Annotated in this window: 48 protein-coding genes and 1 tRNA gene (1 of these 49 only partly in view); 32 read left to right on the plus strand and 17 right to left on the minus strand. The window is 59.1% G+C overall.

Annotation, left to right across the window (positions count from 1 at the left end):
• Window positions 1-37 precede the first annotated feature (37 nt).
• Entirely contained in the window at window positions 38-718 is a 681-nt protein-coding gene (locus MTP43_RS04730; protein ID WP_249235122.1) for a Crp/Fnr family transcriptional regulator, read from the minus strand.
• A gap of 186 nt (window positions 719-904) precedes the next feature.
• Between MTP43_RS04730 and MTP43_RS04735 the strand changes: the two genes are divergently transcribed.
• The 22 genes from MTP43_RS04735 (at window position 905) to MTP43_RS04840 (ending at window position 27,059) form a co-directional block, all read left to right on the plus strand.
• Complete coding sequence (locus tag MTP43_RS04735) at window positions 905-1,957, plus strand: ABC transporter substrate-binding protein (RefSeq protein WP_249235123.1); 1,053 nt, start codon at window positions 905-907, stop codon at window positions 1,955-1,957.
• 301 nt (window positions 1,958-2,258) lie between these two features.
• Window positions 2,259-3,743, plus strand: a complete 1,485-nt coding sequence (locus MTP43_RS04740) for a C69 family dipeptidase (RefSeq protein ID WP_249235124.1) — start codon at window positions 2,259-2,261, stop codon at window positions 3,741-3,743.
• A 285-nt stretch (window positions 3,744-4,028) separates the two neighbouring features.
• Window positions 4,029-4,784, plus strand: coding sequence for a DeoR/GlpR family DNA-binding transcription regulator (locus MTP43_RS04745; protein ID WP_249235125.1), 756 nt, complete (start codon window positions 4,029-4,031; stop codon window positions 4,782-4,784).
• Window positions 4,781-5,686: a 1-phosphofructokinase gene (pfkB, locus tag MTP43_RS04750; RefSeq protein WP_249235126.1), complete on the plus strand. Its 906-nt coding sequence runs from the start codon at window positions 4,781-4,783 to the stop codon at window positions 5,684-5,686. Before MTP43_RS04745 ends, pfkB begins: the two co-directional genes overlap by 4 nt.
• Window positions 5,687-5,716: 30 nt before the next feature.
• Window positions 5,717-7,645 carry a PTS fructose transporter subunit IIABC gene (locus MTP43_RS04755; RefSeq protein ID WP_249235127.1) on the plus strand — a complete coding sequence of 643 codons (1,929 nt, stop codon included), beginning with the start codon at window positions 5,717-5,719 and terminating at the stop codon, window positions 7,643-7,645.
• Window positions 7,646-7,907: 262 nt separating this feature from the next.
• Entirely contained in the window at window positions 7,908-9,401 is a 1,494-nt protein-coding gene (locus MTP43_RS04760) for a DUF1846 domain-containing protein (RefSeq protein WP_005924974.1), read from the plus strand.
• 139 nt (window positions 9,402-9,540) lie between these two features.
• Window positions 9,541-10,911, plus strand: a complete 1,371-nt coding sequence (locus MTP43_RS04765) for a sodium-dependent transporter (protein ID WP_097784931.1) — start codon at window positions 9,541-9,543, stop codon at window positions 10,909-10,911.
• Between the two features lie 63 nt (window positions 10,912-10,974).
• On the plus strand, window positions 10,975-12,714 hold the full coding sequence (ade, locus tag MTP43_RS04770) for an adenine deaminase (RefSeq protein WP_097782444.1): 1,740 nt from the start codon (window positions 10,975-10,977) through the stop codon (window positions 12,712-12,714).
• 181 nt (window positions 12,715-12,895) lie between these two features.
• A complete protein-coding gene (locus tag MTP43_RS04775) occupies window positions 12,896-13,666 on the plus strand; it encodes a formate dehydrogenase accessory sulfurtransferase FdhD (protein WP_113621332.1) in 771 nt (256 codons plus the stop codon).
• A 178-nt stretch (window positions 13,667-13,844) separates the two neighbouring features.
• The gene (locus MTP43_RS04780; RefSeq protein ID WP_097782442.1) at window positions 13,845-14,762 is read left to right on the plus strand and encodes an FMN-binding protein; all 918 of its coding nucleotides are present in this window, start codon (window positions 13,845-13,847) and stop codon (window positions 14,760-14,762) included.
• A 22-nt stretch (window positions 14,763-14,784) separates the two neighbouring features.
• Window positions 14,785-15,429 (plus strand): ferredoxin-like protein, encoded by a 645-nt coding sequence (locus tag MTP43_RS04785; RefSeq protein WP_055186098.1) that lies wholly within the window; start codon window positions 14,785-14,787, stop codon window positions 15,427-15,429.
• A 12-nt stretch (window positions 15,430-15,441) separates the two neighbouring features.
• Window positions 15,442-17,598, plus strand: coding sequence for an aldehyde ferredoxin oxidoreductase N-terminal domain-containing protein (locus MTP43_RS04790; protein ID WP_249235128.1), 2,157 nt, complete (start codon window positions 15,442-15,444; stop codon window positions 17,596-17,598).
• Window positions 17,599-17,637: 39 nt separating this feature from the next.
• Window positions 17,638-18,555, plus strand: coding sequence for a hypothetical protein (locus tag MTP43_RS04795; protein ID WP_249235129.1), 918 nt, complete (start codon window positions 17,638-17,640; stop codon window positions 18,553-18,555).
• 418 nt (window positions 18,556-18,973) lie between these two features.
• A complete protein-coding gene (locus MTP43_RS04800; protein WP_249235130.1) occupies window positions 18,974-20,227 on the plus strand; it encodes a molybdopterin molybdotransferase MoeA in 1,254 nt (417 codons plus the stop codon).
• The gene (mobB, locus tag MTP43_RS04805; protein ID WP_112090634.1) at window positions 20,217-20,735 is read left to right on the plus strand and encodes a molybdopterin-guanine dinucleotide biosynthesis protein B; all 519 of its coding nucleotides are present in this window, start codon (window positions 20,217-20,219) and stop codon (window positions 20,733-20,735) included. The genes MTP43_RS04800 and mobB overlap by 11 nt, the downstream gene beginning before the upstream one ends.
• Before the next feature lie 13 nt (window positions 20,736-20,748).
• A complete protein-coding gene (locus MTP43_RS04810) occupies window positions 20,749-21,768 on the plus strand; it encodes a molybdopterin-binding protein (RefSeq protein ID WP_249235131.1) in 1,020 nt (339 codons plus the stop codon).
• Between the two features lie 197 nt (window positions 21,769-21,965).
• A complete protein-coding gene (gene moaC / locus MTP43_RS04815; protein ID WP_242915370.1) occupies window positions 21,966-22,463 on the plus strand; it encodes a cyclic pyranopterin monophosphate synthase MoaC in 498 nt (165 codons plus the stop codon).
• Complete coding sequence (gene moaA, locus MTP43_RS04820) at window positions 22,456-23,433, plus strand: GTP 3',8-cyclase MoaA (protein WP_249235132.1); 978 nt, start codon at window positions 22,456-22,458, stop codon at window positions 23,431-23,433. The genes moaC and moaA overlap by 8 nt, the downstream gene beginning before the upstream one ends.
• Window positions 23,434-23,439: 6 nt before the next feature.
• Window positions 23,440-24,372: an MOSC domain-containing protein gene (locus tag MTP43_RS04825; RefSeq protein ID WP_249235133.1), complete on the plus strand. Its 933-nt coding sequence runs from the start codon at window positions 23,440-23,442 to the stop codon at window positions 24,370-24,372.
• Window positions 24,373-24,446: 74 nt separating this feature from the next.
• A complete protein-coding gene (modA, locus tag MTP43_RS04830; protein ID WP_249235134.1) occupies window positions 24,447-25,331 on the plus strand; it encodes a molybdate ABC transporter substrate-binding protein in 885 nt (294 codons plus the stop codon).
• Window positions 25,332-25,341: 10 nt separating this feature from the next.
• Complete coding sequence (gene modB / locus MTP43_RS04835) at window positions 25,342-26,013, plus strand: molybdate ABC transporter permease subunit (RefSeq protein WP_249235135.1); 672 nt, start codon at window positions 25,342-25,344, stop codon at window positions 26,011-26,013.
• Window positions 26,010-27,059, plus strand: a complete 1,050-nt coding sequence (locus MTP43_RS04840) for a sulfate/molybdate ABC transporter ATP-binding protein (protein ID WP_015536826.1) — start codon at window positions 26,010-26,012, stop codon at window positions 27,057-27,059. Before modB ends, MTP43_RS04840 begins: the two co-directional genes overlap by 4 nt.
• Before the next feature lie 143 nt (window positions 27,060-27,202).
• Here the strand turns inward: MTP43_RS04840 and MTP43_RS04845 are convergent, their stop codons facing one another.
• From MTP43_RS04845 to secA, 6 genes are all read right to left on the minus strand, one after another.
• Complete coding sequence (locus tag MTP43_RS04845; RefSeq protein ID WP_015536825.1) at window positions 27,203-27,550, minus strand: DUF1667 domain-containing protein; 348 nt, start codon at window positions 27,548-27,550, stop codon at window positions 27,203-27,205.
• A 5-nt stretch (window positions 27,551-27,555) separates the two neighbouring features.
• Window positions 27,556-28,809, minus strand: a complete 1,254-nt coding sequence (locus tag MTP43_RS04850) for an NAD(P)/FAD-dependent oxidoreductase (RefSeq protein WP_097784925.1) — start codon at window positions 28,807-28,809, stop codon at window positions 27,556-27,558.
• Window positions 28,802-30,247, minus strand: coding sequence for an NAD(P)/FAD-dependent oxidoreductase (locus MTP43_RS04855; RefSeq protein WP_113621326.1), 1,446 nt, complete (start codon window positions 30,245-30,247; stop codon window positions 28,802-28,804). Before MTP43_RS04855 ends, MTP43_RS04850 begins: the two co-directional genes overlap by 8 nt.
• Window positions 30,248-30,488: 241 nt before the next feature.
• Window positions 30,489-31,055: a glycerol-3-phosphate responsive antiterminator gene (locus MTP43_RS04860; protein WP_097784923.1), complete on the minus strand. Its 567-nt coding sequence runs from the start codon at window positions 31,053-31,055 to the stop codon at window positions 30,489-30,491.
• 35 nt (window positions 31,056-31,090) lie between these two features.
• Window positions 31,091-32,308: a M20 metallopeptidase family protein gene (locus MTP43_RS04865; protein ID WP_097784922.1), complete on the minus strand. Its 1,218-nt coding sequence runs from the start codon at window positions 32,306-32,308 to the stop codon at window positions 31,091-31,093.
• An 82-nt stretch (window positions 32,309-32,390) separates the two neighbouring features.
• Window positions 32,391-35,231: a preprotein translocase subunit SecA gene (gene secA / locus MTP43_RS04870; protein ID WP_249235136.1), complete on the minus strand. Its 2,841-nt coding sequence runs from the start codon at window positions 35,229-35,231 to the stop codon at window positions 32,391-32,393.
• A 264-nt stretch (window positions 35,232-35,495) separates the two neighbouring features.
• Between secA and MTP43_RS04875 the strand changes: the two genes are divergently transcribed.
• From MTP43_RS04875 to MTP43_RS04885, 3 genes are all read left to right on the plus strand, one after another.
• On the plus strand, window positions 35,496-36,332 hold the full coding sequence (locus tag MTP43_RS04875; protein WP_154265682.1) for a CPBP family intramembrane glutamic endopeptidase: 837 nt from the start codon (window positions 35,496-35,498) through the stop codon (window positions 36,330-36,332).
• Between the two features lie 156 nt (window positions 36,333-36,488).
• Window positions 36,489-36,743, plus strand: a complete 255-nt coding sequence (gene rpsO, locus MTP43_RS04880; protein ID WP_005925047.1) for a 30S ribosomal protein S15 — start codon at window positions 36,489-36,491, stop codon at window positions 36,741-36,743.
• Between the two features lie 210 nt (window positions 36,744-36,953).
• Window positions 36,954-39,095 (plus strand): polyribonucleotide nucleotidyltransferase, encoded by a 2,142-nt coding sequence (locus tag MTP43_RS04885; protein ID WP_154265683.1) that lies wholly within the window; start codon window positions 36,954-36,956, stop codon window positions 39,093-39,095.
• A gap of 386 nt (window positions 39,096-39,481) precedes the next feature.
• Here the strand turns inward: MTP43_RS04885 and MTP43_RS04890 are convergent, their stop codons facing one another.
• The 8 genes from MTP43_RS04890 to MTP43_RS14415 form a co-directional block, all read right to left on the minus strand.
• Window positions 39,482-40,339, minus strand: a complete 858-nt coding sequence (locus MTP43_RS04890) for a peptidase (protein ID WP_117530056.1) — start codon at window positions 40,337-40,339, stop codon at window positions 39,482-39,484.
• On the minus strand, window positions 40,326-41,171 hold the full coding sequence (locus MTP43_RS04895; protein ID WP_112121860.1) for a class C sortase: 846 nt from the start codon (window positions 41,169-41,171) through the stop codon (window positions 40,326-40,328). Before MTP43_RS04895 ends, MTP43_RS04890 begins: the two co-directional genes overlap by 14 nt.
• 79 nt (window positions 41,172-41,250) lie before the next feature.
• Window positions 41,251-42,864 (minus strand): isopeptide-forming domain-containing fimbrial protein, encoded by a 1,614-nt coding sequence (locus MTP43_RS04900; RefSeq protein ID WP_015536816.1) that lies wholly within the window; start codon window positions 42,862-42,864, stop codon window positions 41,251-41,253.
• A gap of 146 nt (window positions 42,865-43,010) precedes the next feature.
• Entirely contained in the window at window positions 43,011-48,026 is a 5,016-nt protein-coding gene (locus MTP43_RS04905) for a collagen binding domain-containing protein (protein ID WP_217285349.1), read from the minus strand.
• A gap of 22 nt (window positions 48,027-48,048) precedes the next feature.
• The gene (gene lepB / locus MTP43_RS04910) at window positions 48,049-48,639 is read right to left on the minus strand and encodes a signal peptidase I (RefSeq protein WP_117526849.1); all 591 of its coding nucleotides are present in this window, start codon (window positions 48,637-48,639) and stop codon (window positions 48,049-48,051) included.
• On the minus strand, window positions 48,636-49,175 hold the full coding sequence (locus MTP43_RS04915; RefSeq protein WP_015536813.1) for a hypothetical protein: 540 nt from the start codon (window positions 49,173-49,175) through the stop codon (window positions 48,636-48,638). The genes lepB and MTP43_RS04915 overlap by 4 nt, the downstream gene beginning before the upstream one ends.
• Before the next feature lie 403 nt (window positions 49,176-49,578).
• Window positions 49,579-49,812, minus strand: a complete 234-nt coding sequence (locus MTP43_RS04920; protein ID WP_238057051.1) for a hypothetical protein — start codon at window positions 49,810-49,812, stop codon at window positions 49,579-49,581.
• Window positions 49,813-49,858: 46 nt separating this feature from the next.
• Window positions 49,859-50,314: an InlB B-repeat-containing protein gene (locus MTP43_RS14415; RefSeq protein WP_097782425.1), complete on the minus strand. Its 456-nt coding sequence runs from the start codon at window positions 50,312-50,314 to the stop codon at window positions 49,859-49,861.
• A gap of 409 nt (window positions 50,315-50,723) precedes the next feature.
• Between MTP43_RS14415 and MTP43_RS04930 the strand changes: the two genes are divergently transcribed.
• Window positions 50,724-50,797 (plus strand) — tRNA-Gln (locus MTP43_RS04930).
• A 40-nt stretch (window positions 50,798-50,837) separates the two neighbouring features.
• On the opposite strand, the gene MTP43_RS04935 is transcribed toward MTP43_RS04930, so the two are convergent.
• On the minus strand, window positions 50,838-51,539 hold the full coding sequence (locus MTP43_RS04935) for a GntR family transcriptional regulator (RefSeq protein WP_005925075.1): 702 nt from the start codon (window positions 51,537-51,539) through the stop codon (window positions 50,838-50,840).
• A gap of 474 nt (window positions 51,540-52,013) precedes the next feature.
• Here MTP43_RS04935 and MTP43_RS04940 point away from each other — a divergent pair, with 474 nt between their 5' ends.
• Window positions 52,014-52,811, plus strand: coding sequence for an AAC(3) family N-acetyltransferase (locus tag MTP43_RS04940; RefSeq protein WP_117528131.1), 798 nt, complete (start codon window positions 52,014-52,016; stop codon window positions 52,809-52,811).
• A 47-nt stretch (window positions 52,812-52,858) separates the two neighbouring features.
• Here the strand turns inward: MTP43_RS04940 and MTP43_RS04945 are convergent, their stop codons facing one another.
• Window positions 52,859-53,791 (minus strand): helix-turn-helix domain-containing protein, encoded by a 933-nt coding sequence (locus tag MTP43_RS04945; protein ID WP_097784915.1) that lies wholly within the window; start codon window positions 53,789-53,791, stop codon window positions 52,859-52,861.
• A gap of 269 nt (window positions 53,792-54,060) precedes the next feature.
• Here MTP43_RS04945 and MTP43_RS04950 point away from each other — a divergent pair, with 269 nt between their 5' ends.
• The 5 genes from MTP43_RS04950 to MTP43_RS04970 form a co-directional block, all read left to right on the plus strand.
• Window positions 54,061-54,315, plus strand: a complete 255-nt coding sequence (locus MTP43_RS04950) for a hypothetical protein (RefSeq protein ID WP_055186070.1) — start codon at window positions 54,061-54,063, stop codon at window positions 54,313-54,315.
• A gap of 160 nt (window positions 54,316-54,475) precedes the next feature.
• A complete protein-coding gene (locus MTP43_RS04955) occupies window positions 54,476-55,114 on the plus strand; it encodes a hypothetical protein (protein WP_113621317.1) in 639 nt (212 codons plus the stop codon).
• Window positions 55,115-55,532: 418 nt separating this feature from the next.
• A complete protein-coding gene (locus tag MTP43_RS04960; RefSeq protein ID WP_173015379.1) occupies window positions 55,533-55,688 on the plus strand; it encodes a hypothetical protein in 156 nt (51 codons plus the stop codon).
• Window positions 55,689-55,801: 113 nt separating this feature from the next.
• Complete coding sequence (locus MTP43_RS04965) at window positions 55,802-56,578, plus strand: TraX family protein (protein WP_097784913.1); 777 nt, start codon at window positions 55,802-55,804, stop codon at window positions 56,576-56,578.
• 411 nt (window positions 56,579-56,989) lie between these two features.
• Window positions 56,990-57,671, plus strand: partial view of an acyl-CoA dehydratase activase gene (locus MTP43_RS04970; protein WP_005925115.1) — the start only. The gene runs 2,294 nt beyond the window's last position; 682 of the gene's 2,976 nt are visible here — the first part of the coding sequence; its start codon is at window positions 56,990-56,992; the stop codon falls past the right edge of the window.

Genomic DNA, 57,671 nt, shown 5'->3' on the forward strand with positions numbered 1-57,671 from the left:
GTTTTATCGCTCCTTATTGATAAAAGTAGTCAGAGGGTCACTGCACCATCTGCTGCAAGGCATCCGGCTCCAGCAGCTTGAAGCTGCTGCGGTAGGTGTCGATGAGCCCTTCCTTCTGCATGGTGCTCAACTCCCGGGAAAGGGCGCTGCGGTCGCAATTGAGGTAATCCGCCAGCTGGATGCGGGAGAAGGGGATGCTGAAGGTCAGGCTGTGGGCGCGGGCGGCCTCGCTGAGCAGATAGGCTGCCACCTTGGCGCGCAGGCTTTTCATCACCAGCAGGTCGATGCGGCGGGAGAGGGAAAAATATTTATCGCTGATGGTGCGCACAAGGTTCTGCACCACCCGCTGGTGGGCGGGGCTGCCGTCCGAGAGCAGCAGCCGCTCGTAGGGCAGCAGCAGCACCTCACAGGGGGCGGCAGCCAGCACGGTGACCGGGCTGGACAGGCTGGAGCCTCCCAGCACGTCCCCGAACACCCCGCCCGGCTCTACCTGGGCGATGGGGATGCGCACCCCGCCCGGTGCCGGGCGGTAGGCCTCCAGCTCGCCGGACAGCACGATGCCCACCCGGCGGCTGGGCTCCCCCGCCAGCACAAGGGCTTCGCCCTTGCCGTAGCTGCGCACACTGCCCCCCAGCCTGGACAGCAGCGTGCTGAGCTCCGCAGCGGAAAGACCTGCGAACAGCGTGGTGTTTTGTAACAGCGGCAGATAATTATTCATCGCAACTCCGCAGAGAAAACAACGTTCTCTGCAGCCTCCTGCAATTGCGTTGCACACGCAACGGTATTTTTACCCCTATTATAGTAAACTGGAACGCGCAAAGCAAATGATTTTGCAAAATTTTTCAAAAAAGACCGGTTTCCGCTTCCCGTACCGGGGTGTGCCGGGTGTGAAAAGGAGTATATCATGAAAAAGATCCTGTCCTTACTGCTGGCGTTCAGCCTTGCACTGAGCCTTGCAGCCTGCGGCGGCAGCGCAAGCTCTGCCGTTTCCAGCACGGCGGTGTCCGAAGCTGCTTCCTCTGCGGCTGCTTCTGAGGAAGAAACTGCTGCGCCGCTGTCTGCTACAGAGCCGCTGCGCATCGCCGGGCTGAAGGGCCCCACCACCATGGGTCTTGTCAACCTGCTCTCAATGGAGCAGGCCGGCACTGCCGCCATGGACTACGATTTGCAGCTTTACGGCGCTGCGGATGAGATCGTGCCGCTGCTCATCAAGGGCGAGCTGGACATGGCCGCTATCCCGGCCAATCTGGCAGCGACCCTGTACCAGAAAACCAACGGCGGCATTCAGGCCGTGGCAGTGAACACCTTGGGCGTTCTGTATGTGGTGGAGCAGGGCGACACCGTCCACAGCATGGCAGACCTCAAGGGCCGCACCATCCTGTCCACCGGCAAGGGCACTACCCCGGAGTATGTGCTGCGCTATCTGCTTACCTCCAACGGCCTTGACCCGGACAAGGATGTGGACATCCAGTATTACAGCGAAGCCACCGAGGTGACCGCCCAGATGGCCAGCACGCAGGACGCCATTGCCGTGCTGCCCCAGCCCTATGTGACCGCCGCCGGGCTGAAGGACGACACCCTGCGGATAGCCCTTGACCTGACCGCCGAGTGGGACAAGGTGGCAGACACCCAGCTGATCACCGGTGTGACCGTGGTGCGCAAGGCCTACGCAGAGGAGCACCCGGATGTGGTAGCCGCCTTTCTGGCAGACTATGCCCAAAGCGTGAACGCCGCCAACACCGATCTGGACGGCACCGCCGCTCTGTGCGAGGAGCAGGGCGTGGTGGCAAAAGCCGCCATCGCCAAAAAGGCACTGCCCAACTGCAACATCGTCTGCCTGACCGGCGAGGAACTGAAGGCGGACGTCTCCGGTTACCTGCAGGTGCTCTACGATGCCGACCCCGCCGCCGTGGGCGGTACGCTGCCCGGCGAGGACTTCTACTGGACAGCCCAGTAACAGCCTGAAAAAAGCATTCCATCTCCCGCCGCTCTGCCGTGGTACGCAGCGCGGCGGTTTTTGTTTTGGAACGATGTACCCCTTCCGTCTTGCCGCTTCGCGTCAAACCACCTTCCCCAAGGGGACGGCTTTTGGCGGTAGCGGGAAAGTTTCCGGCATAGCGCAAAGGCGTCCCCTTGGGGGAGCTGGCGAACGTAGTGAGCCTGAGGGGGTACAATAAGGATTTCAGCTCGTCCCGGTTGCAATTCCGCTGCAAAAGTTCTACAATAGAAGCACATTATAGAATATGGAGGGAAAACCTATGGCTTGCACTACCATTCTGGTCGGCAAGGCAGCATCGTACGATGGCTCTACCATGATCGCCCGCAACGATGACTCCGGCTCCGGCCATTTCACCGCTAAAAAATTTACCGTGATCCACCCGGAGGATCTGCCCAAGACCTACCGCAGCGTCCTCTCCCATGTGGAGATCCCCCTGCCGGAGGGCGCACTGCGGTTTACCGCCATGCCCAACGCCGTGGAGGGTAAGGGTATCTGGGCGGCTTCCGGTGTCAACGCCGCTAACGTGGGCATGACCGCCACCGAGACCATCACCTCCAATCCCCGCGTGCTGGGCGCAGACCCGCTGGTGGAGTATCAGCCCGCCAAGGGTGAAAAGCCCGAGGTGCCCGGCGGCATCGGCGAGGAAGATATCGTCTATCTGGTGCTGCCCTACATCCACTCTGCCCGCGAGGGCGTGCTGCGTCTGGGCAGCCTGCTGGAGCAGTACGGTACTTACGAGATGAACGGCATCGCTTTTCAGGACGTAAACGAGATCTGGTGGCTGGAGACCATCGGCGGTCACCACTGGATCGCCCGCCGCGTGCCGGACGATGTGTATGTGGTCATGCCCAACCAGCTGGGCATCGACACCTTTGATCTGGAAGATGCCTTCGGCGCACAGGAAAACTACCTCTGCTCCGCCGACCTGCGGGAGTTTATTGCCAAGAACCACCTCGACCTCTCGCTGGACGGCGCACTGAACCCCCGGGACGCCTTTGGCAGCCACGATGACGCCGACCACGTTTACAACACCCCCCGCGCATGGTATATGCTGCGCTACCTCAACCCCCGCACATGGGTGTGGGAGGGTGCCGATGCTGACTACACCCCCATGTCCGATGACCTGCCGTGGTGCATGGTGCCGGAGCGCAAGGTGACCCCGGAGGACATCAAGTATATGCTGTCCAGCCACTATCAGGGCACCCCCTACGACCCCTACCTGAGCTACGGCGACAAGTCCGCAAAGGGCGCGTACCGTTCTATCGGCATCAACCGCAACGACTTTATGGCGCTGCTGCAGATGCGCCCCGACCAGCCGGAGGAGTCCCGCGCAGTGGAGTGGGTGGCCTATGCATCCAACGCTTTCAACACCATGGTGCCCTTCTACGCCAACGTGGAGCGCACCCCGGAGTATCTGGCAAACACCACCGGCACTGTGTCCACCGATAACTTCTACTGGACCAGCCGCCTGATTGCCGCCATGGCAGATGCTTCCTATAACAAGTCCCTGTTCCACCTCGAGCGCTACGAGGAAGCCGTGCTCTCTGCCGGCCGCGCACTGGTAAACCAGTACGATGCAAAGCTTGCCGCCGAGCCGGACGCTGCCCGCCGCGCCGCCCTGCGGGAGGAAGCCAACACCGCCATTGCCGCCATGCTGCAGGAGAAGGCCGCCGACACGCTGGACAAGGTCCTGTTTGAGCTGAGCAGCCAGATGAAGAACGCCTACTCCCGTTCGGACGCCTGATTGAAACCAGCCTGAGCACCAAAACCGGTCACGACCGGTCAAATAAACGCAGAAAAGACCACCGCATACCCAAGTGCGGTGGTCTTTTTTTGGCGTAAAGACACTCTTGTATCCTAGATGTTAGCAACCGTGCACAAAAATCGAGGACATTTTTTGTGAGCGAAAACGACTAAAAATGATTGATTTTGACTGATTTTTTGCTATAATAAAGCTACAGACAACCAAAACACGCCAAGACCGTGCAAAACCGGTCAGACGTGGGAAGGAAAGAAGGGGAAAGACACCATGCTGGCAGAGGAACGTTTTGCACTGATCTTAGAACAGCTGAACGAAAAGCGCACCGTGACGGTGCAGCAGCTGTGCGAAGCGCTGCACACCAGCGAATCCACCATCCGGCGCGATCTGACCGAGCTGGATCGGCAGGGCAGGCTGACCAAGGTGCACGGAGGGGCTACCCTGCCGGACAGCCGCTTTCTGGCAGACGAGCCTACCATGGAGGCTAAGGAGACGCTGGCGGTAGCCGAAAAGCGCAGCATTGCCGCAGCCGCCGCAGCGCTCATTGCTGCCGAGGATTTTGTATTCATTGATGCAGGCACCACCACGCTGGAGCTGGTGCGGGCGCTGACGGGTGCGGCGCTCAAGGCCACCTATGTGACCAACGGCGTGGCGCACGCCCGGCTGCTGGCGCAGAAGGGTTGTCGGGTGTATCTTCCCGGCGGGCTGCTGCGCCCCCAGACCGAAGCCATCGTGGGCGCTCCGGCGGTCAGCAGCATCCAGCAGTATAACTTCACCAAAGCGTTCATGGGTGCCAACGGCGTGGCGCTGGAAGCGGGCTTTACCACCCCGGACCCCGAGGAAGCCGCCGTAAAGGCTGCAGCCGTCCGCCGCGCCCGGGAAAGCTGGTTCCTTGTGGATGACGCCAAATTTGCTAAAATTTACCCGGCGGTCATCACGGACCTGCACGGCGGTGCCATCCTGACCAACCGCTGCCCGAACCCGAAGTATAAACAGTATACCTTTGTAAAGGAGGCAGAAGCATGATTTACACCGTTACCTTTAACCCGGCCATCGACTACGTTGTGCGTCTGGACGCACCGCTGGAGGTGGGCGCAGTGAACCGCGCCCAAGGCGAGGATTGCGTGCTGGGCGGCAAGGGCATCAACGTGTCCGGCGTGCTGGCGCAGCTGGGCTGCGAGAGCGTGGCACTGGGCTTTGTGGCCGGGGAGACTGGCGCATGGCTGGAGCGCGGTCTGGCGGCACAGGGGCTCAAGACCGACTTTGTGCATCTGGAAAACGGCATGACCCGCATCAACGTCAAGATCAAGGCCGGGCAGGAGACCGAGCTGAACGGCGCAGGCCCTGCCATCCCGGAAAGTGCGTTGCAGCAGCTGGAAGCCCAGCTGGACAAGCTGACCGAGGGGGATATCCTTATTCTGGCAGGCAGCATCCCGGCAAGCCTGCCGCAGAGCGTCTACGAGCGGCTGCTGGCGCGGCTGCAGGGCAGGGGCGTGCGCGCCGTGGTAGATGCCACCCGCGACCTTCTGGTAAACGTGCTGCCCTACCACCCCTTCCTCATCAAGCCCAACAACCATGAGCTGGGCGAGATCGTGGGCAAGGTACTGACAACTGACGCAGAGATCGTGGCAGCTGCCCGCACTTTGCAGGAAAAGGGCGCGCGCAACGTGCTGGTAAGCATGGCCGGGGACGGTGCGCTGCTGCTGGACGAGCAGGGACAGGTGCACCGCATCGGCTGCCCCAAGGGCAAGGTGGTCAACAGCGTGGGCGCAGGCGACAGCATGGTGGCCGGTTTTGTGGCCGGGTATCTGCAAAGCCGCAGCTACGCGCAGGCGCTGCGTCTGGGCACGGCCTGCGGCAGCGCAACGGCTTTCAGCCTTGGGCTTGCCACAAAGGAAAAGATCGACGAGCTGCTGGCGCAGCTTTGATAGGATAAAAGGAACAAAGGAGGAACGTTTATGCGCATTACCGAGTTATTTACCGCACAGTCCATTGCGCTGGACGAAGCGCTGCAGACGCAGGAGGAGATCCTGAGCCGTCTGGTGGAGCTGCAGGCTACCCATGGCAACATCACCGACAAAGAGGCTTACAAAAAGGCACTCTACGCCCGCGAGGCCGAGGGCTCTACCTATGTGGATAACGGCATCACTGTGCCCCACGCCAAGACCAATGTGGTTACCCGCCCCAGTCTGGCCGCCCTGCGGCTGAGCACCCCGGTGCAGTACAACGCCGAAGATGACGGCACCACCGACCTGCTGTTTGCCATTGCCGCACCGGAAAACGGCAGCCTGCATGTGGATATGCTGGCCCGCATGATGCAGATGCTGATGAACGAGGACTTTGTGGAAAAGCTGAAAGCCGCCAAGACCCCCAAGGAGTTCTTGGAGTGCATCGACGCACAGGAGGAAGCACAGTTCGGTGCAGAGAGTTTTACCCAGCAGGCCATCCCGCAGGACGGCTACCGCATTCTGGCTGTGACCGCCTGTGTCAACGGCATTGCCCATACCTACATGGCGGCAGAAGCACTGACCAAGGCCGGAGACAAGCTGGGCCTGCCCACCAAGGTGGAGACCAATGGTTCGGACGGCGCAAAGAATATCCTGACCCGCGCCGAGATCGCCGCCTGTGACGGTATTATCGTAGCAGCGGAGAAAAAGGTGGATACTGCCCGCTTCGACGGCAAACCGGTGCTGTTCACCCGCGTGGACGACGGCATCCATAAGCCGGAGGAGCTCATCAAGAAGATTGCCCACGGCGAGGTGCCTGTGTTCCACGCCGAGGGCGGCGCAGCAGCCGAGGACGACACCGCCGGTAAGGACAGCTTTGGCCGCAGCCTGTACAAGAACCTGATGAACGGCGTTTCCCATATGCTGCCCTTCGTGGTAGGCGGCGGCATCATGATCGCGCTGGCCTTCCTGCTGGATGATTACAGCATCAACCCCGCAAACTTCGGCATGAACACCCCCGTTGCCGCCTTCTTCAAGACGGTGGGCGGCGCAGCCTTCGGCTATATGCTGCCCATTCTGGCAGGCTTCATCGCCATGTCCATCGCCGACCGCCCGGGCTTGGCCGTAGGCTTTGCCGGCGGCGTGCTGGCTATGAACGGCACCAACTTCACCGACCTTGCCGCAGGCAGCACCACCGGCATCTCCGGCGGCTTCCTTGCAGCGCTGCTGGCCGGTTTTGCAGCGGGCTACATCGTGCAGTTCCTTAAAAAGATCACCGAAAAGCTGCCCGCCAGCCTGAACGGTATCCGCCCCATGCTCATCTACCCGCTGGGCGGCATTCTTATCGTAGGTGCGATGATGTGCGCCGTGAACCCGGTCATGGGCATGATCAACACCGCCATGACCGACTGGCTGAACGCACTGGGCGGCAGCTCCAAGGTGCTGCTGGGCGCCATCGTGGCCGGTATGATGAGCGTGGATATGGGCGGCCCAGTCAACAAGGCAGCCTACGTCTTTGGCACCGCAGCTCTTGCCTCCGGTAACTACGAGGTGATGGCCGCCGTCATGGTGGGCGGCATGGTGCCTCCCATTGCCATTGCCCTGTCCACCACCTTCTGCCCCCGCAAGTGGACGTTGGACGAGCGCCGCAACGGCATTGTGAACTACGTCATGGGCCTGTGCTTCGTGTCTGAGGGCGCTATCCCCTACGCAGCAGCCGACCCGCTGCGCGTCCTGCCCAGCTGCGTTGTCGGCTCTGCAGTCGCCGGTGCGCTTTCCATGACCTTCGGCTGCGCACTGCGCGCACCCCACGGCGGCATCTTCGTATTCCCGGTGGTGGATCACGCTGCGCTGTACTGCGTGGCGCTGGCTGTGGGCAGTGTGCTGGGTGCAGTGATCCTGAGCCTTATCAAAAAGACCCAGCCCGCCGAGGCAAAGTAACAAGTCATTTTCTTCTCCATACGGATAGTTCTTCATAAACGCAAAGGGGACTGCCGCACACCGCGGCAGTCCCCTTTGCGTTTTGCGCAGGCACCATTTTCACAAAAAACGGGACAATATACCGCCCAAAACGGCCTATCCTGCCGGAATTGCGTTCAGCGCTTTGTTTTGCATTGCACCCCACCCCGGGCTGTGGTATACTTATATTCGTGATTTTAAAGCCCGGGTATGGTGTGCCGGGCCACCAGAGAGGAAACGAACGATGAAAATAGGATTTGACAACGACAAATATCTTGCGATGCAGTCCGAGCATATCCGCGAGCGCATCAAGAAGTTTGACAATAAGCTGTATCTGGAATTCGGCGGCAAGCTGTTCGACGATTACCACGCCTCCCGCGTGCTGCCCGGCTTTCAGCCGGACTCCAAGCTGCAAATGCTTTTGCAGCTCAAGGAGCAGGCCGAGATCGTCATCGTCATCAGCGCCGAGGACATCATCAGCAGCAAGGTGCGCGGCGACTACGGCATCACCTACGATCTGGACGTGCTGCGTCTCATCGACGCTTTTCAGGAGATGGGGCTGTATGTGGGCAGTGTGTGCGTGACCAAGTACACCGCCGCCGCCGAGGTGGAAGCCTTTGAAAAGCGGCTGAACAGTCTGGGCATCCGCACCTTCCGCCACTACAAGATCCCCGGCTACCCCAACGATGTGGCCCGCATTGTCAGCGACGAGGGCTACGGCCGCAACGAGTACATTGAGACCGAGCGCCCGCTGGTGGTCATCACTGCGCCCGGCCCCGGCAGCGGAAAGATGGCCGTCTGCCTGTCCCAGCTGTATCATGAATATAAGCGGGGCGTCAAGGCCGGTTACGCCAAGTTCGAGACCTTCCCCATCTGGAACATTCCCCTGAAGCACCCGGTCAATCTGGCCTACGAGGCTGCTACCGCCGACCTGAACGATGTGAACATGATCGACCCCTTCCATCTGGAAGCCTACGGCGTGACCACCGTGAACTACAACCGCGACATCGAGATCTTCCCGGTGGTGAACGCGATGTTCGAGCTGATCGCAGGCCAGAGCCCCTATAAGTCCCCCACGGACATGGGCGTGAACATGGCCGGCAACTGCATCGTGGACGACGCAGTCTGCTGCGAGGCCTCCCGCAAGGAGATCGTGCGCCGGTACTACAAGTGCCTGTGCGAGCAGAAGATCACCGGCACCGCCAAGGAGAGCGAGCGCTACAAGCTGGAGCTGCTGATGAATCAGGCTGGGCTGACCATGGGTGCACGCGAGGTGGAAAAGCAGGCACACGCCCGCAGCGAGGCCACCGGCGGCGCACCGGCTGCTGCCATTGAGCTGAGCGACGGCACTGTCATCACCGGCAAGACCGGCCCGCTGCTGGGCGCTACCGCAAGCGCCCTGATCAACGCGCTCAAGTATCTGGCGGGCATCCCGCAGGAGACGGATCTGGTCAGCGCCGCTGCCATCGAGCCCATCCAGACCCTCAAGACCAACTATCTGGGTGGCAAGAACCCCCGTCTGCATACCGACGAGATCCTGATCGCCCTGTCCAGCTCTGCCGCTTCCAGCGAGCTTGCCGCAGCAGCCATGCACCAGCTGCCCAACCTCAAGGGCTGCGATGTGCACTCCACCGTTCTGCTTTCCAGCGTGGACAGCAGCACCCTGAACCGTCTGGGAATGTACCTGACCTGCGACCCCGTCTACGAGGAAGAGGATCGCAAGTACCATAAGCTGTAAAAATAAAAAGAAACTGGTAAACACCCCGGTCAGCGCCGTCAGGCGCTGACCGGGGTGTTATTGCTTGCCAGTTGTACGCAGTTGTGGTACACTTGTTCTGCTTAATTTTTATAGCAGATAGGAAAAGAGGAACAACAACATGGAACAACAACACAAGCGCAGCGCATTCTCCGGTAAGATCGGGTTCGTGCTGTCTGCCGCAGGCGCTTCGGTGGGTCTGGGCAACATCTGGCGCTTCCCGTATCTGGCAGCCAAATACGGCGGCGGCATTTTTCTGCTGGTATACATTCTGCTGGCAGTCACCTTTGGCTATACCATGATCGTGGCCGAGACCGCGCTGGGCCGTATGACCCACAAAAGCCCGGTCAGCGCCTACGCCCACTTCGGTAAGGGCAAGGGAATCCGGTTCGGTGGTTGGATCAACGCCATCATCCCCATTTTGATCGTGCCGTATTATTCGGTCATCGGCGGCTGGGTCATCCACTATCTGGCCGAGTATCTGTGCGGCCGCGGCAGCAATCTGGCAGTGGACGGCTACTTCTCCGCCTTTATCACCAACGGCTTGCAGGCCGAACTGGCCTTTTTGCTGTTCAGCCTGTTCACGCTGGGCATTATCTTTGCCGGTGTGCGCAACGGCGTAGAGCGCGTCTCCAAGGTGATGATGCCGGTGCTGGTGGTGCTGTCGCTGGTCATTGCGGGCTACTCTGTCACCCGTCCCGGTGCACTGGCGGGTGTGAAGTATTTTCTGGTGCCCAACCCCAAAAACTTCTCCTGGATGACCGTGGTCACCGCCATGGGGCAGATGTTCTACTCTCTGTCCATCGCCATGGGCATTCTGGTCACCTTCGGCTCCTATATGAAGAAGGATGTCTCTATCGAGGAGTCCACCGAGAACGTGGAGGTGTTTGATACCGCCATTGCCATCATGGCTGGCCTGATGATCATCCCGGCGGTGTTCGCCTTCTCCGGCGGCGACCCGGACACCCTGCAGGCCGGTCCTGCGCTGATGTTCATCACCATCCCCAAGGTGTTTGCCAGCATGGGTCTGGGCACCGCGGTGGGTGTGCTGTTCTTTGTGCTGGTGCTGTTTGCAGCGATTACCAGCTCCATCGCCCTGACCGAGAGCGCTGTCTCCACCTTTGAGGACGAGCTGGGCTGGGACCGCACCCGCTCCACTGTGCTCATCGGCGCCATCATGGTGGCGCTGGGCAGCCTGTCGGCGCTGGGCTACGGCCCGCTGGCCGGGGTGACCGTGTTTGGGATGCAGTTTTTGGACTTCTTCGACTTTTTGACCAACTCGGTCATGATGCCTATTGCCGCCATTGCCACCTGCCTGCTGGTGTCCCGCGTCATCGGCGTGGAGCAGATCGCGCAGGAGGTGGAGCAGGACGGTCAGCGCTTCCGCCGCAAGCCGGTGTTCAATTTTATGATCCGCTGGCTGTGCCCCATTTTTGCAGCCATCATTCTGGCAAGCTCGGTGGCAAACGCCTTTGGCTGGATCGCCATGTAAATGAAAGAAAACAGATTTTCCGGCAGCAGAACGCAGGCTTTTTAACAGGACAAGGGGGCCCTTATGAAAATGGAAACCTTGAAGCAGCAGATCCTGACAGCAAAGGGTGACGTGCGGGCAGAGCTGGTGCTGAAAAATGCCCGGGTCATCAACGTGTTCACAAACGAGATTGAGCAGGCCGATGTAGCCATCCGTCAGGGGGTCATCCTTGGCGTGGGACACTATACCGGCGAGACCGAGCTGGACTTGCAGGGCAAGTATGTCTGCCCGGGGCTTGTGGATGGGCACATCCACATTGAAAGCTCCATGCTCTGCGGCCCGGCCTTTGAACAGGCGGTGCTGCCCCACGGCACCACGGCGGTGGTCACCGACCCGCACGAGATCTCCAATGTAGCCGGTACGGCAGGGCTGGACTTTATGCTGGAGACTACAAAAGATCTGGCGCTTTCGGTCTACTTCATGCTGCCCTCCTGCGTGCCTGCCACCGGGCTGGACGAGTCCGGCGCGGTGCTGGAAGCGGAGCAGCTGCGCCCCTACTATCAGCAGCCCCGGGTACTGGGGCTGGCTGAACTGATGAACTCCTACGGCACAGTGCGCGCGGACGAAAAGATCCTGCAAAAGATCTGTGACTGCACCGCTGCGGGTAAACGCATCGACGGGCACGCCCCCTTCCTCAGCGGGGAGGAGCTGAACGCCTATATCGCCGCCGGGGTGCAGTCCGACCATGAGTGCTCGGACATCCATGAAGCCATGGAAAAGCTGCGGCGCGGGCAATACATCATGGTGCGGGAGGGTACCGCAGCCCAGAACATGGAAAGCCTGCTGCCCCTGTTCCGGGAGCCCTATTGCAGCCGCTGTATGCTGGTGACCGACGATAAGCACCCCGGAGACCTGTTGCAGGGCGGGCATATCGACTATATCATCCGCAAGGCCATTGCCGCCGGGGTAGACCCGGTGGTGGCAGTGCGGATGGGCACCCTTGTCCCGTGTCAGTACTTCGGTCTTGCGCACAGCGGCGCGGTAGCCCCGGGCTATACCGCCGATTTGATCGTGCTGTCGGATCTGGAACAGTTCACGGTGGAGCAGGTGTATAAAAAGGGCAAACTGGTGGCGCAGCAGGGCAGAATGCTGCACCCCGCCGCCCTTACTGTGGACAAGGCACGCTTTGCGCGGGTGTTCGATTCCTTCAACATGGATGAGATCACCCCGGAGCAATTGCAGCTGAAGCAGACCGGCACCCGGCAGCGAGTGATCTGTCTGACCCCGCACGCCCTGCTGACCACTGAAAAAATCGTTCCGTTCTGCCAGCATCCGGGCACAGCGCCCGGCGTGGACGTGGCGCAGAAAATCGTCAAGCTGGCGGTGTTCGAGCGGCATCACCGTTCCGGCCATGTGGGCTTGGGCTTTTTGGGCAACTACGGCCTGCAATGCGGCGCGGTGGCTTCCAGCATTGCCCACGACTCCCACAACCTCATCGTGGCGGGCACCAACGATGCCGACATGGTGCTGGCGGGCAACACGGTGCGCAAAAATAAGGGCGGCCTTGCCTTTGCACTGAACGGACAGGTGGTAGGGGAGCTGCCGCTGCCGGTGGCAGGGCTTATGAGCACCGAGAGCGCCGAATCCGTGGAGGAAAAGCTGCAGGCGCTCAAGGCGGCACTGAAAGCCCACGGCATCTCGGAGGACATCGACGCTTTTATGACCCTTGCTTTTGTAAGCCTGCCGGTCATCCCGAAGCTGCGGCTGAACACCTACGGTATCGTGGATGTGGATGCCCAGCGGATCGTCCCGGCGGTGTTCTGAGAACACGGTCTGAGAGGAACGGCCTTTAAACCTGACGTTTTGATCGCAATGCCGGACAGTCTGCAGGCTGTCCGGCATTGCGTTTTACGGCAAGAGGACTCTTGACTTTTTGCCACAGAACCGGTATGTTGATACTGTCCGTCTGACACACAGCATTGCATTTATAATACAAGGAAGCTTTATGAAAAAACGCAGTACACCCTCTTTGCAGATCACCGACCGCTTTGGCGCGCAGACGGCCTTTGCCAGCCTGCGTCTGCCGGACGGCACCGAAGCCACCGTACCGGCAGAGCACGCCGCCGCCATTTATGTCAACGAGCAGCCCGCCTTCCGGGTGGTATGCACCCCGGCGCTGCTGCCGCAGCTGGCCTTGGGGCGGCTGCTCACCGAAGGATGGATCGCGTCTGCGGACGAGGTGGAGCAGATCGCCGTCTGTGCCGAGGGCGCAAAGGTGCAGGTATATCTGCGCCACCCGCTGCCCACTCGCCGTGCCGCCGCGCAGGAGGTTGCCAGCTGCTGCACCGATAATATCGCGCTGGGCAGTCCGGTGGAGCTGTTGCCCCTGCGTTCTGTGCCGGGGCTGGATTTGCAGCCGGAATGGGTGGAGCGCCTGACCGCCGCCATGCACGCCGGACTGCCGCTGTACCGCGCCACCCGGGCGGTGCACAGCTGCTTTGTGCTGCACAAAGGGGAAATTGTTTTTGCCTGTGAGGATCTGGGGCGGCACAACGCGCTGGATAAGGCGGTGGGCTGCGCGGTGCTGGCAGGGCTGCCGCTGGCAGAATGCGTGCTGTACACCAGCGGCCGGGTGCCGCTGGATATGGTGCGCAAGGCCATCCGCGCCGGGGTGCCGGTGCTGGTAAGCAAAAGTATGCCCACCGTGCAATCCGCAGAACTTGCTGCGGAATACGGCCTGCAGCTGGTGTGCGGACGCAAAATCCCTAAAGTTTAAGCAAATATTACAAAAACAATAGTTACAAAACGGAAAAGCCTGTCTGTTTCTGTTGACATACTCCGCGCACGCATGTTAATATATTATCGAAGAGACCGCTCCGCTGTTGCAGCAGCCAGAGCGGCCTCAATTGTTGTCCGGGGTTACCCGGCAAAATAAAAAACAGGCAGGTGATAACATGAAGCAGGCAACCAACCCGTTTGCGCCCGTACCGCTGTGGCGCAAGCGGCTGCCGGGCTATGCAGCCATGGGCGTTGCGACCATCGCCTTGGCGGTCGGTCTGACCACCTTGCAAAGCGCACGCACCACAGTTGCCGGTACCCTGCTGCCGGTGTCGGAGGCGGATGCAGCCGCCTACGGCATCAGCGCAGTGTACCAGCTCGACGATGGCAGCTACCGCGTGGAGGGCTCTCAGAAGGGCTTCCAGAGCGATGTGCAGGCTGCCGTGACCATTGACGCCGAGGGCAATGTTTCCGCAGTAGAGATCCTCTCTCAGGATGAAACGGAAAGCCTTGGCGGCCAGTGCGTTAACCCGGAGTTCACGTCCCAGTATCAAGGCGCAGCTCCCTTCACGCTGGCAGGCAAAAGCTACACCGTAACGGACCCCGTTACCGGTGCCGCCTATGCCGCTGCCGGTGCGGCGGAGGAGCAGCCCGCTGCTGCCGGGGATTTTGACCCCGCACAGTGGCGCACCTTCGATACCTCTCCCGAGGCCGAGGCTACCCGCAAGATGTATGCTGCGGGGCTTACCTTCTCGGCGTTGAAGGGCGAGGCACTGGGCGATGAGCTGGCTCCGCCGCTGGATTCCAGCGCAGAGGCCGTGGCACGGCGCAAGCTGTACGCAGCCATGCTCAGCAAGAGCGCACTGGACGGCGAGCCGATGGCGATCCCCTTTGCGGATCTCTCGGCAGAGGAGCAGTCCAAGGCGCGTCTGGAGCAGGCCAGCCTGACCACCACCGGCAATGCGTCCGGTGCCGTCAGCGCAGACCTGACCGAGGTGGACGCCCTTTCCGGCGCGACCATCACCTCTTCGGCTGTGACGACCATCGTCAACAACTCGTATTTCTATGTGACCGGGGTACTCTGCGCAGAGTGACCTCAACGGAGGAATGGAACCTATGGCAAAAACTGATTTCCTGACGGCTGACATGACTCGCCGTCAATTCATGAAGATCTCGGGCAAGAGCCTTGCAGGGCTCACCCTGTCCGCTTCCATGCTGTCCCTGTTCGGCTGCTCTCAGCAGCAGGTGGATTCCGGCGCAGTGGCCACTTGGGCACTGCCGCAGGGCCTGCTGGTGGTCAACGCAGACCTGTGCACCGGCTGCCAGCGCTGCGAGATCAACTGCACCCTGACCAACGATGGCGTGTGCTCCTCTTACATCAGCCGCGTCAAGATCCAGCGCCGTCTGAATCTGGACGGCGCAGGCAACGGTCTGCTGTCCGGCACGGATAACTGCTTTGTCTACTTCCCGGATACCTGCCGCCAGTGCGAGGACCCCGCCTGCGGCAACGCCTGCCCGCAGAAGGCCATCACCACCGACGACCGCGGCATCCGCGTAGTGGATACCGACAAGTGCATCGGCTGCGGTGCCTGCCATGATGCCTGCCCGTGGCATATGCCCACCGTCAACCCCGAGACCGGCAAGTCCTCCAAGTGCATCGCCTGCGGTGCCTGCGTGGCAGGCTGCCCGTCCGGCGCTCTGTCCATCGTGGATTGGGATGCCGTTACCAGCGCAGCACAGGCTGCATACTTGGATCTGTAAGGAGGAACTACAATGGCTGAAAGTTATGGCTGGGCAGGCAAGATCCTGCGCGTCAACCTGACCACCGGCGAGATCACCACGCAGGATGACGAAAAGTACCATAAGTATATCGGCGGTATGGGCATGGCCTACCGCATTATGTATGAGGAAGCTCCCATGGAGCTGGACCCCTATGACGAGAAGGCTCTGGTCATCTTTGGTGTCGGCCCCCTGACCGGCGCAGGCGTGCCCTGCTCCGGCCGTATGAACGTGACCTTCCGCTCTACCTGGTCCAAGGGTCACTCCATTATCGATGCACACATGGGCGGCCACATCGGCTCCATGCTGAAGTATGCCGGTTACGATGGCATCGTGATCAGCGGCATCTCCGAAAAGCCCGTCTACCTGCGCATCGAGGACGGCAATGTCTCTCTGGAGGACGCAAGCGAGATTTGGGGCAAGGGCACCTTTGCTGCCAATAAGTGGATGGTAGAGCAGAACGGCCGCGAGTTCGAGACTGCTTCCATCGGCCCTGCCGGTGAGAATCTGGTGGACTACTCCACCCTGAACACCAGCTTCGGCAACTCCGGCGGCGCCGGTCTGGGCGCTGCCATGGGCAACAAGAAGCTGAAGGGTCTGGCCATCCGCGGCACCGGTAGTGTCAAGGTCGCTGACCCCAAGAAGGTGCTGGAGCTCTCCAACTACATGATGGGCAACCTGATCGGCGGCAACAACAACCACAACGTGCCCGCACAGCCCCAGAGCTGGGCAGAGTACAGCGCCACCTCCGGCAAGAACCGCTGGTCCGGCGCGCCCGGCCGTATGTGGAAAAAGGCTCCCGGCGGCCCCGTGGATACCGGCGAGCAGCCCTACAACGATATCAACAAGGTGGCTCTGCGCTGCTTCAAGGGCTACTTCGATTTTGGCGCTCCCGCTGCCGAGTACACCGTGAAGAACGGCGGCTGCTCCTCCTGCCCCATCCGCTGCTACACCGAGTATGACGTAGATCCGCTGGCAGATTACGATCTGCCCACCCACAACTCCAACACCTGTATGCCCGTGCTGTACGGCACCCGCGTCTACCCGGATGGCGTGCACGACTTCAAGTACGAGGGCGATGGCACCATGGTCATCAATCTGGCATGGTCTCATGCTGTGGACGACATGGGTCTGTGGGACAACTACGGCAACCTGAACCGCGACCTGCTGTGGATCCTGCGGATGCCCCGCGAGGAAGCCACCAAGTACATCAGCGAGGCCGAGTACGACTCTCTGCCCTGGGAGTGGGAGAAGGCCGGCGATCCCCGCTGGGAGGTCGAGCTGATCCGCCGCATGGCTTACGGCGAGGGCGATCTGTCCGTTATCGCCAAGGGCACGCTGGCCATGATGGAAAAGTTCGGCCTGCCCAAGAGCTGGCTGGACCGCGACGATGGCGCTACCAACTCCAACCTGATCTACAACGGCTTCCCCAACCACCACGGCCCTGCTGAGGCATGGCAGGTTGGTATGCTGTACAACCTCGTCTATAACCGCGACTGCATGATCCACGAGATCGTCTGCGAGACCGGTTCCGGCGCTCCCTATGAGGTGACCAAGAAGGTCATGGAGGACTTCTTCGGCGAGGGCTGCTACGACAAGGCCAAGGCCTACACTCCCATCAACGAGAACAAGGCAAAGCTGGCTGCCTACTGCGTCAACGACAAGAACTTCCACGACTCCGCTACCCTGTGCAACTGGATGTGGCCCATGACCCAGTCTCCCTCCAAGGAGCGCGACTACCACGGCGATCTGGATCTGCAGGCAGACTTTATGACTGCTGTTACCGGCGAGACCTATACCCAGGCCGGTCTGCAGGAGGACGGCGCGCGCATCACCCAGATGCTGCGCGCGATGACCGCCATCAGCTTCCAGCAGAACTGCGGCAGCGCAAACCTGCGTCAGGAGCACGATGCCATCTGCGATTGGGTGTTCGATAAGGACCCCGACTTCAAGGCATTTGAGGAAGGCACCACCAAGCTGGATCGTGCCGACATGGAGAAGGCTAAGGATCTGTTCTACGACATCTTCGGCTGGGACCGCACCACCGGTGTGCCCACCCGCGAGACGCTGGAGAAGTATGATCTGGCTGACATGGCTGACGATCTGGAAAAGCGCGGCATCTACGCCCAGAACACCGCAGCAGCTGAATAAATCCAACAGATAAATCCCATAGAAAGAGGAAAGACCGTCATGTTGTTTGGCAGACGTAAACCCGGCTACACCACCACGGTGGATGGCAGCGTAGACCCGGAACAGGCCGTTCTGGAGCTGCAAAAGGCAGAACTGGCCGCCAAGAAAAAGCCCAAGGCAGAGGTGTTCGACATCGACGCCGCAAGCGAGACTGCCCGCCGCCTGAAGGAGACCGGCAGCACCTTTGACGGCAGCGCCGCCAAGACTGGCGAGGACGTGATCGCCGCAGTGGAGCGGGAGACCGCCGAGCTTGCCGCAAAGCAGGCCGCCGAGGCCGCACCCGAAGCCGCCGGGGCTGCGCAGCCCGATGCTGCAAAACCGGAGCTGCTGGATTTTCTGGCAAGTGAGCCGGAGGCGGAAAACGATCCCTTTGCGGATCAGCCCACCAAGACCGCCCCGGAGCTGCCGGAGCTGACCCCTGCACAGGAGCTGGCTGGTTACATCCGTGCCCGCTCTGCGGCTGCGCTGATTACCCCCCACGCTTTGCTGCTGGAGGAAGTGGAAAACGCCGACGAGCTGCTGGCGCAGATGCCCGCAGACCCCCAGTGCACCGATATCGTCACCCGCGCGGGTGCAAAGGACACCTACTACTATTCCAACGCCAACATGAGCGATAACTACGCCATGATCGCGCAGCTCATCGAAGACAAGGATCTGTGTGTGATGTTCGCCGAGATGGTGCGGTTCAACGCCCGCATCTACCCCAGCGCCACTCCGCTCAAGTACTTCCAGCGCTCCCCCTACGGCCTTGCGCCGGAGGTCATCGAGCAGACTTGGAAGGCCATGCAGGAGAACCCGGAGTATGCCGATATCGAGGAGCTGACCAACAACCAGAACGAGCGGTTCCTCTTTTCCACCAAGCACCTCACCCGCCGCTACGCCAAGGCCATCAGCGACGTGGACGATTTCTGCGATTAAACCATAAACTACAATTGAATCAGGGTATAAGAGCTTCTTTGAGCAAAGGTGTCTAAACCACACAGGCACTGACACCGCGCCGCAATGCTAAGGGCTGCATAAGCCGGCATTCAAGGGTGGCGGGGGAAACCCCACCGCCTTCCCGCAGAAGAAACGCTGCAATTTGAAAAAAAGAACTCCTCCCATCTTCACAGGTGCTTTTTGGCTGTGTGCTGCCGCTGCAAGGGCGGCGCATAGCCAAAGGCTGCCACCGGCGTAGCAGACTGCAAACTGCCGCAGCCGGTTTTGTGGGGATATTCTGCGGAGGCGTTTTGATTTTCCGGTCAAGACGTCTCCGCTTCTTTTTCACCTGCCTTTTTTGAAAAAAGAATACCCCTGCTCCCCCGCCTGAGCCATAGCAGGCCGGGAGAGCGGGTCTATGGAGGAAGTTATCATGAATCAGCCTTTCTGCTCCCCCGTTCAGGCGCTGCGCAGCGTGCTGGACGCGGCAGCGCTTCTGCCTTCTCCGTCCCCGGAGACTATCCCGCTGGAAGCCGCCTGCGGGCGCATTGCCGCCGGTGACCTCTGTGCCAAGATGGATCAGCCCCCCTTTGACCGCAGCCCGCTGGACGGCTACGCCCTGCACAGCGCGGATACCGCCGGTGCAAGCCGGGAGACCCCGGTCACCCTGCCGGTGGTGATGAAGCTTTACGCGGGCGATGCCCCGGCTGCGGCGCTGCCCGCAGGGTGCGCTGCCCGCATTATGACCGGCGCACCCCTGCCGGAGGGTGCGGACTGCGTCCTGATGCAGGAACTGACCGACAGCGGCGAAGAGACCGTGCAGCTTTATGCCGCCGTAAAGCCCCTGCAAAACGTGGTGTTCCGGGGCGAGGATGTGGCCGCAGGCGCGGTCATCGCGCCCGCCGGGACGGTGCTCTCCCCCGCCCATCTGGGTGTGCTGGCCGGGCAGGGCTACGCCGAGGTAACCGTCTGCCGCCCGCTGAACGTGGGCATCCTTTCCACCGGCAGCGAACTGCTGGAACCCGGCGCACCGTGGGCACCCGGTAAAATTTACGATGCCAATGGCATCCAGAATGCCGCCCGACTGCGTCAGCTGGGCTTTACCGTGGAGCGGCAGCAGTGCTCCGATAGCCCGGAGGTCATCACCGGCAAAATGCAGGAGCTGCTGACTTGCTGCGATGCTGTCATCACCAGCGGCGGCGTCTCGGTGGGGCAGAAGGACTATCTGCCCCTTGTACTGGAAAAGCTGGGTGCACAGCTGCTGGTGGAGGGCGTAGCCCAGAAACCCGGCAGCCCCATGCTGGCGGCTACACTTAACGGTAAGCTGGTGTTCTGCCTGTCCGGCAACCCTTTTGCCGCCGCTGCCACGCTGGAGCAGTACGCCATCCCTGCGCTGCTGCGCGCCGCCGGACGCCGGGAGGAGAGCTGCATCCCCGCCCGCACCGTCTGCACCCTGACGAACGGCTTTTCCAAACCCAGCAAGGGCAACCGCTACCTGCGGGCGACTGCCTGCGGCGGCAAGGTAACGCTGCCCGGCGCGGGCAGCACCGAGGTGCACTCCTCCGGTGCGCTGTCCGCCATGATGGGCTGCAACTGTCTGGTGGAGATCCCCGCCGGAAGCGGGCCGGTAGAACCCGGTATGGAAGTGGAGGTGCTTTGCTTTGTACAGTGAACAAAAACAGGCGCTGGCCGAAACACAGGCGCTCAAGCGCCCGGCGGTGCTGGCGGTCAGCGGGGTGCACAACAGCGGTAAGACCACCCTGCTGGAAAAGCTGCTGCCCGTGCTGCGCAGCCGTGGACTGAAGGTAGGTGTCATCAAGCACGACGGCCACGATTTTACTCCGGACGTGCCCGGCACCGACAGCTACCGCCTGCGGGAAGCCGGTGCCGAGGGCGTGGCGGTCTACTCCGGCACGCGCTACCTGCTGACCGAGGAATTTCGCCTGACCGAGCAGGATCTGCTTGCCCTGTTCGAGCGTCACGGCTACGACCTTGTGCTGCTGGAAGGGTTCAAGTCCAGCGGCTGGCCGAAGATCGAGGTGGTGCGCAGCGCCATTTCGGATGCGCCCGTCTCCTTCCAGCCGCTGGCGGTGGTGGGGGATATCCCCGGCGCAGATTTTGACCTGAACGATATTCCGGCACTGGCAGACTGGATCGAAGCCCAGATGCCCGCGCTGTAAGGAGAATGCCATCATGAAACTGATCCGTACTGTTGACGCCGCAGGGCAGGTGCTCTGCCATGATATCACCCAGATCATCCCGGGCGAGTACAAGGATGCCCGCTTCCGCAAGGGGCACGTCATCCAGCCCGAGGACATCCCCGTGCTGCTTTCCATCGGCAAGGAGAACCTCTACGTCTGGGAAAAGCACCCCGGCATCCTCCACGAGGACGAAGCAGCCGCCCTGCTGTACAAGGCCGCTGCGGGCAAAAATATCCACGGCACTGCGCCGAAAGAGGGCAAGATCGAGCTGATTGCGGACTGCGACGGCCTGTTGAAAATCAACCGCAGGGCGCTAATGGCTGTGAACAGCACCCCGCAGATGATGATCGCCACCATCCACGGCGACCTGCCGGTGAAAAAGGGCCAGAAGCTGGCCGGTACCCGCATCATCCCGCTGGTCATCGAGCAGGAGAAGATGGACGCCATGCAGGCCGCTGCCGGGGCAGAGCCTATCCTGAACGTGCTGCCCATGCAGGCCAAGAAGGTGGGCATCATCACCACCGGCAGCGAGGTGTTCAAGGGACGCATCGAGGATAAATTTACCCCCATCCTGCAAAGCAAGCTGGCTGTCTACGGCTGTGAGATGGTTTTCCACAAGGTCTGCGATGACGACCCCGCCGGGATCACCGCCGCCATTCTGGAAGCCAAGGCCGCAGGGTGTGAGCTGATCTTTACCACCGGCGGCATGAGCGTGGACCCCGACGACCGCACCCCGCTTGCCATCAAAAGCACCGGGGCGGATATCATCACCTACGGTGCACCGGTGCTGCCGGGCGCGATGTTCCTTGTCAGCTATCTGGACGGTGTGCCGGTGTGCGGTCTGCCCGGATGCGTGATGTACGCCAAGCGCACCATTTTTGACCTGCTGCTGCCTCGCCTGCTGGCAGATGACCCCATCACCGCCGAGGATATCGCCCGTCTGGGCGAGGGCGGCCTGTGCCTGAACTGCGAAGTGTGCCACTGGCCGAACTGCGGCTTTGGGCACTGCTAAGGGCAGCTTGCTCGCCCTCTCCGTCACGGCTTACGCCGTGCCACCTCTCCCAAAGGGAGAGGCCTTGGCAAAGAGATGAAGTTTGCGTGGACTGCCAAGGGCTCCCACTTTGGGGGAGCTGGCGAATGAAATGAGCCTGAGAGGGCGAGGACGTTTGCAAATTTGATTCATTTTAAAATAAGAAAGATACGATCTTTATGAATGATAATAATCTGACACATTTTGATGCCGCCGGCAACGCCGTGATGGTGGACGTGAGCGCAAAGCCCGTCACCACCCGGGAAGCCATTGCCCACGGCATTATTACCATGAACGCCGAAGCCTTTGCCGCAGTGCAGAGCGGCACTGTGAAAAAGGGTGATGTGCTGGGCGTGGCGCGCATTGCGGGCATTATGGCCACCAAGCGCACCAGCGAGCTGATCCCCCTGTGCCATCCGCTGCCGCTGACAAAGGTAGGCATCGAGTTCCGTCTGCTGCCCGAGCGGCAGGCCGTGGAAGCCCTTTGCACCGTAAAAACCAGCGGCGTGACCGGCGTGGAGATGGAAGCGCTGACCGGCGTTTCCACCGCGCTGCTGACCATCTACGATATGTGCAAGGCCGTGGATAAGGGCATGGAGCTGGGCGAGATCCATCTGGTGGAAAAGACCGGCGGCAAGAGCGGCCACTATATCCGGGCGGAGGGCGGCTATGTTTGATCGTTATCAGCGCGAGATCCATTATCTGCGCCTGTCGGTGACCGACCTGTGCAACCTGCGCTGCCGCTACTGTATGCCGGACGGCGTGGAAAAGCTGGAGCGGGAAGCCGTGCTGACCTACGAGGAATTTCTGCGCTTGGCCGCGCTGTTTGCCCGGTGCGGCATCGACACCGTGCGGGTGACCGGCGGCGAGCCGCTGGTGCGCAAGAACGTGGCGCAGCTGGTTGCAGGGCTTAAAGAGACTCCGGGCATCCGCCGGGTCACCCTGACCACCAACGCAGTGCTGCTGGCAGAGCAGCTGCCCGCCCTGCTGGACGCCGGGCTGGACAGTGTGAACATCAGTCTGGACACTCTGCGCCCGGAGGTGTTCCGGCAGATCACCGCCCGGGACGATTTTGCCGCCGTGCAGGCGGGCTTGCAGGCGGCGCTGGAAAGCGGCCTGCCCGTCAAGCTGAACTGCGTGCCGCAGGCGGGCGTCAACGAGGGCGAGCTGGAACAGCTCGCTGCTCTGGCAAAGGACAACGCCATGCAGGTGCGGTTCATTGAGATGATGCCCATCGGCTACGGCGCTGCCATGCCCTGCATCTCCGGCCCGGAACTGCGGGCGCGGTTTGCCCGGCGCTGGCCGGAGCTTGCGCCCCTTTCCCCGGCGCAGGAGCACGCCTTGGGTGACGGCCCGGCGGTGTACTACACCGTGCCGGGCTGGCAGGGCAGCATCGGCTTTATTGCAGCGGTGCACGGCAAATTCTGCGCTTCCTGCAACCGGGTGCGGCTGACCAGTCAGGGCTTTTTGCGCCCCTGCCTTGCCAGCGAGACCGGGTGCGACCTGCGCGCCCTGCTGCGCAGCGGCGCGGACGATGCGCAGCTGCTGGCCGCCATCCGGGAGACCATCTGGGCAAAGCCCCGGGAACACCATTTTAACGACAGTTCCATGCCCGCTACCCGCGGGATGTATCGCATTGGAGGATAAATAACTATGGGTAAGCTTCTGGCAATCTGCACCAGCCCCAAGCGGGGCACCGTAAAAACCGAGGTGCCCAGCGCCGTTTTGACCCCGGAATGGGGCATCGTGGAGGACGCCCACGGCGGCAGCTGGCACCGTCAGGTCAGTATGCTCAGCGCCGAAAAGATCGAGGCGTTCCGCAAGAAGATCTGGGTGGACTACGGTGCCTTCGGCGAAAATCTGGTCATTGAGGGTTTCGATTTCCGCAATCTGCCGGTGACCAGCCGGTTTGCTATCGGGGATGTGGTGCTGGAAATGACCCAGATCGGCAAAGAATGCCACAACGACTGCGTCATCAAGCAGCAGACCGGCGAGTGCATCATGCCCCACGAGGGCGTGTTCGCCCGGGTACTGACCGGCGGCGAGATCCATGTGGGGGACGAGGTGACCCTGCTGCCCGCACTGGAAAACCCGCCCCTGCGCGCTGCCGTCATCACCCTTTCCGATAAAGGCAGCCGTGGTGAGCGGGAGGATAAAAGCGGCCCGCTGATTGTAGAGATGCTCACCGCCGCTGGCTATGTGGTGGAGGAGACCATGATCCTGCCGGACGAAGCCAAGGCGCTGAAAACGCAGCTCATCCGCATGGCAGACGGCCGTCAGGTGAACCTTGTGCTCACCACCGGCGGCACCGGCTTCTCCCCCCGGGACATCACCCCGGAAGCCACCTGCGCCGTTGCCGACCGCAACGCCCCCGGCATTGCCGAAGCTATGCGCTATCACAGCCTGAGCATCACCCCGCGCGGGATGCTGAGCCGCGGCGTCAGCGTGCTGCGCGGCAAGACCCTGATCGTCAACCTGCCGGGCAGCCCCAAGGCAGTGCAGGAGAACTTGGAGTACATTCTACCCAGCTTGGAGCACGGGGTACGCATCGCCGCGGGTCTGGACGGCGAGTGCGCCCGTAAGTAAGGTTTCCTGCCCTGTTTTCCTTTACGGGGCGTAGAAATATACTATTTTTTCACTTAAAGTAAGGAGAAACAGAGATGAACGACCATCGCATTTCCCGCCGGAGCTTTCTGGCCGCTGCCGGTATGGCTGGTGCAACCGCTGCCCTCACCGCCTGCGGCGGTGCTGCTTCCAGCGCAGCATCGTCCGTGGCTTCCTCTGCCGCCGCTTCCTCGGAAGCAGCACAGAGCGTGGAGTTGATCGTGTTTGCCGCCGCCTCCCTCACCGAGACACTGAATGCGATCGGTGAGAGCTACACGGCAGAGCACCCGGAGGTGACCTTCCGTTTCAACTTCGACTCTTCCGGCACCCTCAAGACCCAGATCCAGGAGGGCGCGGATTGCGATCTGTTCATCTCTGCCGGTCAGAAGCAGATGAACCAGCTGGACATCACCGCTTCTGCCGATGTGAACAAGGACGGGCTGGACTTTGTGGATGCCGACAGCCGCGTGAACCTGCTGGAAAACAAGGTGGTGCTCTGCGTGCCGGAGGGTAGCGACAAGGGCATTGACAGCTTTGACGCACTGGCCGAGCACCTGAAGGCGCAGGATATCCTGTTCTGCATGGGCAACAGCGATGTGCCCGTGGGGCAGTACACCCAGAAGATCCTTGCCTACTACCAGCTGGACGAAGCTGCACTGGCCGCTGCGGGCGTGATCACCTACGGTTCCAACGTCAAGGAGGTGACCACGCAGGTCACCGAAGGCAGCGTGGACGCCGGTGTCGTCTACTGCACTGATGCGTACAGCGCCGGTCTGACCCCCGTGGACGAGGCCACCAGGGAGATGTGCGGTCAGGTCATCTACCCCGCCGCCGTGCTGAAGGCCGCCCCCAACGCCGAGGCTGCCAAGGAGTTTTTGGCTTACTTACAGACCGACAAGGCCATGACCGTGTTCGAGGGCGTGGGCTTCAGCGCCGTATAAAGGAGCAGACATGGACTGGTATCCGTTGTGGAACAGCCTGCGCATTGCTTTGATCAGCTGCGCGGCGGTGTTCTTTCTTGGCATTTTTGCGGCCTATTATATTGCCCGTCTGCCCCGGGTGGTCAAGGGTGTGCTGGATGTGCTGCTCACCCTGCCCATGGTGCTGCCGCCCACGGTGGTGGGCTACTTTCTGCTGCTGCTCTTCGGCGCAAAGCGGCCGCTGGGCATCTTTTTCATGCAGCATTTCGGGGTAAAGCTGGTCATGAACTGGTACAGCGCCATCTTTGCCTCCATCGTGGTGGCATTTCCGCTGATGTACCGCACCGCGCGCGGCGCATTTGAAAGCTTTGACGAAACGCTGGCGTGGTCGGCGCAGACGCTGGGACAGTCCGATACATGGATCTTCTGGCGGGTGCGGATGCCCGCCTGCCGTCAGGGCATTCTGGCGGGCACGGTGCTGGCCTTTGCCCGGGCACTGGGCGAATACGGCGCTACCAGCATGATCGCGGGCTACACCCCCGGCAAGACTGCCACCATCGCCACCACAGTCTACCAGCTGTGGCGCACCAACGATGAACTGGGTGCTATGCGGTGGGTGCTGGTGGATATCGTCATCTCGGCGGTGGTGCTGCTGGCTGTGAACCTGCTGGAGAAAAAACAGAAAGCGGGTGCCCGGAAATGAGCCTTGAAGTCAACATTGAAAAAAAGCTGGACGGCTTTACCCTCCGTGCTGCCTTTACCGCCGGCAACACCTCCACCGCTTTGCTGGGCGCTTCCGGCTGCGGTAAAAGCATGACATTGCGGTGCATCGCGGGCATCGTAAAGCCGGACCGCGGACGCATCGTGCTGGACGGGCGGGTGCTGTTTGACAGTGCGCAGCACATCGACCTGCCGCCGCAGCAGCGGGGCGTGGGACTGCTGTTCCAGAACTATGCGTTGTTCCCCAATATGACCGTAGAACAGAATATCCTTTGCGGCCTGAAGACGGAAAAAGACCCCGCTGCCCGCCGCGTTGCCTGCGCCGAGATGCTGCGCGCCATGCGGCTGGAGACGCTTGCCAAGCGCTATCCCGCCCAGCTTTCCGGCGGGCAGCAGCAGCGCGCCGCGCTGGCACGCATTCTGGTGGGCAAGCCCCGCATCCTGATGCTGGACGAGCCCTTCAGTGCACTGGACAGCTACCTGCGGGAGGAGGTAGAGGGCGAGGTAGGCAGCCTGCTGGCAAATTTTGTGGGCACCGCCCTGCTGGTGACCCACAACCGGGACGAGGCCTACCGCCTTTGCAAAGAAATGATCGTGCTGAACGAGGGGCAGGTGCTGCGTGCCGGTACCACCAAGGCCGTTTTTGCCGACCCGCAGAGCATCGCTGCCGCGCGGCTGACCGGCTGCAAGAACATTCTGCCCTGCACCCCGCTGGACAGTCACACCGTCCGTCTGGACGGCTGGGACACCACCTTGCGGCTGGTGCTGCCCGTCCCGGCGGGCTGCACCGCCGTGGGCATCCGCGCCCACGACTTTACGCCCTGCGCTGCGGATGCGCCCAACGCCATCCCGGTAAAGGCGGTCTCCACCAGTGAAAACCCCTTTGACTGGAACCTCATCTGCACCTCGCCGGAGGGTGCGGCGCAGCTGTGGTGGAAGGTAGGCAAAACCAGCCTTTCTGCCGCCGCCCCGGAGCCGCCCCAGTATCTGTGTGCCGCCCCGGAGAGCATCATGCCGCTGAAAGGTTGAGAAAACGAATGGCCTGCACTGCGTTCCGGCCATATTCAGCGGAAAGAATCATTTGAAAATAGGGGATTTCCCCACACGCAAAGCAGCCGCTGCACGGTAAGATGCAGCGGCTGCTTTGCTTATTTGTGTAAAAAGGAGAGTACTTATGCCATATCACGGCAGGTCACAATGTCTGCCCCGGTGCCGCAGACGTCGGTCAGCACCACATCGCCCACATGGATGGGGGCGTGCAGCACCACGCTGTCCAGCGCTGCGACTACCTCGGCCATCTGTCCCTTGGGCACAGGCTTGGAGGTCTTGACCGGGCAGCGGGAGTGCAGGCAGCCCTCGGCGCGCACGGTGCTGGTGATGATGCGGGTGGGGTGGGTCAGCTCTTCCTTGCCGTAGGCGATGCCGTTGGGGCAGCCGTTACCGGTCACTTTATAGTCGTTGGCTTCATCCACCTGCAGATGGCAGCCCTGCGGGCAGCAGGTGCAAATTACTTCTTTCATCTCGCTTATGCCTCCTCGATCTCAATGGTCACTTCGTCCATGGGGGCTCTGTCCAGCAGCACTTTGGGCAGGGCAATGTGCTCCATCTCGCCGGGGGCAAGGCGGTCACGCTTGAAGTGTGCGATCACCGTATCACCGCTCTTGACAAGGATGGTGCTCTTGCCGCAGATGCGGCGGACGCGGAAGGACACGTTGGTGCTCTTTTCCACGCCTTCCAGACGGATGCGCTGCGGCAGGGTGTAGCCGAGGTCTGCGCCGGGCTTCACGGTCAACACACGCCCCGTGGCCACAGGGCCGTTCTGGATATAGTTGGCAGCGGCTGCGCCGGCCAGCTCGCTCTCGCCGGAAACAAAGTCCACCAGATCATGCACCTGCACCACGTTGCCGCAGGCAAACACGCCGGGGATGCTGGTCTCCATGTTTTCGTACACGATGGCGCCCTTGGTGCGGGGGTCCATCTCGATGCCGGCCTGCTTGGTCAACTCGTTTTCGGGGATCAGACCCACGCTCAGCAGAATGGTGTCCACATCAAACTCCATCTCGGTGCCGGGGATGGGCTTGCGGTCGGGGCCGATCTCAGCCACGATGGCCTTTTCCACGCGGTCCTTGCCCTGAATATCCACGATGGTGTGGGAGAGGTACAGGGGGATGTCAAAGTCGTTCAGGCACTGCACGATATTGCGGGTCAGGCCGCCGGAGTAGGGCATCACTTCTACGCAGGCCAGCACCTTTGCACCCTCAAGGGTCATGCGGCGTGCCATGATCAGGCCGATGTCGCCGCTGCCGAGGATCAGCACCCGCTTGCCCACCAGATAGCCTTCCATGTTCACATAGCGCTGTGCGGCACCGGCGGTGTACACACCGGCAGGGCGGGTGCCCGGGGTACCAATGGCACCGCGGGTGCGCTCGCGGCAGCCCATGCCCAGCACGATGCTCTTGGCCTCGATGATCTGGTAGCCGTGTTCCTTGGAGACGCAGTGCACCTTTTTGTCCGGGGTCACTTCCAGCACCATGGTGTCCAGCTGCACTTTTACGCCGGTGTCCTTGAGCATCTCAATAAAGCGTCCGGCATACTCCGGGCCGGTGAGCTGCTCGCCAAAGCGGTGCAGACCAAAGCCGTTGTGGATGCACTGGTTCAGAATGCCGCCCAGTTCCTTGTCGCGCTCCAGAATAAGGATGTCGCGCAGACCGCTTTCCCATGCCTTGCAGGCAGCAGCAAGGCCCGCAGGGCCGCCGCCAATAATGACCAGATCAACCATTGCTCTTTCCTCCTACCTTCGTTTCGCTGAGCAGAACGTTCGAGCCGTTCTTGTCCTGCAGGATGTCCAAGGGGTCTATGCCCAGCTCGCGGCTGATCAGCTCCAGCACGCGGGGGCCGCAGAAGCCGCCCTGACAGCGCCCCATGCCTGCACCGGCGCGGCGCTTGACGCCGTCGATGGTGGTGGCGGGCACCTCGCTGTGGAGGGCTGCCAGGATCTCGCCCTCGGTGATGGTCTCGCAACGGCAGATCACGCGGCCGTAAGCGGGCTGCTCCTTGACAAGCGCTGCTTTTTCCTCTGCGGAAAGTTCCTTGAAGCGGATGTGGCGGCGGCCGTCCTTGTAGTCAGCCTTTTCAGTGCCCAGAACACCGCGCTCTTTCAGGATGGCAACAGCTTCCTCCGCAACCGCCGGGGCAGCGGACAGGCCGGGGCTCTTCATGCCGGCCAAGTCGATCCAGCCGGGTGCTTCCGGCTCTTCACCAATGATAAAGTCGTCCACGTCCAGATTGGCGCGCACGCCCGCAAAGCTGCGGATGGACTCGCCGAAGTTGATGCTGGGCACGCTGCGTTGGGCAGTGGTCTTGACAAATTCCAGACCGCTGCTGGTGCAGGAGGTGTCGTTGCCCTCCACCGGCTCTGCGTTGGGGCCGACGAGCAGGTTGCCGTGCACGGTGGGTGCCACCAGAACGCCCTTGCCCAGCGCGTTGGGACACTGGAAGATGACGTGACTCACGCGGGTGCCCTCGCTCTTGTCCAGCAGATAGTACTCGCCCCGGGTGGGGATGATGTGGAAGTTGGCGGGCTCCACCATGGAGTGTACCTTGTCTGCCCAGATACCGGCAGCGTTGATGACACAGCGGGCTTCCACGGTGCCGCCGGGCACGGTCAGACGGTAGCCGCCCTCGATGGCTTCGGCATTGGTTACTTTGCAGCTGCGGCGCAGCTCCACGCCGTTGCGTACTGCCACCTCGGTCATGGCCAGTGCATACTCCCACGGGTTCACGATGGCGGCGCTGGGTGCCCACAGTGCACCGCAGACCTTCTCGGAGAGGTTGGGCTCCATGGCAAGGGTCTCTTCCCGGGAAAGAATCTTCATGTTGGGCACGCCGTTTGCGGTGCCGTTCTCGAACAGATGCTGCAAATGGGGCAGTTCCTTCTCGTCCAGTGCCAGCACCAGCGAGCCGCACTGCTTATAGGAGACATCCAGCTTTGCGCAGATCTCCTTGGCCAGTGCCACGCCGCGCACGTTCAGCCGTGCCATGCGGGTGCCGGGGGCGGGGTCGTAGCCTGCGTGGAGAATGGCACTGTTGGCCTTAGTGGTGCAGTCTGCCACATCGTTCTCGGCCTCAAGAATGACCACCTTGTTGTCGTAGCGAGACAGTGCGTAGGCGGTATCGGCACCGATGACGCCACAGCCGATGATTGCTACATCATACATTGTTTTTTTCCTCCTGTCCGTTCTGCCTTGGCCCGTCGGGAGCTGGGCAGCTGTTGATGGTACAAAAAAAGAGCGAACCGAAACAAAGGCAACTGCCCTTGTCCGTTTCGCTCATATCTCTTGAAACAAACAGCACTTGTTTGCTCTTATGATACCCTGTCCCTGCACAAAAAGCAAGGTGTTTTGCACTTTTTGTGAAACCCTTACAAAAAACACCGGTTGCTTTTGCGCAGAATGCGGGTCACATATTCCATACCGCCTGATTGGTGGTGGAAATGGCAGTGATTCCGGCTTCCAGCGCGGCCATCACGTCCTCTTTATCAGCAATAAGGCCGCCGGCGAGCACCGGCACTTTGGCGGTAGCGCACACCCGGCGCAGGATCTTGGGCATGGTGCCGGGCAGCAGGTCCAGACAGTCCGGCAGATTTGGCGGAATCTTATCCAAACTTTCCAGTGCGATGGAATCCAGCAGGAATACCCGCAGAATGGCGGCCAGCCCAAGCTCCTTGGCACGGCGGATGAAGGACTGCCGGGTGGAGATGATGCCGTCGGCCTCGGTGGTATTGCGGATAAAGTCCACAGCCACCTCTTTGCCCGCCAGCCCGGCAATAAGGTCTACATGCACCGCGGCAAAGCGCCCGGCTTCGTGGATGCGGCGCACAATGGAGGCAATATTGCAGATATCTCCGTATAATACGAATACCACCCGGATGTTCTCGTTGGTCAGCGCATTGCAAAGCCCGGCATCGTCCTTGACGGCCGCAATGACTGGTGTTTCCTGAATGGCATCCATCAGCTCCTGTTTCATGCTTCTCCTCCTGCCCGGCGTTCTGTGGGGCAATTTTACTGGTGCTCTGCCAGCCAGCGCAGCGCCATATAGGTGTAGGCTGCCGTGCCGCGGTACAGGATGCTGTCATCAAAGCGCACCTTGGGGTGGTGCTGGCCGTAGGTGTAGCCCTCTTTAGCGTTGCCGGCAGCTAAGAACATACTCACGGTGGGTACCTCGTGGCTGACAAAGGCGAAGTCCTCGCTGCCGCCGCCGGGCTTGCCGCCGGTGAGCGGGGTCATATCCATAGCACCCTTGCCCAGCAGTTCGGTCATATAGGTCAGGGCATTGCCCGCCAGCGGGGTGTCCACCACCATGCAGGGGCAGTAATCGCTGAACTCCACCTCGGCGGTGCAGCGGTAGGCGGTGGCCACGCCCTGCGCAATTTCGGTCATGCGCTGATGGATCAGGGCACTGACCTTCTGCTCCGGGTCCACGGTGCGGATGGTGCCCCACATATCGGCAGTATCCGGGATGACGTTGGAAGCCTTGCCTGCCTCGAACCGGCCGGTGGTGAACACGCCAAAGCCTGCGGGGTCCAGCTCGCGGCTGTTGATCTCCTGCAGGGCAATGTGGATGTGCGCCGCTGCGGTGATGGGGTCGATGCAGGCGTTGGGCATGGAGCCGTGGCCGCCTTTGCCGTGCACAACGATGTGGTACTGCTCGCAGCTGGCCATGGTGATGCCGCCGCCCGGCACCAGCACCATACCGGCGGGCAGGGGCATCCCGGCCAGCACATGGAACATGACCGCTGCGTCCACCTTGGGGTTCTCCAGCAGGCCGCTGTTGATCATATCCAGCGAGCCCTGAAAAATCTCCTCTGCGGGCTGAAACTCCAGCTTTACCGTGCCCTCGATCTCGTCCTCGTGCTCCTTGAGCAGCTTGGCTGCACCCAGCACCATGGCGGTGTGCATATCGTGGCCGCAGCCGTGCATCTTGCCGGGCAGCTCAGAGGAAAACTCCTCGCCGGATTCCTCCTGCAAGGGCAGCGCGTCCATGTCGCCCCGCAGCAGGATCACCTTACCGGGACGTTTGCCCCCGGCAAGCGCCACCACGCCGCACTTGCCGCAGTCCTGCGGGGTGTAGCCCATCTCGGTCAGCGCTTTTTTGACCAGTGCCTTGGTCTGGGGCAGGTCAAAGCCCACCTCCGGGTGACGGTGCAGTGTGCGCCGCCATTCCTGCAGCTGCGGTTCCAGCGCCTTGGCGGCTTCCAACAGTTTTTCCGGTGCGATCATTGTAAAATCAACTCCCTCTGAATTTATGCGGAAAGCCCTCTCGGCCACAGCAGAACCATGACGGGAGGGCTTGTCCTTACGGTTATTCTTCCCCGCCGTTATTGCCAGTCGGGTGGTACTGGGCACAGGTGCACTTTTTGAACTTCAGGCCGCTGCCGCAGGGGCAGGGGTCGTTGCGGCCAATTTTGACCACACGCACCGGCTGACCCTTGGGGCTGCCCTTGACGCCGGGTGCACCGTTGCCGGGCACAAAACCCTCGCCGGTGGGCTTTGCCACCTGCTCCCGCTTGGGGGCGGAACCGGCGGCGCGCAGCTCGATGGTAAGCAGCATCTTGACGCTGGACTCCCGGATGGAATCCACCATCTGGTCGAACATATCAAAGCCTTCGATGCGGTATTCCACCACCGGGTCCTTCTGACCGTAGCCGCGCAGCGCGATGCCCTGCCGCAGCTGGTCCATGTTGTCGATGTGGTCCATCCACTGGCGGTCTACGCACTTGAGCAGGCAGATGCGCTCCAGCTCGCGCATGACGGGTGCACCGTAGCGCACCTCCTTGGCCTGCAGGATCTGCATCCCGCGGTCGTACAGCATATCGGCAATGCCCTGCTGGGAAAGGTTATCAAAGTCCGCCACAGTGTAGTGGAAGTCGGCATCGGTGGTCAGCCAGCCCTGATAGTGGCGGCGCAGGGCGCCAAAATCCCACTCGTCCTTCACATCGCCGGAAAGGAACTGGGCGCAGCTGGAATCGATGTTCTCTCGCAGCATCTTGTGCATCTCGGTGCTGATGTCCTCGCCGTCCAGCACCTTGCGGCGCTGCCCGTAGATGATCTCGCGCTGCTGGTTCATCACATCGTCGTACTTCAGCACGTTCTTGCGGATCTCAAAGTTGCGGCCTTCCAGCTTTTTCTGGGCGCTTTCCAGCGTATTGGTGATCATGCGGTTCTCGATGGGAGTATCCTCGTCGATCTTCAGGGTGTTCATCAGGCCGGACACCCGGTCGCCGCCGAACAGACGCATCAGGTCGTCCTCAAGGCTCAGGTAGAAGCGGGAAGCGCCCGGGTCGCCCTGACGGCCGGCACGGCCGCGCAGCTGGTTGTCGATACGGCGGCTCTCGTGGCGCTCGGTGCCAATGATGAACAGGCCGCCTGCGGCGCGCACCTCGTCGGCCTCTGCGTCAATGGCGGGCTTGTACTGGGCGTACAGCTGGTCAAAGCGCTGACGTGCGGCCAGAATGTTGGCATCGGTGGTCTCACCGTGGCCGTTGGCTTCGGTCAGCAGCAGCTCCACGGCTGCCGGGTCGGCATCCTGCGGGGTGTCGGGGTTGAGCAGGTTCTCGCAGAAGTGCTCCTTGCGCATCTGAGCCTTTGCCATGAACTCGGCGTTGCCGCCCAGCATGATATCGGTACCACGGCCTGCCATGTTGGTGGCGATGGTGATGGCACCCTTTTTACCGGCCTGCGCTACGATCTCGGCTTCGCGCTCGTGGTTCTTGGCGTTCAGCACGTTGAAATCCCGGGTATGGCGCTGTAACATTTTGGCGAGGATCTCGCTCTTTTCCACGCTGACAGTACCCACCAGCACAGGCTGACCGTTCTTGTGGCACTCCATTACCTGCTCGATGACGGCGCGGTACTTGCCCTCCACGGTCTTGTAGATGGCGTCCGGGTAGTCCTTGCGCTGCACCGGGCGGTTGGTGGGCACGCTGACGATGTTCAGGCCGTAGATCTCGGTGAACTCGGTGGCTTCGGTGCGGGCAGTACCGGTCATACCAGACAGCTTTTTGTACATACGGAAGTAGTTCTGGAAGGTGATGGTGGCCAGCGTCTTGCTCTCGGCGGCGATCTTCACGCCCTCCTTGGCCTCGATGGCCTGATGCAGACCCTCGTTGTACCGGCGGCCGATCATCAGACGGCCGGTGAACTCGTCCACGATGATGACCTGACCATCCTTGACCACATAGTCGATATCCCGCTGCATCACGCCGTAGGCTTTGATGGCCTGATCGATGTGGTGGGCAAGGGTCATGTTCTCGGCGGCGGCAAGGTTCTCCACCTTAAAATAGGCTTCAGCCTTTTTGATACCGGCGGCGGTCAGGGTACAGGTCTTGTGCTTTTCGTCCACAACGTAATCGCCATCGGCCTGCTCGTCGGTGGAGACCTTATCTTCCAGCTCCACCACCACGCTCTTGTGCAGGGTGCGTACAAAGCGGTCCACCTGGGTATACAGGCTGGAGGAGTCCTCGCCGCGGCCGGAGATGATCAGGGGGGTGCGGGCTTCATCGATCAGGATGGAGTCCACCTCGTCCACGATGGCGTAGGCGTGGCCGCGCTGCACCATGTTGGCCTTGTAGGTCACCATGTTGTCGCGCAGGTAGTCAAAGCCGAACTCATTGTTGGTGCCGTAGGTGATATCGGCATTGTAGGCGGCCCGGCGGGCATCGCCGTCCATGCCCTGTACGATCAGGCCAACGGTCAGCCCCAGCCAGCGGTAGAGCTTGCCCATCCACTCGCTGTCGCGCTTGGCCAGATAGTCGTTGACGGTAACAATGTGCACCCCTTCGCCGGTCAGGGCGTTCAGGTAGGCGGGCAGGGTAGCCACAAGGGTCTTGCCCTCACCGGTCTGCATCTCGGCAATATCGCCGCGGTGCAGGGCAATGCCGCCGGTCACCTGCACCGGGAAGTGCTTCATGCCCAGCACACGCCATGCAGCCTCGCGGCAGACGGCAAAGGCATCCGGCAGGATGTCGTCCAGCGTTTTGCCCTCGGACAGCTGCTGCTTGAACACGGCAGTCTGCGTCTGCAAGTCAGCATCGGACATGGCCTGATACTTGGGCTCCAGTGCCAGCACCTGTTTGGTGATGGGGTTCACCTTTTTCAGCTCCCGGTCAGAGAAGCTGCCAAAAAGTTTTTCAACAAGGGACATAGATCACACCTCATAAATCTTAAAAATCGGGCCGTGATGCGCCCGGAATCGCGCATAACAATACAAGTATATGATACACCAAAGCGGCAGACACGTCAAATCTGCAAGGCTATTTTAGCCCGTTTTTACATGAACTTTCTGTAAAAAGATGCTGCAAGCCGTTCACAGCCCCCGATCTCCCGGCAGCACACTTTATTTTCGCCCTATCGCTTTGGGGAGAATCGTGGTAGAATAGGACTATCATTGATAGGGAGGGCTGTACTTATGCTCAAACGGCTGCGCACTGCGCACCCCATTCTTTATTGTATCCTGTCTGAGGTGCTGTTCCTTGGCAGCATGGTCTTGTTCAGCCTGCTGGCTACCATCGGGCTGGCAGCGGCAGGCGCGGATTTTGACACCATGGACGGCTATCTGCTGGGTTCTGTGCAGGAGGCTGTGGGGTTGGTGGTGGCGCTTTTGCTGCTGGCCCGCACCGGCAGGCTGGACCTGTTGCACCGGCGCGGCTGCGGCTTTCTGAACGGAATGCTGGTGGGCATGTACCCGCTGTTCTTCATCGGGTATACGACCGTTGGGACGCTGGCCTTTGACCGCCCGGACACGCCGCTGCTGCCGCTGCCCCGCATCCTGACCTTTATGCTGAACATGATCCTTGTGGGCGTGGCTGAGGAGCTGGTGTTCCGTGGCATCATTGCCCAGACCCTGCTGGAGCGCTACGGCACCGCCCGCGCCGGGGTGTGGAAAGCCTGTCTTGTGTCCGGCGTGCTGTTCGGCGCGGCGCACCTGAGCAACCTGCTCGGCTCGGTACCCTTTGGCGTGCTGATGCAGTGTGTGTTTGCAGCCTCGCTGGGCGTGATGCTGGCCGCCATCTACTTCCGCACCGGCAATCTGTGGGTGACGGTGTTCCTGCACAGCGCCATGGACATTGCCGCCATGCTTATCGGCGGGCTGTACGGCACCACCAGCGTGGCCGAGAGCGTGAGTGGCTACGATGCCTCGCGGCTGCTTTCGGTGGCGGTGTACCTGATCCCCACCCTGTTTCTGCTGCGCAAAAAGAAGCTGCCGGAGGTGCAGCTGTACTGGGGCGGCATTGTAAAAAATTAAGGCTTGCGGACAAAAATCTTCTTGCAATCTGCCGGGCAATCTGGTATACTGTATCTGTTACCGTGGTACGGGGCTGGGAGTATGCCCGCTTTTGGGAGAACCGTTTCCCGCCGCTGTGCCATAGGCAGATAAATTACTTGAAAGAGGTACTGTATTATGAATAAGCAGGAAGTTATGGCCAAAGTCGCTCTGACCGAGAAGGACACTGGCTCCCCCGAGGTTCAGGTCGCTCTGCTGACCGCTCACATCAACGAGCTGAACGAGCACCTGAAGAAGAACCCTAACGATCACCACAGCCGCCGCGGTCTGCTGAAGATGGTTGGCCGTCGCCGCAATCTGCTGGCTTATCTCCAGAAGAAGGACATCGAGCGTTACCGTGCTCTGATCGCAACTCTGGGTCTGCGTAAGTAATTTTAACGGAGGGCAGGTACCGCAAAGGTACCTGCCCTTTGCTTTATGTATAACTCCATGTATCCCATGCGCACAAAATAGCGGTGGCAGCGTATTGCAGCAGTAAATCGAACGCCCGTGCCTGCGGGCAGGGACGCTGGATTTATTGCTATAATGCGCACGCCACGGCTTTTTGGATAGAACGATCCGAAAAACAAGGAGGCAGAAACAATGGCAATCGAATTTGGTTCCCGCAAAGAGACCTTTGACAACTTCAAGGTCTACGAAACCATGCTGGCCGGCCGCCCGTTCAAGGTTGAAATGGGCAAGATGTGTGGCCTGTCCAATGCCAGCGCACTGATCCGCTACGGCGAGACCTGCGTGATGTGCAACGTGGTCATGAGCCCCAAGCCCCGCGAGGGTGTGGATTTCTTCCCGCTGAACGTGGAGTACGAGGAAAAGCTCTACGCCGCAGGCCGCATTCCCGGCAGCTTTATGCGCCGTGAGGGCCGCCCCGGTGAGCGCGCTATCCTGACCAGCCGCGTGGTGGACCGCCCCATGCGCCCGCTGTTCCCCAAGGAGATGCGCAACGACGTGTGCATCACCATGACCGTCATGAGCCTTGACCCGGACTGCAGCCCCGAGATCGCCGGTATGATCGGCGCTTCTCTGGTGACCGCCGTGTCCGACATCCCCTGGAACGGCCCCATCGGCGGCGTGCAGGTGGGTCTGGTGAACGGCGAGATCGTGCTGAACCCCACGCAGGAGCAGCGCAAGGTGAGCGACCTTGCCCTGACCGTTGCCGCCACTATGGATAAGATCGTGATGATCGAGGCCGGCGCCAACGAGGTGGACGAGGACACCATGCTGACCGCCATCAAGACCGCACACGTTGAGATCAAGAAGATCATCGAGTTCATCAACAAGATCGTGGCCGAGCGCGGCAAGCCGAAGATCGACTTCCAGGTGGTGGGTCTGGACATGGATGTGTTCCACGCCATCCAGAACAAGTACCTGGACGATTTCAAGGCCGCTATGGACACCGACGACAAGAACGTGCGTGACGCAGCCCTGCTGCCCATCATGGACAAGATCGCCGAGGAATACCCCGACCTGTCTGCCGCCGATCTGGATCTGGTAAGCTACAAGATGCAGAAGTTCGTGGTGCGCCGCTGGCTGCTGGATGAAGGCAAGCGCGTGGACGGCCGCGGCATCAACGAGATCCGCCCGCTGGCCGCAGAGGTGGGCATTCTGCCCCGCGTGCACGGCTCCGGCATGTTCACCCGCGGCCAGACGCAGGTGCTTACCACCTGCACGCTGGGCGGCACCAAGGACAACCAGTTGATGGATGATCTGACCGACGAGCAGACCAAGCGCTATATCCACCACTATAACTTCCCGCCGTACTCCGTGGGCGAGGCACGCGCACCGCGCAGCCCCGGCCGCCGCGAGATCGGCCACGGCGCATTGGCTGAGCGTGCTCTGGTGCCGGTGCTGCCCTCCTTGGAGGAGTTCCCCTACACCATCCGCTGCGTGTCCGAGGTGCTCAGCTCTAACGGCTCCACCTCTCAGGCTTCCATCTGCGGCTCTACGCTGGCGCTGATGGACGCTGGCGTGCCCATCAAGGCTCCGGTTGCCGGTATCTCCTGCGGCCTGATCACCGAGGGCGAGCGCTGGATGACCATGCTGGACATTCAGGGCGTGGAGGACTTCCACGGCGATATGGACTTTAAGGTTGGCGGCACCCGCAAGGGCATCACCGCCATCCAGATGGATATCAAGATCGACGGCCTGACCTACGACATCATTGCTGAGGCCTTCGAGAAGTGCCGCAAGGGCCGCCTGTATATTCTGGACGAGATCATCAAGCCCGTGATCGCCGAGCCCCGTCAGGAGCTGAGCCGCTGGGCACCCAAGATGTTCAGCATGATGATCCCCACCGACAAGATCAAGGACGTGATCGGTAAGGGCGGTAAGGTCATTCAGGACATCTGCGCCACCTGCAACTGCAAGATCGATGTGCAGGAGGACGGCCATGTGTTCGTCTCCGCCGTGGATCAGGAGGACGCAAAGCGCGCCATCTTTACCATCAAGACCATTGTGGAGGACCCCGAGATCGGTGCCATCTACAAGGGCAAGGTGACCCGTCTGATGAACTTTGGTGCCTTTGTGGAGATCGCCCCGGGCAAGGAAGGCCTTGTGCATATCTCCAAGCTGGACACCAAGCGCGTGGAGCGGGTAGAGGACGTGGTTGCCGTGGGCGATGCCATCGTGGTCAAGGTGACCGACATCGACCAGCAGGGCCGCATCAACCTGAGCCGCCGCGACGCCATTCTGGCACTGGAAGCCAAAAAGGCCGCCCAGCAGCAGTAAAAACCTAATACAGATTGCATAAAACAAGAGCCGCTGTACAAAAAGTACAGCGGCTCTTTTGCGTGTACCCCCTCAGGCTCACTGCGTTCGCCAGCTCCACCCAAAAAGCTCCCCCTTCGGGGGAGCTGGCATCGAGCAAAGCGAGATGCCTGAGAGGGTTCGTGCCCAAATCCCACCCGTGAAAAGGCAATTCTGGAAAATCCGCAGATTTTCCAGAATTGCAAATTTAAAAATATATTTTCCGCTGATTATGCGCAGAGCAACGCGGAGCGCATTCAAAATCGTGCTGCGCCCGGCAGGGGAAGGGCACAAAAAATGCTCCCCCTTGCGGGGGAGCAAATTCGGTACACAACGCCACGCTGTGCCGAAAAGAAAGGAGCGCAAAGTCAGTTTTCCTTTTTGCCCTGACGGTTCAGCACCCAGCCTGCGGCAAACAGCAGCACGCCGCTGCAGGCCAGCACCGGCACGGGCCAGTTCAACTGGCCGGTCTGGGGCAGAACAGGCTTATCGGGGGTGGAAGGGGAGACCGGGTTATCCGGATTTTCGGGGCTTACGGGGTTGTCCGGGGTGCCGGGACTTACCGGGTTATCCGGTGTGCCGGGGCTCACCGGCGTATCCGGGTTATCCGGCTGCTCCGGGAGATCGGGGGTGTCCGGTGTGTCGGGCGTATCGGGCACATCCGGGGTGTCGGGGGTGTCCGGCGTTTCCGGGATGGTAGCGCCTACCTTGGGGGTGGCGTCCACATCGTAGATCCAGTTGTCGCCATCGGGCATGGGGATGGACACAAGGAAGGGTTTGATGGCCTCGTAGCCGTGGGAGGCCTCGGTCTGCACGACCAAGTACAGACCCTGCGGCAGCTTGGTAATGTTGGCATAGCCCTCTTCGTTCACGTCCTGCTGGGCGGCAATGGCGGGCACAGCGGGCAGATACTTTACCAGCTGGTCAGCCAGCGTGCTGTCGGAAAGATCGCCCAGCACGACACCGCAGCCCGTAAAATCGCCGGTATAGTCAAAGTACAGGTTGCCGTTGGTGCGCTTGACGGAGGCCACCTGATACAGGGTAAGCTCGCCGCCGCGCAGGGGCACATCGTTGTGGGTGTCGTACAGACGGACGTGGAGCGAGCCCAGACGCCCCAGTACAATGTTGGCACTGGTGGTGGCAAACGCCGGCAGGGCGCAGCATACCACAAGGCACATAGCCAGCAGCACAGCCGCCAGACGATGACGCAGATCAATGCTTTTCATGTTCTTCACCTCTCGTTTTCTTGGGTTTGCGTGTGGAAATCAGCATACCGATCAGCAAGATCAGCAGCATGGGCAGCGCCATAATGGGCGCAACAATAATGGGTTCAATTTTAAGCGCTTCGGCGGTAACGCGGAGGTGCTTGTACTGATCCGGGGTCTCTACGCGGCGACCGCGCACCAGCAGGCGGTGGGTGTTGATGCCGTAGGGGGTGCAGGTCATCAGGGTGACGTAGTCCTTGCCTTCGGCGATCTTCAGCTCATCGGTCTCGGTGGGCAGCACGATGGAAATTTTGTCCACCTCGTAGGTGAGCACCCGGTCCAGCACGGTGATGGTAAAGGTATCACCCACTTCCAGCTGGTCGAGGTTGGTAAACAGCTTTGCGCTGGGCAGGCCGCGGTGCGCCGAGATGACCGCGTGGGTGCTCTCGCCGCCCACCGGCAGGCTGGTGCCCTCCAAGTGGCCTGCGGCGATCTGCAATACGCCGTCGCTGGTGCCGTGGTAGATGGGCAGCTCCACGCCGATTTTGGAAATGGTGATGTAACCCATAATGCCGGTGCCGGTAATATCCAGCGTGTCGTTGTAGCCGGTAAGCTGATCCGGGCGGTAAAGGGCGTTTTCGTTGGCGGCCACCTGTGCGTTAAAGGCATCGGCGGCGTCAAAGTAGGCGCTGTAGTCGGCATCGGTCAGATTGTCCACATCCTCGGCATAGGTGGCCACAGCACGGGACTGATGCAATTGGTTGACGTAATCGCTGAGGGTGGGGTATAACATCACGGATAGACCCACGAAAAAGACGAGGATCAGGATGATGGTGCTTTTGTTCTTTTTCATGGGCTACTCCCTAATGTTATAAGGATAGGAGCGGGGGCCTTGCAGCCCCTTTGCTCCGGGTTCTTGGGGGAAATGGAGCTTACTTGTTCTCCATGCGCTTCTTGGTGACCAGCAGAACGATGGCCGCAACCATCAGGCCGCCGCCGACCACATAGAACAGGGTAGTGCCGATGCCGCCGGTGGAGGGCAGGGTAATGCCGCCGGCTTTTTTGTTGATGATTTTATTATTCAGGTTGGATTCACCGGACAGATTAACATTGTGTTCGTCGTGCGTTGCAGAAATGACGATTTTAGTTTTGTCACAGGCACTGTAACCGGTGGGAGGGGTGGTCTCCTTCAGGTAGTAAGTACCGGCGTCCAGACCCTTAACGTTAAACTGGCCCTTGTCGTCAGAGAACATTTCTTCGCCATCTTCAGTTCCAAAGTAGCGAGAGTAAGTGCCGTCAGCATTCTTTTTGAGCTTGATCTCATCTTCATCATTGCAAGCTTCACCGCTGTACAGACGGAAGCCAGCGCCCTCCAGCTTGTTGTTCTCGTTATCATCATCGTGATACTTGGTGTTGTTCAGCTGGTAGGTGTACACACGGACTTCGCTTTCGGGAGTGAAGCCCCAGTATGCGCTGTTTCTGGGGTTATTAGAGTACTGGAGCTGTACTTTGTTTTTGTTATCGGTAGAGCCACTTGTAGTATTGACAGCGGCTTTGTCGTTCAGGTGTGCAGTATAGGTGACCGTAATAGTAGCGCCGTCATTCAAATTGAACCTTGGATCTTCAACACAGGTTTTGACATCAGGAATGCCTACCACAAAATAGTTATGACTTTCAAGATCGGTAGTATCAATGGTATACTTCGAAGAATCGCCGGTGATATCATAGGGAATGCCCTTGGATTCAATGACTACACTATCGAGTCTGTCATAAGTAATGCCCTTGGACAAGGTATCATTGAACAAAACAGCGTACTCGTCATAGTAATCGTAAGCACGGCCATTGTCTCTGCTTGCGGGCAAGGTAGCAATCAGCTTGAACTGGAACTCTTCGTTGATCGCATGGTCAGCGCTGGAACCAAAACCTGCTTCGTTGGTGCCATCCTGATCGTCATAAACTTCCTTCTCAACATAGGGCTTTACAACCTTATGATTAACTAAAACGACATAGGGTGCTTGGGGAACATTCAGCAGGAAGAAGGAATTGTAGGCATGATAGAAATCGCGAAGGTTAAAGTAGGTAGTATCAACGATCAGATAATAACCTGACTCTGGAATGTTGATGCCACCGGTGTGATCTGTAATGACGGGTTTCGGGTTTGCATTGGCATCCGGGTAGAGATAGTGGCATACAACGCGCGCAAAAGCGATGCTGTAATCATCGGAATTATGCCATTTGCTGATAACCGCAAGAACGTCCTGAGCAGTGAAATTAGTTTTAAACTCACCGCCGATGGTAGGATCTGCCGTCAACTGCGCCAGAAACTCGTCAGGCTTAGTGATGCTGCTGCCCCACCCAACGTTGGAAAGCGTCTCATTGTCCTTACTAATAACACCCTTGAAGATCTGGAAAGCGCTGTAACCGTGGAGTTGGTTGAGGTCCTCCTCAGTCTCCCAAGTGTTGTATGCAAACGCCGGGATCGCCATGGCGCACACCATGGCAACTGCCAGCAGCGCAGCCATGAGTTTTTTCATTGCTTTTTTCATGAAAAAAGCCCCTTTCTTTTCTGCCCCTTGCCGCCCCCCTGCGTTTTGCACAGGGGGTAGGGGTGTAGTTTTGTTTGGTCTATCGCGTAAACTTTGCGCTGGGCGGGCGGGGGCTCAGCCCCGGCACGCCAGCAGAAAAGTGCAGTTTAGTCATCTGCTCTCCCTTCGCGTCTGCGCTTGCGGTGGATAAAACTATATGCCAGCGCGGTCAGCATCATTGTGCCGCCCACGGCTGTATACGGGAGTGTACCGGTGCCGCCGGTAGAGGGGAGAACGTAGTCAGAGTTGTCATTGGGGGTGTTTTCGCAGTAGTAGTAGAAGCTGCCAAACATCTGCCCTTCAGCCAACTTGTACTCGCTAAAGGTATCTGTACTCTTAAAGTCGGGAACGCCAGAGGCCGTGTAGCTGTGACTATTGTCAGAAATTACAAAATAATGGTAATTATTCGGTGTCCGATAACCATCAGGCGCTTGTGTTTCCTTCAAGCGATAGAAGGTGTTAACGTCCAGACTGCCAAGCGTTACGTTGCCGCTGGTGCTGGTCGCGCAGTTGCCGACATTATCCCAAGAGGTTCCGTTATACTTTTCCAGACTGAACTCTGCACCGGGCAGAACCTTGTCTGGCGTGCCGGAATACTTGACGATGGTCAAGCGGTTGGAGTTGAAGTCGATACCGGCAGAAGCTCCCGAACTGGAAGTAAATTTGGTGTTCGAATCCTCATAGCTCCACTTGCCATTCAGTTTTGCAGTGTTCTCAAAGGTGAAGGTAATGCCTTTAACCAGACCTTCCGTATTAACTCGGTAATGGAAAACCAGCACAAGCGGGGTGCTATCGGGTACCATTGTCCATGCCTTAAGCTGGTGGCTGCTATTGCTGCTGTACTTGGAATAGTAGGTGGACGTGTCAACGTTATTTCCGGCGGCATCGTCATCAAACTTTCCGGCTACACAGGTAAGGTCTGCACGCCATGTGGTTGCTTCCAGCGTACCATCTGCCTGCAGCTTGGCATCAAAAACAGAGATGCCTTCCAGCGTTACACGCTTGGTACCAGACCCATCAGCCCACAAATCAGAGGGCACGGTCATGACGTCTTGCAGATCCATGTCGGTGCCATTGTTCAGCGTTGCACCGTAGGGGTTCAGCTTGACCTGATAGGTCAAAAGACCGGTGGTTTCGTCAAAAGTACCGCTCTTGCCAACAACTCTGCGCGTAACTGTTTCGGTAAAGGAGGTATCGCCGATCTTTTCGCCTTTGCGCTCGAACGTTGCATGGTTCGTAAACTTTGCGGTATTGTTCTCGTCCCAGATGTCATGACAGGTAGTATCCAGCGTGGTGTCGTAGGTGATAAAGATATGGCTTTGGATTTTTTTCTTAACATTGTCTGTATAGCTGAATGCCTCCGGCGTCATGGTAATGACCATCTTGGTAGAGCCGTCTGCCAACTTGTTTACAGCAACTGTATAAGAGGTAGTGGACGGGGAAGCGCCATTGCAGTTGATTTTAACGCTGTTTTCGTCCAGAACCAGACCCTTGGGTATGGTATCGGTAATGACCCATTCATCGTCATCGATCCATTCGAGAATTCCTTTTTCGTTGATCTCAATCGTCCAAGGCAGCTTTGCGCCGGGCTGCAGGGTAGTGCTGCCGTTGCCGTTCTGAACATTATTCCAATTAAACTCACCGGCATACTTGTAGAAGTATTGAATCATGTCGGAGGTTTTGTTGACCTTCTGCTCAGCAGATACAGTGCTGCCGTCGTTGATGTAGCAGATGTTTTCTACAGCTGCACTGCTGCCGGGCAGGGAATCGATCTTGACTTTTGTTGCGTAGGTGATGGTCAGCGGGCCGGTCACACCGGAGCCTTTGAAGTTGATCGTAAACAGACCCAGATCTTTGCCATAGTCATCTTTTTTGCCGGAATCAGTCCATTCTGTGATCTTCACACTCTCGGTGACGTCGTGGCCGTCTTTGTCTGTTACCTTGATAGAGCTAAGATCAATCTCCTGTGCCTTGTAGTTCTTTTTGGCATTATTATCCCAGAACGTACCGCTATAATCGTAGTAAATATAGCTGTCGACGTTTTCCGCGTTGATGGTGCTCTTCCACTGCAGGGTGGCCTCTGTACCATTATTAGTCGGCTCACCAACTGCCTCTTTGGTAAGAACATCTGAGTCGATGTGGACAGTGCCTTCAGAGCTGCTGTCCAGCCCACCGCCCTCCAGATTGCCGGTGTTTTTGACATCCAGACCGGTCAGAGGGATAGCTTTTGTGACCCTTGTCTGGTAGGTGATCTCATACTTGTTGAAGCCTAGCTCAAGGTTGTAGGTGAGTTTGTGGTCTGTACTGTTGTAGACATCTGTTGGTTTGGTCTTGGTCTCATTGCCGTCTGCATCGGTCTTTTTGACCTTGAAAGAATTGGCAACAAATTCCTGATTTGTGTCGATCGTATCGGTAAATTTAGCGTTAGCAGGCAGATAACGCATGACGTCACCGTTGTTGATCTTGACAGTCCATGTGATGATCTCGCCGTCTTTGCTGAGCTTGCCCGATTTTTCAATATCCTTTGTTTTGATAGAGGTGGAAGTACCTTCTACATCATCACCAAATTTGATAAAGTTTTTTAAATCGTCCCCGTTGTAACTTGTGCTGCCAAAATTATCAGCCTTGACGCGGTAAGTGATGGTATAGGTGCCCTTTTGCAGGGTCTGACCACTAGTGCCCAAGGTGATCATTTTGCCCGTACTACCTGTGGTATCTGCCCAAGAAATGTCGGGCGCAGAACCATCCGGGCCAGTAACTTGGAGGAAGGTGTCAACATAGTCGAAGGTGACCCCGGACGGATTTGTGAGTGTATCGGTCAGCGTCAGGGGGGCTGCTCTGTCCTCCTTCAGGGTAAGTTTTACAGTGTAATCAACGTAAGCATTCTTGCCGTCGTACTTAAGCCCGGCAGATTGTTTATCCAGACTGAATTTCTTTTCCTCGCCGGGCGTGGTGCTTTCTTCGCGCTTAATATAAATGGTGACCTTTGCTTTTTCGTTGACCTTAAACTCATTGCTCCCGCCGGTCGTGACCTTGGTTTGGTCCCACCGGAAATCAAAGTTGACTGTACTTCTGACCTTGGTGGTATTCGACACCTGATCCTGATGAATAAAATCACGGTCATAGGTGAACAGGACGTACCACTTACCGTTTTCCTTTACAAACTGGTAGGTGCCACAAACGCTGCCCTTTGGACCGGTATAGTTCGGATCGATCAAGTCGCCAGTTTCCGAAGCAACGCTCTGCAAGTCAAAAGCCTCCGGCAAAGCTACTTTAACCTTGTAGTCATGGCTTGCAATGTCCTGAGCCGGAATATCCTTCAGTTCAAGGTAGCCGTGCATTTGGTCAGTGACAACGCTGGTGGCAACATCAACGTATTGGCTGCCCTGCTGCTTCTGAATCTTGAAATCAGTAACATAATTAGTACCGTCCAAGGCAGAGCCAACGGTCGTGGTGCTTACGGTCGTGGGCTCACCCGCCAGCGTAAGCATATCGGGGGCTTTCAGTGCGCCGTCAACGGCAGAGGAGAGCATCTCGTCTGCGTACTGGGCGGCGGCAACATCCACCACGGCCAGAACCTCGGCGTTGGAAAGGGTGACCTCAGCCACCTTGCCGTCCACGTCGCCGGAGATGACGGTCAGGGTGTTCTCGTCCGCCTCGCTCACGATGCCCACGGTCTCCACGGGCTGAGCGTCAGTCACGGTGGTGGTCTGCGGCTCGGCAGCGGGGGATGCCACGCTGGGGATAAGGGTGTCCGCGCCGGATGCAGAGGTGCCGGTGCTGTCCACCGGCTTTGCGGCGGGCTGCTCCGGGTTGGCGGTGTCGGGGAGATCGGGGGTGATCATGCTGTCGGCAGCGGGGGCGTCCTCGGCGGCGGGGGCGGTATCCAGCGCAGAAGCGCCGGAAGTTTCAAGCTCTGCGCCGTTCTCACCCTCAGCGTCCATGCTGAACAGGTCGTCCAGATCGTCCGCTGCACCATCGGCGCTGCTGTCCACAGCCACGGTGCGGGTGACGTACTTATTATAAATAACGATGTCGCCCACATTGGCGGCGCTGCCGTCCTCGCCGTCCAGCAGCCAATCCATGTCGCTCATGGAGCTGCGCAGGGCAAGCACGCTGGCCTCCTGCGGGATGGCGCTCTGGGGGATACCGGCGTACTTCAGGCAGTAGGAGAGGAACATCACGTCCCACTCGCCGTAGGGGTTGCCGTAAGACTGGCCGTAGCGGGAGTAGTAGTGCAGGGTCACGCCGTCTGCGGGGTCGATCTCGAAGTTTTTCTCGCTCTGCTCGTAGCCCAGCTGGGTCTTTGCCACGCTGAGCAGGTCCTCGTCCCAGTTGCCGGTCATCACGGCCTCGGCGTTGGCGGCCTGCCACTCTTCGGGGGTCTCAACGTCGGCGGAGGTGTCGCTCAGGCAGGCTACGGTGTGGTGATGCTCCGGCAGGGGGCAGGTAAGCACTTCCTCGTAGCAGGCGTCAGTGTGGTGGTGGTAGATGGGCTCCACGGTGTCCACCGTCGGCTCCAGTGCCACAGGCTCGGCCACAGCCATAGCCGCCAGCTCGGCGCTCTGGGTGGGCTCCACCACTTGCTCCACAAGCTCGCCCTCTTCCAGTCCACAGGTCAGCTCGTACTCGGTGGTATAGCAGTTTTCATCGTGGGTATGCTCAAATTTCTCGCAGATCAGGGTGCCGTCCTCGGGGTCGAAGCAGTCGTCACCGTGGACGTGCTCTTCCTCCATGCAGGTCAGGGTCTGCACCTCGGTGTAGCAGTCCTCGGTGTGCTCGTGGGGCACAAACTCGATCTGCGGCTCCAGTGCCAGCGGCGCGGGCTCAGCCTCAACGGTGGGCTGGCTGGTGGCAGCAGCGGCGGCCACCTCGTCCGCATTTTCAAGCTCGCCTTCCTCGTAACCGCAGGTGAGCACCTTGGTGTAGCAATCCGCGGTGTGGGTGTGCTCCTCCTCGCCGCACTGGTACTGCGCGGTCATCGAGATGCCCACGCCATGCAGCTGCCAGTTGACGAACAGGGTGGTGATCATGGCAAGTGCCAGCACAAATGCGGTGTAGCGCCGCAGGGTGTGCCGGTTCTCGCGGAACCGCTCCATGTACGTTTTAAGAATGTCGTTCATAACGAAATACCTCCTCCCGGGGTCAATGGATCAACGAGAAGCTGGACAAGGGCCATATCCGCAGGAAAACCCTGCCCACGATCTGGCTTTTTTCAACGCAACCTATCACGCTGCTGCGGCTGTCGATGGAGGTGGCACGGTGGTCGCCCAGCACGAAGTAACGGTTTTCCGGCACCTGATAGGGGAACCGGATGTCGCATTCGCCCACGGTCAGCGCGTCCACATAGGGTTCGTCCAGCGCCACGCCGTTTACCGAGACTACGCCGTTCACGTCCATATCGATCACATCACCGGGCTGCCCGATGATGCGCTTGAGCAGCAGCTTGTTCTGCCAGTAAAACCCGCACAGCTCGCCGTTTTCAATGTGGTTGGATTTTACCAGCAGGATAATGTCTTTATCATTTAATGTAGGGTACATGCTGTCGCCGGAGACCTGAAGCACCGGCAGAAACAGCGTAGCCAGCAGCACGGCTGCTGCGGCCACCACCACCAGAATATAGATCGTACTGCGCAGCACCCGCTGGTAGCGGCTCTGGTACGCAAGACGCTCACGTTCTGCGGCCACTTCCTCGGTGGAAGGGATGGAAGCGAACCGGATATCGCGTTTTTTCATGTTTCCTCCGAAGGCAGGCCGTCTGTGCTGCGGTACTGGTCCAGCAGCTCGTTGGCCTTGTGGTCAAATGCCTGCCAGCGCTGCTGCACCTCCTGCTCGGCGCGCTCTACCATGGCCTTGCAGTCGGCCTCGGTCTGGGTGCGTTTTTGCGCGGCGGCGGCGGTCATGGCGTCGCATTCCTGCTGCGCCTGCGCTTTCAGGCTGTCGGCGTCTGCCTGTGCCTGCTCCAGAATGCGCTTGGCCTCGCTGCGCGCCTGCGAAAGGGTATTGGCGGCGGTGGCGTTGGTGTCCGCAAGACTGGCCTGCACCGAGTGCAGATAGTCATCGGCGGCGGCCTGCGCGGCGGCGAACACGTTGTTCAGCTCCAGCGCGGCCTGCGCGATGGAACCGGCGCTTTCCAGCCGTAGCTGCCGGTCCTGCAGCTGCGCGGTAAGCGCGGCGTTCTGCGCCTTGAGCTGGTCCTCGCTCTGCTTCAGCGCATAGATGATCTCTATCAGTTCAGCGCGGTGCATCCGCCGCAGTTCACGATCTGCCATTTGTGTACATACTCCCAAATCATAAAGAACGAAAAGGTTTTCGAAGATTACGAAATTACTTAACAAAAATACCTGAAAAAACGCTTGCCGCCACGATTTTTTACGCGGTCTGAAGGGCATTTTATAAACAACCTTATTCTAGCACACCCACTGTAACAGTAATATAACAAATCAGATACAAAATCAAGAGATAAAGCTGAAAAAATATCGCATTTTTTTGCTTTATATATTAAAAATGTCCAAAAAACGGCCACTGACCCCCCAAAAACTTAAAAAGTTGTTCACAATTCTGGAACGTGAAGTGCTGCGCAGTAATGTACTGAATTACAGTGTGTACGAAAAACGGGAGCCGCACTTTTCGAAAAAAGCGCGGCTCCCGGATCTGAACTTTGGGGTGATGCTTTTACTTGCCGAAGCTGCCCAGCAGGCTGTTCAGCGATACAAAGGACTGGTAGATGACGTTAACATTGTTGATGATGGAGCTTGCACCGGAGAAGATGCGGGCAATGTAGTTGAACACCTTGCCAACGTCCAGGAAGGCCTGATAAGCGTTGCTGGTGCCGCCGTCCAGATAGGTCATCTCCTCGGCTTCGATGCTGGAATAGCTGGCGGGCATTTTCATGGTAGAAGTAGTCATGGTAAGATCCCTTTCTTCAATAGTGTCATTGTGTTTACAGCAGTGTTCAGAGCATGGTGGCGACCAGCAGGGTGGTAAGCAGGGCACCGGCCACAAGGGCAGGGCCTACATACTTCTGCCACTGGACGGCAGGCTGGGTGGTGGGCTGCGGCACGGTAGAAGTACCGACCTTGGCAGTCCAGTGGGCGTAGATGGTGGCGTCGGAGGTGAACACGGTGGAGGTGGTCACCTTGCTGCCGCCCACCGGCTCGGTGTACCAGCCGTCAAAGGTGTAGCCCGTCATGGTAGGCTGCTCGGGCGTGCTCTCCAGTTTGCCGGACAGGTTCGTGTAGGTTACCACGGTGGAGCAGATGCCGCCCTGGGCATCCATACCAATGGCGTACACGTTCTCTTCCTTTTTGCTCCCTGAAGTTTTGTCGGCAGCAAATGCAGCCGGCAGTGCGCAGCACAGCAGCGTGAACAGGCAAAGCCCGACCACCAGCGTTTTCAGGAATTTTTTCATGAGACCCCTCGCTTTCCTTCACAAAGATGGAGACACTGCCCCGCCCGGGGACAGCCCGGACATCGGCGTAGTTTCTTCAACTTATTTTTATCACATCCAGTGTACCAGAACCGCAACAAAAAATACAGTCTTTTGAGAAAATAATAAGAAAAATCAGGAAAAAATAAATCTCACCTTTGCAATATGAATCTTGTGCCCCCTGCGGACTGTGTTTTTTGAAAAACGCATCCCGCAAAACTTGCCTTTCGTAAAAACATGGAAGGATATGGAAAACGCAGGGCCCCGGCCGCAAAGCCCAAAAACCGACCCAAACCGCCGCAAATGCGGCAGACAGCGCACAGAAAAAGCTGCAAAAATGCGGCGCACCTCTTGTGGAACAGCGGAAAATATGCTATACTGTTTTGCATGATGCGCCATCGCCAAGCGGTAAGGCAGGGGACTTTGACTCCCCCATCGTAGGTTCGACTCCTGCTGGCGCAACCAGAAGAAGGCCGCTGCACAGTTTCCTGTGCGGCGGCCTTCTTTATTTTTTGTTCTCCGGCAGCTTGAAGTAGCCGCGGTATTCGTCCGAGTAGATCTTGCTGCCCATACGGCTCACACCGCCGTACAGGTGGGTGCGCATCAGCGGCTCGATGGCGTCCAGATCCTTCTCACGCAGGATGCGCAGCATCTCGGCGTGCTCGCTGACGACGCTGGACACGTTGCGTGCACCCACGATGTCCAGACGGATAAAGCGGGAGTAGTCTGCCTGCGGGCGGGTCATCTGCTCCCAAAGGTACTCCTTGCTGGTCTTGTGGAACCAGTACTCGTGCATGGCAAGGTCGCAGCTGAGGAAGTGGTTGAAATCAAAGTTCTCCGGGTCGCTGCGCCCCGCAGCGGCTTCCAGCAGCATATTATAAAGGTGTTCTACCGCAAGAATCTCCATGGGCGAGCAGCTCTGCACAAAATCCCGGAACACCATGCCCTCCACTGCAACACGCTGGAAGATGAGCTGGTCCACCACGCCGGTGTCGATGGCGGTAACAATGGTGCCCTTGCAGGGAATGATCTGCACAAAGCGGTTCTGCTCCAGCCGCTGCAAAACGCTGCGGATAGGAGTGCGGGAAACGCCGAACCGCTTGCACAGCTGGTTTTCGCTCAGCGCTTCCCCGGGCAGGATCTTCAACGCGCAGATTTCGTCCTCGAGAATATGATAGAGCTCATCAGTGTGCTGTAATGTAGCCATAGTTGTTCTCCATTTATCCGGTAAATGTAATCTTAGTATCATTGTACCGTTACAGCAACTGAATGTCAATGCTGGAATGGAACTTGATTTGAATACTTGTATACAAGAATGCGCACTCGCGCACGGAACTGTTCCTGAAACTGAAAAACTGATATACCACTTTGCAATGCGGGAAAAGTGCTGATAAAATGCTGCAATCAAGTGACTGTTGTACCAAATGCACAAAGAAAACAGGAAACAACTGTCAAATTGCTATAATTGCAAGGCGCTGTGCTTGTTTCGCGGTAACGCTGCGAGATGATATGCTGTATACAGGATTTTACTAAAAAAGCTGCAAGGGCACACACCCCGCAGATACCGGCTCGTCTCCGGCAAATACAACAGGGTGTTTGCCTTTTTTGCGTGCGTGCTTGCTTTGCCGCACAAAAGGCGGTAAACTGGGTACAGACAAAATGCCCGAAAAGGAGAAACGACATGGCATACACAAAGGCTGACCTCAAGCACGACCTTGTAGCAATGGGGCTGACAGGCAACGAGACCATCCTGATCCATTCCTCCATGAAGTCCATCGGCCCGGTGGAGGGCGGCGCAGACACGGTTCTGGACGCATGGATGGAGTTTTTTGCGGAGGGCTTGCTGCTGCTGCCCACCCACACATGGCGGTTCATCAACGAGGAAAACCGAGTGTTCGATGTACGCCGCAGCCCGTGCTGTGTGGGCATTCTGCCGGAGCTGTTCCGGCAGCGCCCCGGGGTGGTGCGCTCGCTGCACCCCACCCACAGCATGGCGGCTTACGGCAAGGGGGCGGCTGCGTATCTGGAAGGAGAGCTGGACGCCAACACCCCCTGCACTCCCGGCGGCTGCTACGACCGGCTGCGGGCAGCCCACGGCAAAGTGCTGCTGCTGGGGGTCACCCACGCCCGCAACACCTTTATCCATAGCGTGGAGGAGGTACTGAACGTGCCGAACCGCCTGACCGACAAGCCCCTGCAGATGACCGTGGTGGACGAAGCCGGGGCGCAGCACACCGTCTATATGCGCCGCCACTACAACGCACAGCAGCCGCACATCTCGGAGGATTTCGTCAAGCTGGAACAGGCGTATCTGGACTGCGGCGCAGCCCGGAACACAAAATTTGGCGATGCAAGATGCATTTTGTGCGACGCCGAGGGGCTTTTCCGGGTCACCCGCCATGTTCTTGCCCCGAACCCCGAGGCCTTTGTCACCGAGCCGGTCATTCCGCCGGAGCGCTGGCAGAAGATAATTTTATAATGCAATGCCGGGCAGCTTGCAGCTGCCCGGCATTTTTTACTTTTTGCTCAGCAGAAGCGGATACGGTACTCCCGAGGGGTGCAGTGCTTGATCTCCCGGAAGGTCTTGATAAAGTAGCTCGCGTCCGAAAAGCCGCATTCCAGCCCCACCTCGCCGGTCTTGAGCCGGGTGGAGCGCAGCAGCTCGGTGGCTTTTTCCACCCGGAACTGCTTGACGTACTGGATGGGCGTGATACCCAAAAACTGCCGGAAACTGCGCAGACAGGCACTTTCGCTCAGGGCAACGCAGTCGGCCAGTTTTTCCACGGTCAGCTCCTCAGCGTAGTGCTCCTCTACATAGCGCAGCATCTGCTTCATCCGCTCCGAGGCGATCTGCTCCTGCTCCGATACCTTCACCTTGCCGCTGACGCATTGGGTAATGAGCAGCCGCAGGGTAGCGGTAAGGTGGTAGCGCACCCGGTTCTCGTAGTCAAAGGGCTCGTCCGCCACGCCCTTCCACGCCTCCCGCAGGCAGAGCAGTACCTGCCGCTGCCATGGTACGGCCTCGTCCAGCAAAAAGAAGGGCGGCGTGCCCGGCTGCAAAAGCGGCCGGATGAGTTTTTGCCAGAATACGGTGTCCATGCCGCCGACAAGCCGGGGCTGGAACACGCCGGAGTGCAGCAGCGCCCTGCCCTCGGCAGGCTCTACCGCGTGCAGCGCCCCGGAGTTGATGAACACCCCCTGCCCGGTCTGCAAAGTCAGCCGGGTCTTGTTCACATCTACATGGATGGGCCCCAGTGCCGCCAGAATGAACTCAAATTCCTCGTGCCAGTGCCACGCCACCGAAAAACAGGAAAGATCCTCGGCGTAACAGGCGATAGGGAACAGTGGGCTGCCGTGCTGGGTCTGCTCCCGCCCGGCGGCATCGGCCACCACGGCAGTAGCGCTGGACAGCCCCACCCGGCCGCTGGTATAAGAGGCACAGCTTGTCTGATATGCCATATTCACCAATTCCTTTCCGCAATACTTTGAATGTTTTTTGTCAATGCCGGTTTTGTTGCATATACTATGCGGTTTTATTCTATTATTAGCGATTGTTTTGTGGTATTATCCTATCAGAGCTTCCAAGCTCAGTATAACACCAAGGCAGCCGGGACGCAAGCTGTGCAAGCGTTTCCACTGCCGGGCAAAACTGCCATTCTCCCGCCGTCAGTCCAAAGAGGACTGGACGGCAAGTGTAACATAAACCATTTCATCAAGGAGGTATTCCTATGCTTCGTATCGAGTATTTTGATAAGGAACGTTTCATGCGCCAGCTTTCTGCCAGCCACGGCAGCGTGCTGCTGCATCTGGACAACGGCAAGACCTGCGACCTGAAAAAGGACACTACCGCACGCTCCATGCTGCAGATGATGGACACTGCCCCCAAGAAGGGCTTTGACCTCACCGTGACCGACCCCGCCGACGTGACCGGCTTCCTGCGCTATATGCTGGAGGCAGGCCGCACCGAGCGCGTGGCCGGCTGAGTAATGCCAATCTCTTATCCCAATAAGTGTCACAGCAAAAGCAAAACGCCTGCCCCGGTCATGCCGGGGCGGGCGTTTTGCTCATTTTACCGGAAAGCTTGCGCGGGCGGGCAGTCTGTGGTAAGCTGAAAGCAGAAAAAACAAGATGGAGGGAACGACTATGAACCTGAAGGAAGCATTCCGCTACCAGAACAAGCTCCAGTCTCTGCTGGACGAGGCGCAGGGCATTCTGGATTGCGATGCCAACGTGACCAAGGTGGCCAACACCTATCTGCGCCATAAGGTGATGCCCGAGGCCGAGGACGAGACCGTTATGGACGTGGCACAGACCGAATATGCAGAGCAGATCACCGACGTTGCCCGGTTCATGATCTATCTGCTGGAGGAGAAGAGCCGCCTGTTTGCCGCTATCCGCAAGGCAAAGGATGCGCTGGACATGGATATGGACAGCGAGGTCAGCCTGAATGCCGCGCGGCAGAGCATTGCCCGCACCTTCAAACGGATGAACGACCTGCGCAGTTCTGAGCAGCTGCTCTCCGGCGGGGGCACCGGCTACCGCTTCAACGCTGAGGGCAACCAGATCTCCTACTGCTGCGATGTGAAGCGAGTGACCACCATCAACTACGACCGCAAGGTCATCCATGCCGCGCTGAGCAAGCTGAACCGGCAGGCAGACGAAACCTCCAACCGGCTGGACCTCTGCCTTGTGACCTCCAAGGTAGACTACACTGTCCCCTTTGATGTGAACGCCAGCTTTGCCGAAGCCTTTGAGATCTATCTGGAAAACGCCAAAAACTAAATGATCGTTCCACCGGCTATTTTGGGTGCGGCAAGCGCCGGGTGCACAGCTGCCGGTTCGGGTGCAGATGAACTATAACGCTGCACATTTCCGCAAGGAAGTTTTGGTACGGCTCACCTTACGAGCCAGCTATTATGAAAAAAATCTTGCGTTCGGCTTTTCCGCCACCGCCAGACGCTTTTTCGCCGAAACCGTCCCTTGCTCCTTCCCGCATTCCTGCTTTTGCGCTTACGTCTCCATGGGCAGGCAGGCAAGCCACCCTTCATGAATTTGCCCCGCAGACTGCTGCGGGCACACACTTTCTGCGTGCCGGGTGGGCGCTCTGCGCCCCTTTGTACGCGGAGTAAAATGGCAATCGCCCCTGCGCTTGCCGTATCCAAAATAGCCGGTGAAAAAACCAAAACCAGAGGAATGCTCTATGAAAAAATGCAATCTGTTTTATCTCAGCGGACTGTTGTTTTTTCTTGTTGCGGTGCTGAATCTTGTTACCGGCGAGAATCACTCTACGGCGGTGGTATGGCTCTGCCTTGGCTCCAGCTATTCGTGTCTGGGGTATTCGCATCAGAAAAAATAAAGCATTCCTGCAGCCCCGGCGGTGGAAAAATCTGGCCGGGGCTGCAATTCTTTGCAGGGCTCGTTCGTATTCCAGACAGAACGACCAAATTTCGACAAAGACGAGGTATGTGTATGTCAACCAAACCGATCCATTCCACTGCCGCGACCCGCTTTGACCTGAGCGCAGCGGCGCTTCATATCCTTGCCATGGCGCTGATGCTGATGGACCACCTGTGGGCGACGTTGCTGCCCGCGCAGGAATGGCTGACCTGTGCCGGGCGGGTGGCGTTTCCCATCTTTGCCTTTATGGCGGTGGAGGGCTACTTCCACACCCACGACCTGAAAAAATACACCCTGCGTCTGCTGTTGTTTGCCCTGCTTTCGGAGATCCCCTTCGATTTGATGTACGGCGGTACATGGTTCTACCCGGTGCACCAGAACGTCATCTGGACGCTGCTTTTGGGCATTCTGGGCATCCATCTGATGGAAACGGTGCGCAAAAAGCAGAAAACAGGACTATACCTGCTGGTATCCGCCCTTGTGGTGGTGGCGGGCGCGGTGCTGGGCACGCTGGGCATGGTGGACTACTACGGCGCAGGGGTGCTGACTGTGTTCATCTTCTACTTTTTTCACGGGCACGGGCGCAAGTGGTGGTGTCTGCTGGGGCAGCTGGCTGCGCTGTACTGGGTCAACGTGGAGCTGCTGGGCGGGCTTATGTACCCCATTCAGCTCTTCGGCATGGACTTTGAGCTTTGCCAGCAGGGGCTGGCGCTGCTGGCACTGGTGCCCATCTGGCTGTACCGCGGTCGGCAGGGCTATCACAGCAAGCCTTTCCAGTATGCCTGCTACGCCTTTTACCCCATGCACATGCTGCTGCTGGTTCTGGTGCTGAATTTCGTGAACCGGTAAGGAAAACGGAGCGCTCCAAAGGCATTTTTATGCGTGGAGACGTAGAGGCAGATCACCGCTGAAATGGCCAAAGCGCATGCGGAAACTATTTCAATATCCCGTCGGTACAAGGCCGCTGCACAAACTCTGTGCGGCGGCTTTTTTGCGGCAAAAACCGACACTTGTTCACAAAAAGTTCAGCCTTTTGAGCAAAAAATACTATTTTTTTCGTGTAAAATAGACAATACGGATTGAATGCCGCCCGCGATTGGATTATAATAATAGTGTATGCAAAAACGCATCTGCTGCTTTTTTATGATTTTTTATCGCTTGAAAACAGCGTAGCTGCGCGATGCGGGCTACTGAAAAGAGAGAGCTGCCGTTGCGGGTCTTTGCCGCAAACGGCTTGTTTGCCATAGCAGCCGGGGCGTTATGTTCCGGTTATTTGTCCTTAGGAGGAAAAACAAGGTGAGAGTAGGTCTTGACATCGGTAGCACCACCATCAAGTGCGTGGTGCTGGGCGAGCATGATGAACTGCTGTATTCTACATACGAACGACATTATAGTCATATTCTGGAAAAGGCGCAGGAGCTGCTGCGGCGCATTGATGCCGAGCATCTGCATGGCCGCAAGGCGCTGCTCAGCATCTCCGGCTCTGCCGGTATGGGCTTGGCCGACAGCTGCGGTGTGCCCTTTGTGCAGGAGGTATTCTCCACCCGCGTGGCGGTCAAGCGCTTTATGCCAAAGACTGATTGTGTCATTGAGCTGGGCGGCGAGGATGCCAAGATCCTGTTTTTGACCAACGGCACCGAGGTGCGCATGAACGGCAGCTGTGCCGGCGGCACCGGTGCTTTCATCGACCAGATGGCCACTCTGCTGAAGATGAGCGCTGAGGAGATGAACAAGGCCGCCGAACAGGCGCAGCGCACCTATACCATCGCCAGCCGCTGCGGCGTGTTTGCAAAAAGTGACGTGCAGCCGCTGATCAATCAGGGTGCCCGCACCGAGGATATCGCCGCCAGCATCTATAAGGCTGTGGTCAACCAGACCATAGCCGGTCTGGCACAGGGCCGCCCCATCAAGGGCAATATCCTTTATCTGGGCGGCCCGCTCA

Origin of the sequence: Faecalibacterium sp. IP-1-18 (assembly GCF_023347355.1) — a bacterium.
In the GTDB taxonomy this organism is placed as follows: Bacteria; Bacillota; Clostridia; order Oscillospirales; family Ruminococcaceae; genus Faecalibacterium; species Faecalibacterium prausnitzii.

Excerpts from the sequence above, each read along its gene's own strand:
- MTP43_RS04745 (WP_249235125.1), top strand. The coding sequence starts at position 4,029 with ATGCTGGCAGAGGAACGTTTTGCACTGATCTTAGAACAGCTGAACGAA.
- MTP43_RS04755 (WP_249235127.1), top strand. The coding sequence starts at position 5,717 with ATGCGCATTACCGAGTTATTTACCGCACAGTCCATTGCGCTGGACGAA.
- lepB (WP_117526849.1), bottom strand. The coding sequence starts at position 48,639 with ATGAAAAAACGCGATATCCGGTTCGCTTCCATCCCTTCCACCGAGGAA.
- MTP43_RS04800 (WP_249235130.1), top strand. The coding sequence starts at position 18,974 with ATGGAGGAAGTTATCATGAATCAGCCTTTCTGCTCCCCCGTTCAGGCG.
- MTP43_RS04945 (WP_097784915.1), bottom strand. The coding sequence starts at position 53,791 with ATGGCATATCAGACAAGCTGTGCCTCTTATACCAGCGGCCGGGTGGGG.
- modB (WP_249235135.1), top strand. The coding sequence starts at position 25,342 with ATGGACTGGTATCCGTTGTGGAACAGCCTGCGCATTGCTTTGATCAGC.
- rpsO (WP_005925047.1), top strand. The coding sequence starts at position 36,489 with ATGAATAAGCAGGAAGTTATGGCCAAAGTCGCTCTGACCGAGAAGGAC.
- MTP43_RS04810 (WP_249235131.1), top strand. The coding sequence starts at position 20,749 with ATGAAACTGATCCGTACTGTTGACGCCGCAGGGCAGGTGCTCTGCCAT.
- MTP43_RS04905 (WP_217285349.1), bottom strand. The coding sequence starts at position 48,026 with ATGAACGACATTCTTAAAACGTACATGGAGCGGTTCCGCGAGAACCGG.
- MTP43_RS04855 (WP_113621326.1), bottom strand. The coding sequence starts at position 30,247 with ATGTATGATGTAGCAATCATCGGCTGTGGCGTCATCGGTGCCGATACC.
- MTP43_RS04790 (WP_249235128.1), top strand. The coding sequence starts at position 15,442 with ATGGCTGAAAGTTATGGCTGGGCAGGCAAGATCCTGCGCGTCAACCTG.
- modA (WP_249235134.1), top strand. The coding sequence starts at position 24,447 with ATGAACGACCATCGCATTTCCCGCCGGAGCTTTCTGGCCGCTGCCGGT.
- MTP43_RS04795 (WP_249235129.1), top strand. The coding sequence starts at position 17,638 with ATGTTGTTTGGCAGACGTAAACCCGGCTACACCACCACGGTGGATGGC.
- MTP43_RS04775 (WP_113621332.1), top strand. The coding sequence starts at position 12,896 with ATGAAAAAACGCAGTACACCCTCTTTGCAGATCACCGACCGCTTTGGC.
- MTP43_RS04920 (WP_238057051.1), bottom strand. The coding sequence starts at position 49,812 with ATGACTACTTCTACCATGAAAATGCCCGCCAGCTATTCCAGCATCGAA.
- MTP43_RS04940 (WP_117528131.1), top strand. The coding sequence starts at position 52,014 with ATGGCATACACAAAGGCTGACCTCAAGCACGACCTTGTAGCAATGGGG.
- MTP43_RS04890 (WP_117530056.1), bottom strand. The coding sequence starts at position 40,339 with ATGAAAAGCATTGATCTGCGTCATCGTCTGGCGGCTGTGCTGCTGGCT.
- MTP43_RS04955 (WP_113621317.1), top strand. The coding sequence starts at position 54,476 with ATGAACCTGAAGGAAGCATTCCGCTACCAGAACAAGCTCCAGTCTCTG.
- MTP43_RS04735 (WP_249235123.1), top strand. The coding sequence starts at position 905 with ATGAAAAAGATCCTGTCCTTACTGCTGGCGTTCAGCCTTGCACTGAGC.
- ade (WP_097782444.1), top strand. The coding sequence starts at position 10,975 with ATGAAAATGGAAACCTTGAAGCAGCAGATCCTGACAGCAAAGGGTGAC.
- MTP43_RS04860 (WP_097784923.1), bottom strand. The coding sequence starts at position 31,055 with ATGAAACAGGAGCTGATGGATGCCATTCAGGAAACACCAGTCATTGCG.
- MTP43_RS04845 (WP_015536825.1), bottom strand. The coding sequence starts at position 27,550 with ATGAAAGAAGTAATTTGCACCTGCTGCCCGCAGGGCTGCCATCTGCAG.
- MTP43_RS04825 (WP_249235133.1), top strand. The coding sequence starts at position 23,440 with ATGGGTAAGCTTCTGGCAATCTGCACCAGCCCCAAGCGGGGCACCGTA.
- MTP43_RS04885 (WP_154265683.1), top strand. The coding sequence starts at position 36,954 with ATGGCAATCGAATTTGGTTCCCGCAAAGAGACCTTTGACAACTTCAAG.
- MTP43_RS04900 (WP_015536816.1), bottom strand. The coding sequence starts at position 42,864 with ATGAAAAAAGCAATGAAAAAACTCATGGCTGCGCTGCTGGCAGTTGCC.
- pfkB (WP_249235126.1), top strand. The coding sequence starts at position 4,781 with ATGATTTACACCGTTACCTTTAACCCGGCCATCGACTACGTTGTGCGT.
- moaC (WP_242915370.1), top strand. The coding sequence starts at position 21,966 with ATGAATGATAATAATCTGACACATTTTGATGCCGCCGGCAACGCCGTG.
- MTP43_RS04895 (WP_112121860.1), bottom strand. The coding sequence starts at position 41,171 with ATGAAAAAGAACAAAAGCACCATCATCCTGATCCTCGTCTTTTTCGTG.
- MTP43_RS04960 (WP_173015379.1), top strand. The coding sequence starts at position 55,533 with ATGAAAAAATGCAATCTGTTTTATCTCAGCGGACTGTTGTTTTTTCTT.
- MTP43_RS04850 (WP_097784925.1), bottom strand. The coding sequence starts at position 28,809 with ATGGTTGATCTGGTCATTATTGGCGGCGGCCCTGCGGGCCTTGCTGCT.
- MTP43_RS04785 (WP_055186098.1), top strand. The coding sequence starts at position 14,785 with ATGGCAAAAACTGATTTCCTGACGGCTGACATGACTCGCCGTCAATTC.
- MTP43_RS04765 (WP_097784931.1), top strand. The coding sequence starts at position 9,541 with ATGGAACAACAACACAAGCGCAGCGCATTCTCCGGTAAGATCGGGTTC.
- secA (WP_249235136.1), bottom strand. The coding sequence starts at position 35,231 with ATGTCCCTTGTTGAAAAACTTTTTGGCAGCTTCTCTGACCGGGAGCTG.
- moaA (WP_249235132.1), top strand. The coding sequence starts at position 22,456 with ATGTTTGATCGTTATCAGCGCGAGATCCATTATCTGCGCCTGTCGGTG.
- MTP43_RS04935 (WP_005925075.1), bottom strand. The coding sequence starts at position 51,539 with ATGGCTACATTACAGCACACTGATGAGCTCTATCATATTCTCGAGGAC.
- MTP43_RS14415 (WP_097782425.1), bottom strand. The coding sequence starts at position 50,314 with ATGAAAAAATTCCTGAAAACGCTGGTGGTCGGGCTTTGCCTGTTCACG.
- MTP43_RS04780 (WP_097782442.1), top strand. The coding sequence starts at position 13,845 with ATGAAGCAGGCAACCAACCCGTTTGCGCCCGTACCGCTGTGGCGCAAG.
- MTP43_RS04740 (WP_249235124.1), top strand. The coding sequence starts at position 2,259 with ATGGCTTGCACTACCATTCTGGTCGGCAAGGCAGCATCGTACGATGGC.
- MTP43_RS04730 (WP_249235122.1), bottom strand. The coding sequence starts at position 718 with ATGAATAATTATCTGCCGCTGTTACAAAACACCACGCTGTTCGCAGGT.
- MTP43_RS04915 (WP_015536813.1), bottom strand. The coding sequence starts at position 49,175 with ATGGCAGATCGTGAACTGCGGCGGATGCACCGCGCTGAACTGATAGAG.
- MTP43_RS04950 (WP_055186070.1), top strand. The coding sequence starts at position 54,061 with ATGCTTCGTATCGAGTATTTTGATAAGGAACGTTTCATGCGCCAGCTT.
- MTP43_RS04760 (WP_005924974.1), top strand. The coding sequence starts at position 7,908 with ATGAAAATAGGATTTGACAACGACAAATATCTTGCGATGCAGTCCGAG.
- MTP43_RS04840 (WP_015536826.1), top strand. The coding sequence starts at position 26,010 with ATGAGCCTTGAAGTCAACATTGAAAAAAAGCTGGACGGCTTTACCCTC.
- MTP43_RS04965 (WP_097784913.1), top strand. The coding sequence starts at position 55,802 with ATGTCAACCAAACCGATCCATTCCACTGCCGCGACCCGCTTTGACCTG.
- MTP43_RS04875 (WP_154265682.1), top strand. The coding sequence starts at position 35,496 with ATGCTCAAACGGCTGCGCACTGCGCACCCCATTCTTTATTGTATCCTG.
- MTP43_RS04865 (WP_097784922.1), bottom strand. The coding sequence starts at position 32,308 with ATGATCGCACCGGAAAAACTGTTGGAAGCCGCCAAGGCGCTGGAACCG.